Raw genomic sequence first — 54,883 nt, 5'->3', positions numbered from 1 at the left:
CCGCCACTGCGCATAGACCCCGGCCGGCAGGTCGTGCCCGATGCGCAGCGCGCGCGTCGGAAATCGGCCGATCCGGCGGGAAAGCGCACCCAGACCCGGTGCCCAGAAGGCCCGCGCGAAGGCCTGATAGGGCCAGGGATGATCCCGCACATTGACCGCCCCCGACGCGACCGTGACGACACGCGCGATGGACGCAAGCCCGGTCTGATACGGCAGCATCATACCCCCCAACGAATGGCCGATCACCCACAGCGGTGCCTCCGGCAGACGCGCGCGCAACCAGTCGCGCGCGGCCTGTTGATCGTGGACGCCCCAGTCGGTCATGGTCGCGGCGCTGCCCTGCGCGGACCCCGACGCTCCGAAATCGCGGTAGTCGTAGGTCAGACAGGCGATCCCCCGATCCCGCGACAACCATGTCGCAAAGGCCGCGTAGAACCGCGCGGGGACACCGGTCGCCGCGTGCAGAACGACAGCGGCCTTCGGTTTTTCACCGGACACAAACAGGGTCCCGGCAAGCGCGGCGGGACCGGACGGGATCGTCACATTCTGTGTCGTGGACACGTTCATTATTGGACCAATCAGTCTAGACCATACGGTCTGATGACATGCGCTGGACCATTCGGTCAAGTCATGGAAAGTTACGCCATGGCCGACCCCACCCCCTCAACCCGCGACCGGCTGATCCACTCCGGCGTGACACTCTTTCAGGAACGGGGGTTTCACGGCACCTCAGTCGCCGACATCCTGACGGCGGCGCAGGCCCCGAAGGGATCGCTCTATCATCACTTTCCCGCCGGAAAGGCCGACCTCGCCCGGGCGGCGGCGCACCTGGCGTCGGACCTGATGCTGGACATCATCGCCCGCGCCTACGACCCGGCCGAGGATTTTTCTGGCGGGACGGTGCGGATGTGCGAAAAGCTCGCCCGCCTGTTCGAACGGCAGGCCCATTGGCGTGCCTGCCCGGTCCAGACGTTGTTCCTGGATGGGCCGTTGGACAGGGCCGAAGGCGAACGCCTGCTGCAATCCTGGATCGACGCGACCCAGGCGCAGGGCCTCCGACTGCACGGCCCCGCCCCGCTGACGGACGCGCAACGGATCTGGGCGACCCTTATCGGGTGCTGGACATTTGCGCGCATCCGCGGCGATGCGGCCCCCCTGCGGAACATGCCCGACCTTCTGACCCTGGGCGAAACGAGGAGCGCGTGATGTCCGACGACAAGAACAGCCTGGCCAAAGACCGGACCGACTGGGCCGAAGACCGCACGACGCTTGCGAACGAACGGACCTTCGCGGGCTGGATGCGAACCGGCATGGCCGCCATCGCCATCGCCGTCGGACTGCGCGCCGTCTTCGGCGAGGCGGAACCCACTTGGGTGCCCAAGCTGGTGTCGACCCTGTTCGTGATCGCCGCGCTCTTCATCTTCTGGTCGGCGCGCCAAAATGCCTGCAAGACGCAGACCCGGCTGGACGAGCACCAGGCCGAGGTACAATCCCGCGAGAACTACACGCTGCTGTCGATCATCTTTTCGGTCGGGGCGGTGACCATCGGCATCGTGCTCTGGACGCTGTGACCTGGGCTCTGGCAACCGGCCCGCGATCGGCCTAAGTTGACGACCGGACCGGAGGGGCAGGCATGACGACGGAATACCAGGTTCTCGCGCGCAAATACCGCCCCGCGACCTTTGCCGATCTGATCGGCCAGGACCCGATGGTCCGCACGCTGCGCAACGCCTTCGCCGCCGACCGTATCGCGCAGGCGTTCATCCTGACGGGCATACGGGGCACGGGCAAAACGACAACCGCGCGCATCGTGGCCAAGGGGCTCAACTGCGTCGGGCCGGATGGCAACGGCGGGCCGACGACCGAACCTTGCGGCGTCTGCGAGCCCTGCGTCGCCATCGCCGAGGGCCGCCACGTCGACGTTCTGGAAATGGACGCGGCATCGAACACCGGCGTCGGCGACATGCGCGAGATTATCGACTCGGTCCACTACCGCGCCGCCTCCGCGCGCTACAAGATCTACATCATCGACGAGGTTCACATGCTCTCGACCAGTGCGTTCAACGCGCTGCTCAAGACGCTGGAAGAACCGCCCGCCCACGTGAAGTTCATCTTCGCCACCACCGAGATCCGCAAGGTCCCCGTCACCGTCCTGTCCCGGTGCCAGCGGTTCGACCTGCGCCGGATCGAACCGGAAGTGATGATCGCCCACCTGCGGGGCATCGCCGCCAGGGAAGGGGCCGAAATCGCGACCGACGCGCTGGCCCTGATCGCGCGCGCCGCCGAAGGATCGGTGCGCGATGCGATGTCCCTGCTGGATCAGGCGATCAGCCACGGGGCCGGGGAAACCACCGCCGATCAGGTTCGCGCGATGCTGGGCCTGGCGGACCGGGGCCGGGTGATGGATCTGTTCGACATGGTGATGAAGGGCGAGGCTGCGGCCGCGCTGGAGGAATTGGGCGGGCAGTATTCGGACGGGGCCGATCCGATGGCCGTGCTGCGCGATCTGGCCGAACTCACGCACTGGGTCTCCGTCATCAAGATCACGCCCGACGCCGCCGAAGACCCGACGGTAAGCCCGGACGAACGCGCCCGCGGTCAGGCCTTCGCCGCAGGGCTTCAGATGCGCAGCCTGACCCGGATGTGGCAGATGCTCCTCAAGGCGCTGGAGGAGGTGGGCAACGCCCCCAACGCCATGATGGCCGCCGAGATGGCGGTGATCCGTCTAACCCATGTGGCCGACCTGCCCAGTCCCGACGACCTGGTCCGCAAGCTGCGCGATACGCCGATGCCCCAGGCCGCAGCACCTGCCGCCCGCCCGGCCCCCTCGGGCGGCGGGTCCAGCCCGGTCGCGCGCGGGTCCGCCATGCCGGCACTGGCCCACGACAGCGATCCGTCCTTGGCCCGGTTCCAGACGTTCCCGCATGTCATCGACCTGATCCGTGCGAACCGCGACGTGAAACTGCTGGTTGAGGTGGAGACGGGCGTGCGCCTTGTCGCCTATGCCCCCGGCCGGATCGAATTCGAGCCGGCCCCGGGCGCCGCCGCCGATCTGGGCGCGCGGCTGGCCGGGCGGTTGCAGGGCTGGACCGGCGTGCGCTGGATCGTGTCGATCGCGCAGGGCGGTGCGCCGACCGTGGCCGAAGTGAAGAACGAGGTTCAGGACGAGGCCGATCTGGCCGCCCGCTCCCACCCGTTCACGCAGGCCATCCTGAACGCCTTTCCCGGCGCGGAGCTTTTGCCCGTCAGGACCTTTGCGGTCATCGAACAAAAGGCTGCCGAGGACAGCCTGGCCGAGGTCGAGGACGAATGGGATCCCTTCGACGAGGGATGAGGCGACCCGCGCGGCCCGCCGGAAAATCCCCGCCCCGGCATGAAACCGAATCCCCCCTACGGCTGTTGGGACGGTGAAACGCCAAACAACCGGAGGCCACCATGCCCGACAGCTTCGTAACAGGACTAGACCAGCAGACTCAGGAACAGATGTGCGAGGTGCTCAACGCGCGCCTGGCCGTCGGCATCGACCTGCGGCTTGCCGTCAAGCAGGCCCATTGGAATCTGCGGGGCCGTGGCTTCATCGGTGTGCACGAACTGCTGGACGAGGTTTCGGCCCGTCTGGGCGAAGGCACCGACATGATGGCCGAACGGGTCGCCCTGATGGGTGGGTTCGCGCGCGGCACCACACAGGTCGTGGGCGACAAGACCACGCTGAAACCCTATCCGGTCGAGTTGACCGCGATCGAGGAGCATATCTCTGAGCTTGTGTCGCGCTTCAAAGATTACGGCGAAATGATCCGCAAGGGTATGGAAGCCGCCGACGACGCCGGGGACGAGGATACCGCCGACCTGCTGACCGAAGTCAGCCGCATGGTCGAGAAGGACACCTGGTTCATCGGCGCCAACGCCGCCGTCTGACGAACCGCGCCACCAGATCGCTACGAACGGGCCGCCCCGACCGGGGACGGCCCGTTTGCGCATTCGACGCACCGCCCCACGGACGCCCGAACCTGTTGCGACGGCCATGTCCGGCTTGTCGTTTGCCATTCCGGCGCTTACTTCCAGATCAACGCGAAACGGAGAGGAATGCGGATGTTCAAGGGTCTTGGCGGCCTCGGCGATATGGCCGGGATGATGAAGAAGGCGCAGGAGATGCAGTCCAAGATGGGCGAGATGCAGGACAACCTGTCGTCCATAACGGTCATCGGCGAATCCGGAGCCGGCCTGGTCAAGGCGACCTGCACCGCCAAGGGCGAGCTGGTCGGCCTTGATATCGACCCGTCGATTTTCGTGCCCTCCGAGAAGGAAATGGCCGAGGATCTGATCTTGGCCGCCATCAAGGACGCGCAGGCCCGCGCCGGGGAGCGCAGCCAGCAGGAGATGGGCAAGATCGCCGAAAGCATGGGCCTGCCGCCGGGCATGAAGCTGCCGTTCTGATCGGCTGCCCCGCACGATGGACGCCACGCGCGACATAGAGGCCCTGATCGGGCTGATGGCCCGCCTGCCGGGTCTTGGCCCGCGGTCCGCCCGTCGCGCCGTCCTGCACCTGATCAAGAAGCGCGACACGCAACTTCTGCCGTTGGCACAATTGCTGGCGGATGTGGGTCGGACCGTGCGCGCGTGCCTGAACTGCGGAAACCTGTCGACGGGCGATATCTGCGCCATCTGCGACAGCGCCAAGCGACAAACCGGCCTGATTTGCGTGGTCGAGGATGTCGCCGACCTTTGGGCGATGGAACGGGCGAAGGTCTTTCACGGTCGGTATCACGTTCTGGGCGGCACGCTGTCCCCGCTCGACGACGTTGGCCCGGACGATCTACACATTCCCAAGTTGCGCGACCGGATTGCCGCCGAAGGCGTGACCGAGGTGATCCTGGCCTTGAACGCGACGGTAGAGGGGCAGACGACGGCCCATTACGTCGCGCAGGAATTGGCCCCGACCGGTGTGGCGATCAGCGGGCTGGCCCAGGGCGTGCCGATCGGCGGTGAACTCGACTATCTCGATGACGGCACCCTGCGCGCCGCCTTGTCCGCGCGTAAGGCTTTTTAGATTTCGGTGTCGGACGCCAGCGTGTTAGCTCTATCCACGCCTTGAGCGCGGTCCGATTCCGGTCTGTGACTGAATGGCCCGGGGACGCATGGACATAGCTTCGCTTTTGTTTGCCGCCTTGGCACTCCTGCTCGGGGTGGGTCTTGGCCGGTGGCGGCGTCCCAGGCCGACACACCCCGAACTGCGCGCCGTCCCCCTTGCGGAACGCAACAGTCCGGGGGCCGCTCTGGCGCTTTTCGATCTCGACGGCCTGACGGGGGTCAACGATCAGCACGACTTCGACACCGGCGACCGTCTTTTGCATGCGGTGGGTGATGTTTTGCGGCGGGGCCTGCCGCCCGGCGCGGCGCTGGAACGGCTGGAAAGCGGGCGGTTGCTGATCTGGGCACCCGACACCGATCTGGACACCGCCGTCGGCATGGCCGAACGCCTGCGCAGCCTCGCCTCTCTGGTGCAGGTCGCGGGGTTGGACGGGACCGTCGCGCGCACGTTGTCGGTCGGGGTCGTGGCGACCGCCACGGATGAAAGCCGCGCCCGGTCCATCCTGCGGGCGGACATGGCCCTTGCCAACGCCAAGCGGGCGGGCGGCAACCAGACGGGTGCCGTCCGCGCCGCCGCGGCACCATCGATCATGCCGTCGCAAGACGTCATCGCGGACGCCATCCACACCCGCGCGCTTGAATATCATGTTCAGCCCATCGCGCGATTGTCCGACCGCCGCGCCGTCGGCGTGGAAAGCCTGCTGCGCTGGAACCGGCCCGACGGGGTCGTCCTGGGCCCTGGCGGCTTCATCGACACCCTGAACCGCCTGCCCGAAGCCGGCGTCGATCTGCTGCCGGGTGTCGCGATCGATGCGGCGGAGCATTTCGTGCGCCGCCCCAAGCCGATCTACACCACCTTCAACGTGACCGGTGCCATCCTTGACGGCAAGGACAGCCCGGCGGGCCGATGGCTTACGCAGATCCTCGATAAACTTCCGGCGGAACACCTCGTGCTGGAGATCGTGGAAACGGCCGTCATCGTCGCCCCCGACCGCGCCCATGCGCTGATCGAAGAATTGCGCGCCCGCGGCGTGCGGATTGCGCTCGACGATTTCGGAACTGGCCTGTCCAACCTGGAACGTCTGTGCAGCTATCCCGTCGACATCCTGAAGGTGGACCGCTACTTCGTCGCCGGTTTGGGAACCACCGGGCGGGAGGAAGCCACGCTGACGGCCATGGTCGCGCTGGCCAAGGGCATGAACCTCGACCTGATCGCCGAAGGGATCGAAACCGAGGCGCAGACCCAGGCCCTGATCGACTTGGGCGTCCACTACGGACAGGGGTATCATCTGGGCCGCCCGGCGCCCGCCGCCGACTGGTCCGCGCGAATGAATACGCCGGCCTAGCGCATCGGCGACAGAAGCGCGTCGTCAAGGGCACAGTCGCGGATCACGTCGCGCCCGCAGGTCCGCGGCTCCAGATCACGGGTCAGGCACACGCGCACTTCCTGTACCCGGTCGGCCCGACAGGTCACCGTCACACCGTCGGCGGACAGTTCCGGGTTCGCCTCCAGAAAGGCGTCCTCGATCACGCGGGCGGGCAACGTTACCTCCCGCCCCAGGTCGCGGATCGCGGCGGGCCGCGTCACCTGCGCATAGGCCAGGCGCGACAGATCGAAGTAATCCTCCGCATCCAGCCCCGTACAGACGCCGTGCTTGCGCCACTGATGAAACGCCAGACCGGACGACCCCATGATATCGACCATGGCCGCCGTCTGCCCGCGTGTCGCGGACCGTTCCGGCGTGCGGCAATAGCTGGGCCAGCCGGTTTCGTACTGCGGCCACAGGCCGTGCAGCGTGAACCCGTATCCCCGCCCCGCATCGCATTGCGGCGACTCGCGCCGGTCGCCTTCCAACGCGCACCACGTCGGCGTCCACGACAGGGCCAGCACGTAATAGTCGAACTCTCTGGCCGCCTCTCCCTCGGCGTGCAGCGGCGTGGCCAGCATCATCAGGGCGGCGATCAGACGTTTCATCTTGGGTCTTTCGGTTTTCATCGGCCCGTCCTATATAGCGCCCCAAGTTCCCCGAAAGCGAGAACAAGCGGCCAGCGCCGCAGCCCCTGATCCGGGCGACGAAGAAGCCATGTCTGGAAGGATGCAAACGATGAACAAACCTATCATGGCCAAGGCCACCGCCGTCTGGCTGGTCGACAACACCACGCTGACCTTCAAGCAGGTCGGCGATTTCTGCGACCTGCACGAGCTGGAGGTTCAGGGCATCGCCGACGGCGACGTGGCCGTGGGCGTCAAGGGCTTCGACCCGGTCGCCAACAAGCAGTTGACGCAGGCCGAAATCGACGCGTCCGAAAAGGACCCGGCCCGCAAGCTCAAGCTGTTGCACAACCCCGCCTCCGAAGGCGAGGAGAAGCGCCGCGGCCCCCGCTACACCCCCCTGTCCAAGCGTCAGGATCGCCCGGCGTCCATCTTCTGGCTGGTCAAGTTCCACCCCGAATTGTCGGACGCCCAGATCTCCAAGCTGATCGGCACGACCAAGCCGACCATTCAGGCCATCCGCGAGCGGACGCATTGGAACATCCAGAACATTCAGCCGATCGACCCTGTCGCCCTTGGCCTGTGCAAACAGACCGAGCTGGACGCCGCAGTGCAGAAGGCCGCCGCCAAGCAGGCCAAGGACGGGGAAGCCGCGATGACCGACGATGAGCGTCGCAAGCTGGTCTCCACCGAGCAGAGCCTCGGCATGGACCCCGACGAGCCGAAGATGCCGTCGAACATCTCGGGCCTCGAGACGTTCAGCCTGTCGGGCAACGACGAGGAAGAGGAGAAGGTCGACCGGCGCGACGTGCGCGATGCCGACAGCTTCTTCAACATCCCCGATGACGAAGACGATGACGACGCCGACAAGTAACGCGGCACAGACGGCGTGATTGCACGGGCCGCGCCTTCGGGGGCGGCCCTTTTGCCATCCGGTCCACGTGGCCACAGCCCGCGACAATCGCCCGACCGTCGGTTGACCCCAAGGGCGGCGTCGGGGACATCGGGGCACCCGATCCCGGAACCCTGCGATGCGCCCCTTCTACTACTCCGTCACGACCAATTTCGGCGATCATATGAACGCCTGGATGTGGCGCGACCTGTGTCCTGCCCTGGTTCAGGGCAACAGCCCCCGCCTTGTCGGCGTTGGCTCCCTTCTGTCGCACAATCTCGACGACGTGCCGGGCGACAAGGTCGTGTTCGGCACCGGCACCGGCTATTCCGGCCTGCCCACACCTGAACAGGCCGCGCGCTGGAAAATATACTGCGTGCGTGGCCCCCTGACGGCGCGGCACCTGGGCCTCGACCCGGCCGTGGCCATCACCGACGGGGCCTGGCTGGTGGACCGACTGCCCGAATATGCCAATCTGACGCGCGCCCGGCGCGGCACCGTTTTCGTGCCGCACTGGACGTCATCGCAATACGGCAACTGGGCTGCGCAATGCGCGCAGATGGACGTCGACTTCGTCGATCCATTTTGGGATGGCAAGCGGGTGCTGTCGGCCATCGCCAACGCCGATCTGGCGATCGTGGAGTCACTGCACGGCGCGATCATGGCCGACTACTACCGCACGCCCTGGATCGCCGTGTCGTCGCCCGCACGGGTGCTGAAATTCAAATGGCTGGATTGGTGCGGCTCGCTCGACCTGTCCTATCGGCCGTTCGAGCTTCCCGCATCCGACATCTTCGATGCCCGGCTTCAGGGCCGCGCGATGGGCGCGAACGGCGGCGTTCCCGTGCCGATCGACGTCGCCCCCGACACGTTCGACGTGGCGCAATCCGCGCCGACGCGCGCCAAACCCGGCCCCCTGAATGCGGCGCGGGTTCAGGCGAAATCGGTGCTGCGGACGACGCGCGCGGCGGGGTTCCGGGCGATGGCAGCCCTGCGCGGCAGCGGCGTCGCCCGGCGCGCCAACCGCGCCAACGCGGACGAAATCGCCGCCTATTTCGAGGGCCTTCAACGCCAGACCCCGATGCTCAGCAGCGATGCGGTGCGGGCCGACCGCTTGGCGCGACTGTCGGACGCCTTTGAGCGGATGCTGGACGATTATAACCTGCGCTAGGCGTCAGGCGTTCATCTTCTCGATGTACTTGCGCAACTCCCCGGCTTCGTGCCGCGCTTCGCGCAGACCATCCATCGCGGCCGCCAGTTCGGCCTGCGCCTGGGTCAGCTGCGTCTGCAATTCCGTCTCGCGGTACTGAAAATAGGTGATCGCCTCGTCCCGCTGCTCCTCCGCGTCGTGCAGCGATTTGGCCATCTCCTCCAGTTCCGCCACGTCCGAAATCGTGACCCGGCTGAAACGGTACACCAGCCAGGACGCGAACCAGCCCAGCACGAAGGCGACAAACAGGATGACCGCGATTGCGATCACGAATTCGGTGCGGTTCATTCGTCCGTCCCTTCGGTGGCGGTATCTTCTTCGATGGCGGAATCTTCGCCGGTCTCGGGGGCGGGCACCTCGGTCGTCTCGCCCTCGGTAGGGGCATCCGGTACGGGCGTGCCCCCCGCTACCGCGTCGCGGCGACCCAGCAGGGTAAAGGTGATGCGGCGATTGATTTCCCGCCCGGCTTCGGTGTCGTTGTCGGCGATCGGCTCCGCCTCGCCGTACCCTTTGGAGACCAGTTGGCTGGGCGGCACGCCGCGCGAAATCAGGGCGGCGCGCACCGCTTCGGCGCGTCCGACCGACAGGGCCAGGTTCGATTCCTCGCGCCCCTGGCTGTCGGTATGCCCGCCGATCTCGAAAACGGCGCGGCGACATTCCTGCAGCATATCCGTCAGGCGCGACAGCTGCCCGTCACCCGCTTCCTCGATCACCGCTTCGCCCGGCGCGAAGGTCAGCTTCTGCCCGACCAGGATATCGTTGAGCCGCGCCTCACATTCCTCGGGTGTCGGAATATTCAGCAGCGGATCCAGTTCCTCGTCGTAGGTGACGTCGATCCGAAAATCCGCCTCCGCCCCCAGCTTGGCCGACAGCAGCCCCGAGATATTCGCCTCCGCCTGCCGGTCGCCGGTCAAACCGCGCAGGACGACCAGATCGGGCTGCACGATGACCACGCCCTGCTCCAGCCGCGACAACGCCTCCATCCCCGCCAGCACGCGCTTGGGCCAGCCCTGGGGCAGCGTCTGGTCCGCCCGGGTCGCGGCATAGGTGTTGTTCACCCCGAACAGCGAACGTCCGAAACTGAACACCGCGGCCTTCTGCGCCTCATCGTAAAGCCGTCCGCGCAATTGGACCTGCCCTTCGGGCGACAGGGTGGCGACAAATTCCGGCGGCCCGGTCTCCGACTCGCCCGTCCCGTCCACCTGCGTGGGTTCAGGCAGCACGGCCGACAGAACGAACAACTCCGGCAGCGCGGTGTCGAGTTCGGCCACGACCGTGTCGAACAGCGCGGGCGATGTGCCTTCCAGCGCGATCAACGACACATCCGCATCCGACAGTGTCAGCGCCCCGCCATTCAGACGCGCGATCGCCTCGATCCCCTGCGACGCGGCCGTGGACCATCCCGCCGACGGCACGCCCAGCCCGATCACGCAGTTCGCGGTGCCCGTGAACCCGGCCTGGGCCGCGGCGGCCAGAACGCGGGTGCGCGCGGCTTCGGTATCGACGGCGCAGGCCTCGAACCGCGACCGACCGCTCTCGGTCATGACGTAGCGCAGGGTGAAGGGTGTGATCACGGGGCGCGGCGACGCGATATCCAGCACCAGCATCACGTCGCGCGGCTTGGCCCGGTTCAGATCCCGCTCCAGCGCGATACGCTCGTCGTCGCTGTCGGCGACGGCCGTGACGACGATGCGCCCCGCCTCCACCGACACCTTCGACCGCGGCAATTTCTCCAGGATCGACACCGCGAACCGCACCGTATCATCCCACGTGTCACGGACGTCGTGGTCCGCCGTCTCGACCATGTTGGTCACCGTCAGCGGCAGCGTTTCGGCCGCGTCCTCCAACAGACCGTCCAGCAATTCCCGCCCGCCCCGGGTCGGCACCAGCCCGATCACCGATAGATCGGACTCGTTGCGCAATATTTCGAGCGAGAAGCGCGGAACGACCGGCGCGCGGCTGGCCTCCACCTCCATCGCGTCAAGGATACGACGGGGGTCGACGACACCGCCGGCGCGGGTCACCGCGCGGAACCGCGCCGGCTCGTCCGGGGCGACGCCCGTCAGGATCAGTTGCAGCCCGTCGGTCGCGACGCCCGCCCAGTCCAGCCCGGTTTCGTCGAAGGTTTGCTCCACGGCGGTCCGCGACGATTCCTCGACGTAATCGGCCGCGAACCAGGCCCCGCCGACCGCAGCGCCTGCGGCCACAAGAAATGCGGTTGCGGTCGAAAGAATTCGTTTACGTGACATGCGTGTCCTGTCGTGCCCTGCGCTTGATTAGCCGTCCGCGCGGATGGGGGCAATCAGACGAAAGCGGCCATGGCGAAAAACGGCAGGGGGATCAGACCGGTCGTGCGGTTGGCACGAAACAATCGCAGACAGATCTGCGGGTCAGTGATGTCGAGCTGCGTCAGCTGCCACGCCAGATGCCAGCCCATCGCCCAGATCCCCAGCAGCGCGACCGTCGCGGGCACCGCCGGCAACGCCACGAACACCGCCGCCGACAGCGCGATCACGGTCGCCGCCGCAAAGCCGCGCAACCACGGCAACGGGGCGTCACCGAACCGGCGCGCGGTGGACTTCACCCCGATCAGCGCGTCGTCCTCCACATCCTGATAGGCGTAAATCGTATCGTAGAAGAGCGTCCAGGCGATGCCCCCCAGATACAAGAGCACCGCGGGCCAGCCCAGGCTTCCGGTATGCGCTGTCCAGACCAGCAGCGCGCCCCAGTTGAACGCCAGCCCCAGAAACACCTGCGGCCACCATGTGAACCGCTTGGCGAAAGGATAGATCGCGACCGGGACCAGCGCCAGCAGGCCCAGCCCGATCGCCGCCCAATTGAAGGTGAACAGGATCAGCGCCGACACCCCCGTTTGTACGGCCATCCACATCAGGGCCTGCCGGACGCTGACCGCCCCCGACGGGATGGGCCGCGACCGCGTGCGTGCGACCGACCCGTCGATGTCGCGGTCGGTGATGTCGTTCCAGGTGCAGCCCGCGCCCCGCATCAAAAACGCGCCGAGGGCCACCGACACGGCGATCCAGATATCGAAAGGGCGCACCTCCGTCGCCGCCACCGCCAGCGTCAGTCCCCACCAGCATGGCAGCAGCAGCAGCCAGGTCCCGATCGGCCGGTCCGCGCGGCTGAGCCGGAGATAGGGGCGCGCGGCCTCGGGCGCGTGCGTATCGACCCAGTTGCCCTTGACGGCGTCGGCCACCTGTCCTTGATCGGAGGTATCGGTCATCGAAAGGCTCCCCATGGACAGCAAGGTCAGGTTGCACATAGCCGGTCCGCTCGGGGCGGGGCAATGCGTCGCCCTGTCCAAGGACCAGGGTCACTACTTGTCAGGCGTCATGCGTCTGTCGACCGGTGACACGCTGACGGTGTTCGACGGCACCTCCGGGGCATTCCGCGCGACGATCCGGGCGGCGTCCAAGCGCGGCGGAGAGTTGCAGATCGACGCGCAGACCGCGCCGCAGCGCGACCCGCCCGACGTCTGGCTGTGCTTTGCACCGATCAAGAAGGCGCGCACCGATTTCATCGTCGAAAAGGCCACCGAACTCGGGGCCGCCCGTATCCGCCCCGTGGCCACCGCCTACACCAACTCCGAACGCATCCGGCAGGACCGCCTTCAGGCCCACGCGCTGGAGGCGGCGGAGCAATGCGGCGGAACATACGTGCCCCCGGTGGACGACATCGTCACGCTGAAGTCCCTCCTGGCCGATTGGCCGGCCGACCGCGCGCTCATCTTCTGCGACGAGACGCTCTCCGACGATCCCGACTGGTCCGAACCCGGTGCCCCCCGGCCCCTGCCCCCCGCCCCTGCCGCGATCCTGATCGGCCCCGAGGGCGGCTTTTCGCCGGAGGAACGCGCCACGCTGCGCACCCACCCGAACACCCACGCCATCGCGCTCGGCCCTCGCATCCTGCGCGCCGATACCGCTGCCGTCGCCGCGCTGACGCTGTGGCAAACCGCACAAGGGGATTGGACGTGATCCCGCTCGACGCGTCCCACCTTCCGCAGGTCGAGGCGCTGCTGGCGCCCGACCGCGCGAATGCGATGTTCATCCTGTCGAACCTGCGCACCCACGGATTCGGCGGCGATCATCCCCACGGGATGCAGCTTGGGGCCGATGCCCCCACGCCCACCGCTCTGCTGGGTCTGACGAACGGCGGCATGGTCCTGCCCTATCTTCCCGACCCCGACCATGGACCCGCCGCCGCGACCTTGCTGCGCGGGCAGGCGTTGGGCGGGGTCGCCGGACCGGCCGCGATGGTGCGTCCGCTTCTGGACGCGCTGGACCTCGCCGCCGCCCCCACCATCCTCGACGCGGACGAGCCGCAGTTTCTGCTCGATCTGGCGGCGATGAATATCCCCGACGGCCCCGGCACCCTTGCCCCGCTGTCAATCGCCCCGGACACCGCAGCAGACTGGCGCGCGGCCTACGACGGCGAATTGCACCTGGGCGAGCCGTCGCCCGATGCGGCCCGCGCCGACGTCGACGACTGTATCGCCGCCGACAGCCACCGCTTCGTGATGATCGACGGCATCCCCGCCGCGATGACCGGCTTCAATGCGACCCTGCCCGACATCGTGCAGGTCGGTGGCGTCTATACCCCGCCCGGCACGCGGGGTCGCGGCCTTGCCCGCCGCGCCGTCGCCCTCCATCTGGCCGAAGCCCGCGCAACCGGGGTTCGGCAGGCCACGCTCTTCGCCGCCTCCGACGCCGCCGTCGCCTGCTACCGGCCCTTGGGGTTCGAGCGGATCGGCACCTTCGCCCTCGTCCTCTTCGACGGAAAGGTCACGCCATGATCCGCCCCGAGGCCGCCGCCCGCCTGACCCGCTGGCGCGAGGCGCTGATCGGGGCGGCGGCCATGGCCCTTGGCGCGTGGCTCTGGCTTGCCTTCGACGGTCTGCCCGCGCTTTTCGCGCTGGCCGCCCTCCTCATCGGCGTGGTGCTGGTGGTATCGGGCATCCGCGCCGCACGGTTCCGCAGCACCGACCTTTCGCCCGGCATCGTCGGCGTGGACGAGGGGCGGATAACCTACATGGGCCCGCTCACCGGCGGATTGGTCGAACTGGACGAACTCACCCAGATCGCCTTCCACCGACCGACCACCGGCGACGCCTATTGGCGCCTGTCCCACCGCCAGGGGGAGCCGTTGATCATTCCCGAAGGGGCGGCCGGATCGGACAAGCTGCTCGATGCGCTGGCCCCGCTGCCCGGCCTGGACACCGGGGCGATGGTGCGCGCTGTTCAGACGCGCACACCCCGGACGATCACGGTCTGGCGCCGCGACGGCCTGCGCGCCTTGACTTGACGCGGCACCACGCTCACTCGTGACCTTCCAAGACCACGCCCCGCGAAGGAGCCACCATGTCCATTCCTCAGTCCGGCGGCGGCACGATCACCGACCCTGCGCAACTTGCCGAATTCATGGCCTCGGGCTGCAAGCCCAAGGAAGACTGGCGCATCGGCACCGAACACGAGAAATTCGGCTTCTGCGAAGACAGCCTGCTGCCCCTGCCCTATGCCGGCGACCGGTCGATCAATGCCGTCCTGTCGGGCCTGCGCGACCGGTATCACTGGACGCCCGTCACCGAAGGCGGTCACCTGATCGGGCTGGAAAAGGACGGCGCGAACATTTCGCTGGAACCCGGCGGGCAACTCGAACTCTCCGGCGCGCCCCTGGAGACGATCCACCAGACCTGTGACGAGGTGAACACGCACCTGTCGGAGGTCAAATCCGTCGCCGACGGGATCGGGGTCAAGTTCATCGGCCTGGGGGCCGCCCCCGAATGGACGCACGAGCAGATGCCCCTGATGCCCAAGGGCCGTTACAAGCTGATGGACAGCTACATGGGCAAGGTGGGCACCATGGGCAAAGTCATGATGCGCCGCACCTGCACCGTGCAGGTCAACGTCGATTTCGCGTCCGAGGCGGACATGGTCCAGAAACTGCGCGTCGCCATGGCGCTGCAATCGGTGGCCACCGCGCTTTTCGCCAATTCGCCGTTTTTCGAGGGCAAGCCCAACGGCCATAAATCCTGGCGCTCCCGCGTGTGGCGCGATCTGGACGCCGCGCGCACCGGAATCCCCGAATTCGTCTTCGAAGACGGGTTCGGGTTCGAGCGTTGGGCCGAATACGCCCTCGATACGCCGATGTATTTCGTCTACCGCGACGGCGAATACATCGACGCCCTGGGCCAGTCGTTCCGCGATTTCATGCGCGGTGAACTGCCCGCCCTGCCGGGCGAGAAGCCGCAGATGTCCGACTGGGCCGATCACCTGACCACGCTCTTTCCCGAGGCGCGGATCAAGAAGTACATGGAAATGCGCGGGGCCGACGGCGGCCCATGGCGACGCCTATGCGCGCTGCCCGCGTTCTGGGTCGGCCTGCTCTATGATCAATCCTCGCTGGATGCCGCGTGGGACATCGCCAGGGATTGGGATCAGGAAACGCGGCTTGGCCTGCGCGTCGCCGCCAGCGAACAGGGTCTGCAAGCGGAGGTCAACGGCATCAAAATGCACGATCTGGCCCGCGAACTGGTCGAGATCAGCCACGCCGGTCTCAAGGCCCGCGCGCGTCCCGGTGCCGGCGGTCTGGTCCCGGACGAGACACATTTTCTCAACGCGCTGCGCGAATCGGTCGAGTCGGGCAAGACCCCGGCGGACGAGATGCTGGACGACTACCACGGGGCCTGGAACGGCGACCTCAAGCGCATCTACGCCGAACGCAGCTACTGACGGGGTCGCGCCGCGACGCCCGGGCGATGATCCTGTCGCCTGGGACCTGACACCGCCCAAACCGATAGTCCCGTCCCTAGATGTCTTCGATCGGCAATTGACCGGCCATCTGCGCCGCAATCATCTCGTCTTCCACGACGATTCCGTTCGCGTCGGTATCGACGAGGTCGAAGAACGTCAGCAGATCCATCTGACGATAGAGCCGTTCGGAGACATAGGCCTCCACCTCCCGTCGGGACACGGTGCCGTCGGCGTTCAGATCGCTGCCGTCGAAGGCATAGGGCGGCTCGACCAAAGCAAGTTCATCCGCTGTCAGAATATTGTCCGCATCCACGTCATGCCGGTCGAAATAGGCGACCATCCCCATCTGACGCTCCGGTCCCCTTGATACGAATGCTTCCATCTCGGCCCGCGTGACCTGCCCATCGCGATTGGCGTCCGAGGCGCTTAGCGGGCCATAGGGTCCGGGCACGCGCGGCCCGGTGGCCAACGTATCCTGCGGGGTCAGACCGACCATCGCGACACCCGCGCCGAAGACGCCCATCAGGCCAAGCAGGCCGATTTTCAGAAAGGATGTATTCATCGGACATCTCCATCGGATCCAAGCGGCATACCGGTCCGCGACGCCGGACCGTCCCGCCTTGCACGCACCGCGCGTCCCGTTCCGTCGCCCGGATGGAGGATTTTTCCAGCTGGGCCACGTGGCAGGAGGGTCAGCCCACAGGCCCGTCGGATTTCACGCCCCAGACCGACGCCCCGCCGATCACGCTTCGTCTGCCCCCACCACCCTGAGTTCCACTACGAAGCGCGCCACCTTTTCCGCCGACATTTCGCAAGGCTTCAATCGTGGTCCGCTTTCCAGGCGGTAGAGGTTGAGGCTGACATAATCCGACCCGTCCAAGGCGCGGCCCACCAGTTTCTCGGACGCCCCGCCCGCGAACAGACTGCGCGTCACCAGCCAGTCGCGTCCGAACGCACGGCCACGGAACGCCCCCAGCGGCAACGCCAACAAAGTGTCGGCAACCCTTTGCGCCCGTACGCTCAAAGCGGGTCCGCGCCGTAGGCATTTTCGCCCTCGGTACCCGGGCTGACAAGAAAGATCAGCAAGACGATGGTTCCGATCAACGGCACCTAGCTAATCCAGAGCCACCAGCGCGAGCGGCCGATATCATGCAGTCGGCGGACGTGGACCGACAGGAATGGGAGAACGAAGAGGAGGCAGAAAAAAGCATAGGCGACCAGGATCACCGGAGGGAGGGTCCCGGCGTTGAAGTTCACCATGATGACGATCACGAATACAGCACTCACGGTCGTTCCGAACAGGGTGAACCACCAATATTCGCTGCGTGACGCGCGGCCCCGGAACGTGGCGTATTTCCGCGTCAGGCAGGTTGTGACGGCATCACCGAACGTCATGGAAATCCGTCCTCGCGCGACGTCCCGACACCGGGACCACGCGGGCGACCTGCGCCGGAGCCGTGGACCTGACAAGGCGCACGCGTCCGCACGCGTTTGCCAGACGCAATTCGTGCCTCCCGGGCCGCAGACACCGGGTCATGTCTCGCCGATCTTCGGCTCCGTCCCGGCGCGGATGCGCGCGATGTTCGCCTTGTGGCGGTACCCGATCAGCGCCGCCAGCGCGATGCACAGACCCACCCCCGACGGATGCAGCCACAGCGCCCAGACGGGCCCGCTTACCGCCGCCACCAATGCGGACAGCGAAGACATCCGCGTCACCGCCGCCGTCGCGGCCCAAGTCAGGCAGACGACAAGGCCCAGCGGGAACGACAGCGCCAGCAACGTGCCCAGAAACGTCGCCACGCCCTTGCCGCCTTGGAACCGCAGGAACACCGGGAAGCAATGGCCCAGAAACGCCATCAATCCCGCCAGCTGCGCCGCATCTTCCCCGACCAGCGCGCGGGCCAGCAGGACGGCCGCGCCACCCTTGCCCGCATCCCCCAGCAACGTCAGCAATGCCGCCGGTTTGTTGCCGGTGCGCAGGACGTTCGTCGCCCCGATGTTGCCCGACCCGATCTTGCGCAGATCGCCCAGACCGAACAGCCGCGCCATCACGATGCCGAACGGCACCGACCCCAGCAGATAGGCCAATGCCGCGACGATCAGCAGCGTCAGGGGGGAGGTCACCAGATCAGGCACGCGCCGCCTCCCGGTCGTGGACGATCCGGCCGCCGACCCAGGTGGTCAGCACGCGCCCCTCCATCCGGGCGCCGTCGAACGGCGTGTTCTTCGACTTCGACGCAAGGGTCCAACGGTCCAGTACGAAAGGCGCATGCGGGTCGAACAGCACCAGATCGGCGGGGGCCCCGACCTCCAGCGTGCCCCCCTCCAGCCCAAGCCGCCGCGCCGGGTTCAAAGACAGCGCGCGCCACAGGCCAGCCAGGTCGATATGCCCCGCGTTCACCAACCGCATCGCCGCCGGCAACAACGTCTCCAGCCCCACGGCACCGGACGCGGCCTGCTCGAACGGCAGGCGCTTGGATTCCTCGTCCTGCGGCGTGTGCCACGACCCCATGATATCGATGGTGCCATCGGCCAGCGCATCGGCAAGGGCCAGGCGGTCCTCCTCCTCGCGCAGCGGCGGCGTGACCTTGAAGAACGTGCGATAGTCGGCCACGTCCAGCACGTTGAGCGTCAGGTGATGGATCGACGTGCCCGCCGTGACGTCCACCCCCGCCGCCTTGGCCCGCCGCACCGCAGGCAGCGCGGCCGCGCAGGTGACCTGATCCAGGTGATAGGCGGCGCCCGTCGCCTCGGCCAGGGCCAGATCCCGCTCCACCCCCAACCGCTCGGCCAGGGGCGACACGCCGGGCAAACCGCGCAGGGACGCGAACTTGCCGCTGGTGATGCAGGCCCCCGCCGACAGGCCCGGGTCCTGCGGATGTCCGATGACAAGCGCGCCCATCGACCGTGCATAGGTCAGGCAACGCGACAGGACCCTGGTATCGCGCACCACATGGGTTCCGTCGGTAAAGGCGACGGCCCCCGCATCGCGCAGGAACCCGATCTCGACCATTTCCGCGCCGCCGCGCCCGCGTGTCAGGGCCGCCATGTGATGCACGCGCACCGAGGCGCGCGCCGCCCGCGACCGGGCATGTTCCAGCATCTCGGGGCTGTCGATCACCGGAATCGTATCGGGCCGGCAGACCATCGTGGTGATCCCGCCGCGCGCCGCCGCCGCCCCTGCGCTTCGGAACCCTTCCTTGTGACGCTCTCCGGGTTCGCCCACCTTGACGCCGACATCGACGATGCCGGGGGCCAGGCATTTGCCGCGGCAGTCGATCACCGTGCCCGCAGGGCCGGGGTCCGTGATGCGCCCGCCTTCGATTCGCAGATCGCCAAGCGTTTCGGTCCCCGACACGGGGTCGATCAGGCGGGCATTGGTCAGAAGGGTCGCGCTCATGCCTTCGGGGTTATCCAAGGCGCGACAGCCTGTCCATCGCGGATGCACGGCTCACTGGTGCGATCCGTCCGTCACAAAAGGAAGATCAGCACCGCCAGCACCAGTGCGGCCCCGACGATCAGCCCGATCGTAGTCTTCGACAGGCCGGACTGCGGGATGGGATCGTCGGCGACGACACTCGGTTCCTTGGCGGCGGGGGGTAGGTCGCGCGGCGCGTTGTCGGCCTCTGCCGGGGCATAGCTGCCGATATGCGTCAGCTCCGGGCGCGGCGACAGCGACTCCAGCCCTTCGACCGCACGCGGGGCCAGCACCAGAACGTCGCCCGACAGCGCATCCAGCCGCGCCGCATCCGCCGCCAGCGCCTCCTCCGGGATGTCGTGCGCTTGGCCCAGATAGACGCGCAGGCCCATCGGCTGGACATCCTGCACCGCAAAGACCTCGGCGTAGGTCGCATCGATCTGCGCGCCCAGGACCTCGGTCAGCGACGTGCCCTCGGCCTCGGCACTCAGCTGCGAAAGATAGGTCTGATGGGCCAGTTTGATCGGGCCATCGCTGACCGAAAAGACGTGGATTCGCGGGTCGCGGGGCGTAAGGGTCAGGGTCAAGGTCCGGTCCTCTGGTTTGGGTCGTGCACCGGGCCAACGCCGAACCCCCGCAACCGGTTGCGCCCGCCCGGGCCGAGCCCGCATCCGACATACCGGCCCCGGTGCCATTCTGGCGCCAAACCGACGGTTTTCCAACGGCACCGAGCGGATCAAAAGTCGCACGATGCTCCGCTCAGGCCCTCGTGTCGCGCGCCTCGGGTGCCAAGCGAAAAATCCGTGTGGCCGCATCCAAGTCCTCGAACACGACGCCCGACGGGGCAAGGCCGAAAATCCTGTCGCCGTTCCGCGCTCGATCCGGGCCCAAACCGGATCGACCGCCCCCTCCAGCGAAATCTCCAGACCGCCGCCCAAAAACACGCCGCGGACCACGAACCGGGGCCAGGATTGGACTATCAGCGCCTTGCGGTCGGTCAGAAGATAACTTGTCGACTTTCGACGCCAGCCATCCACGAAGAACCGGCCGATCAGCATGTAGGCCCCGATGCCCACAAAGATTACGGGGATCACGAGGAAAGCGATCGCGGGCACGAGGAAGATGAAAAATGCTGGGAACCCGCCCCAGACCAGGAAGAAGGGAATGAGACCTGCGTCCGCTGGCCGCAGCAAAATCAACCTGCGGTTGGGCACGCCCTGCCACAGGATGCGCTCGTCTTCCGCCAAATATGCCGATCAGAAGCTTCGGCCGCCGTCCGTCACGCCGCTCGCAGGTTCTGCGCCAGCAGGTCCATCGCCGCCATCCGCACCGCGACGCCCATCTCCACCTGCTCCTGAATGACACTTCGGTTGATGTCGTCGGCCAGCGTCCCGTCGATCTCGACCCCGCGGTTCATCGGACCCGGATGCATGACGATGGCGTCGGGCTTTGCATGGGCAAGCTTGGCCGCGTCCAACCCGAAGCGGTGGTAATATTCGCGCTCGGACGGGATGAAACCGCCGTCCATCCGTTCCTTCTGAAGGCGCAGCATCATCACCACGTCCGCGCCCTTCAGCCCCGCTTCCATGTCGTCCGTCACCTCGACCCCGAAATGCTCGATCCCCGCGGGCATCAGGGTCGGCGGCCCGACCAAACGCACGCGGTTTTCCATCTTGCCCAGCAGGATCAGGTTCGATCGCGCCACCCGGCTGTGGGCAATGTCGCCGCAGATCGCGATGGTCAGCCGGTGCAGCCGCCCCTTGGCCCGCCGGATCGTCAGCGCATCCAGCAACGCCTGCGTGGGATGCTCGTGCCGCCCGTCGCCCGCGTTCAGAACGGCGCAATTCACCTTTTCCGCCAACAGGTTCACCGCCCCCGAATGCGGATGGCGCACCACCAGAAGGTCGGGGCGCATCGCGTTCAATGTCAGCGCGGTGTCGATCAGCGTCTCGCCCTTCTTCACCGAACTGGCCTGCATCGCCATGTTCATCACATCCGCGCCCAGCCGCTTGCCCGCAATCTCGAAGCTGGCCTGCGTGCGGGTCGAATTCTCGAAGAACATGTTGATCTGCGTCAGTCCGGTCAGGGCGTCGCCGTGCTTGTGACCCGCCCGCGTGGCTTCGGCATAATGGTCGGCACGGTCCAGCAGCGCCGTGATTTCAAGTGGGTGCAGAGGCTCGATGCCCAGAAGGTGGCGCTGTGTGAACATGTCCGCCTTGTGCCGGAGCGGTCGGGTGCGATCAATGGGGGGCGTGAACGGCGACGCGGGCCAGCGGAACCGGCTCGCCCAACTGCCGCGCGTATCCGACCGCCGCCTCGATTTGACCTGCCTGCGCCAGAGCGACTGCAAGCTCTCTCAGAAGGCTCCGCACCTCGCGCACCTCGGCCCGCAACGCGCGAAGCATCCGCATGGTGGCCAATGCGCCCGTCAGGTGCCCCGCCCGGACCTGGGCACGTCCGAATTCGGCGTAGGCGGTGACATGGTCCTGCGGTGCCAACTTTTCGACAAGAAGACGAAGGTCGCCGTATCGCCCTGCGAGCGCCGCATCGTAAGCCGCCGCGAGGATCGGAGCGAGGGCATTTCGATGAACCCAACGCCGTGATCCGTCGGACGGCGTCTTCGGGGCGTGCGTCTCGATCAGGTCAACGACGACCTCCCACGTCCCCGTCGCCCCGGCCAGGCGCGCCATGGCCATCGTCGTGGCCCGCACTTCATTCGCGGCCGGGTCGAGCCGCGCCATCAACGCCAGCGTCTCGTCCCAGTCACCCGCCTGCGCAGGTTCCTTTACCAGCAGCGTGAAAACGCTGCCCGACAGCGGTTCGCCGGCATTGCTTCCCAGGTCGCGCGCCACCTCGATCAGGCGCTTTCGGTGATCGGGGTCGGACATCGCGTCATGCGCCTCTCGCAAACGCCAGTGCATCGAGGTTTCCGTTTCCGACGCGTGGAGGATTTCGAGGATGGCGTCGATGTCCTGTCGCCACAGCGCGCCCCGCCAGATCGCATGGCGGGTCAGGATTTTATCCTCCCAAGCCGCCAAATCGTAGGGCCCATCAGGTCGCGGGCCGCCTCCCGCTCGCCCAGCCACATCAGCCGGTTCGCCGCGCCCCCGGCCAGGCTCGACGCGCGACCGGGATGGGCGGCGATCAGGGCATGAAGCCCGTCGATATCGCCCGCCAATGCCAGACAAACGGCCACGACGTGCAGCCGGTCGAAATCCTTGCCAAGGATCCGCCGATCCTCGGCCGTCACCTCACGTTCCAGCATGGGGATCCGCCGCGCCATCTGCGTCGCCAGAACCGGCCCGATGCCTCGGCCGTGCCCCAGACAGACCTTCGCGTCCAGCAGATCCAACAGGACCGGACCGTACGGATATCGGTCTTCGAGCCGTGCAAAGAACCGGGGCGCGAACGCCGACATGTCGACCCGTCCCGACGCTTCGGCCACCGCTGCGATCGCAAGCATGTCCTGAATGTCGCCGACGCCGCGCTTGCGTTGCCCCGAAAGGATCATCGCCTCTTCCAGCAGGCATGTCTGCGTATGGCCGTCCGGCCCGCATGGCCCCGTCTGCGCGGCGCCGGGCACCGGAAGCGCCGCCAGAGCGAAGAAGGCAACGGCGGCGGAGAGGGTCGGCAATCGGATCATGCGATGGCCCCTGACACGACTTCCCGGCAAAAGTTTGACGCGGCCGATCGATATCCGCCCCTTCCCTCCGCACCGCCTCACGGGCTACCCAGTGCCATGCCCGAAGCGCCCGACATCGACCCGCACACCGCCGCCGCCACGCTCGAATGGCTGGTGGAGATGGGCTGTGACGAGGGCATCGCCGAGCAGCCCCTCAACCGCTACGCCTTGCCCGATCGGATGCCGCCCGCCGCGACGGCCCCCGCGCCGCAGGCCGCGCCCAATGCCGCCCCCACGCTGTTGCGCGTCGACAGCGATCCGGTGACCGAGGCCGAACGGGCCGCCACCGCCGCCACCACCCTCGACGACCTGCGCGCCGCGCTGTCCGGCTACCCCCATTGCGACCTGCGCCTGGGTGCCAAGTCCCTCGTCTTCTGCGACGGAAATCCGGCCGCCCGCGTCATGATCATCGGGGAGGCTCCGGGGCGGGACGAGGATCGGGCCGGCAAGCCCTTCGTCGGGGCCGCCGGGCAACTTCTCGACAAGATGCTCGCCGCCATCGGCATGGCCCGCGATGCGGACGATGCGGCGAAATCCGTCTATATCACCAACGTCCTGCCCTGGCGGCCGCCGTCCAACCGCGACCCCGAACCGCTGGAGGTGGCGATGATGCTGCCGTTCCTGCGCCGCCACGTCGAACTGGCCGACCCGGACATCCTGATCCTGATGGGCAACCATGCCTGCAACGCCGTCCTTGGCAGGAAGGGCATCACCAAGATGCGGGGCCAATGGGCCACCGGGTTCGACCGGCCCGCGTTGCCGATGCTGCACCCCGCCTATCTGCTGCGTCAGCCCTCCGCCAAGCGCGACGCCTGGGCCGACCTGCTGGACCTCGCCGCCCGACTCGACGGCTAGGTGCGCCCGCGCACAGGCGTCCTGCCGGATGGGCGGTTGGACGGCTTGGCCAACCGCCCCATCTTGCGCCCCAACTCAAACGCCCAAGGACACCGCATGACCTACACGCCCCCCAAAGTCTGGCAGAACACGCAATCGGGGGGCAAGTTCGCCTCCATCAACCGCCCCGTCGCCGGCCCGACCCACGACAAGGATCTGCCGGTGGGCGACCACCCCTACCAACTCTATTCGCTCGCCACGCCCAACGGCGTGAAGGTCACGGTGCTCTTCGAGGAGCTGATCGAGGCGGGGCACGATTTCGACTACGACGCTTGGCTCATCGACATTTCCGAAGGCGACCAATTCGGGTCCGGCTTCGTCGACGTGAACCCCAACTCCAAGATCCCCGCCCTGATGGACCGCTCGGGCGACACGCCCGTCCGCATCTTCGAAAGTGCCGCGATGATGCTGCACATGGCCGAAAAATACGACGCCTTCCTGGGCGACGCGCGGCCCGAAATGCTGTCCTGGCTGTTCTGGCAGATGGGCAGCGCACCGTTCCTGGGCGGCGGCTTCGGACACTTCTACGCCTATGCCCCCGAAAAATACGAATACCCGATCAACCGCTACGCGATGGAGGCCAAGCGCCAGCTCGACGTGCTCGACCGGCATCTGGCCGACAACGACTGGATGGCCGGCAGCTATTCCATCGCCGATATGGCGATTTGGTCGTGGTACGGGCAACTGGTGTTGGGCCGTCTTTACGATGCCGCCGAATTTCTCGACGTGAGCTCCTACAAGAACGTGATGGAATGGGCCGAACGGATCGACGCCCGTCCGGCCGTCCGCCGGGGCCGCATGGTCAACCGCGCCTTCGGCGACGACGAGAGCCTGAAACTGCCCGAACGCCACGCCCGCGCCGATTTCGATCGGTGACCGACGGCGGCACGGCCCGGAATATCACCTGGGTCCTTCAGGACGGAGCCATTCGCCCGGAGGAGGAGGAGATCCTGACGCGCGCCATCGCGGCGACGGGGGCCGCGGTTCACCGGACAAGGGTCATCCCCTTCACCGAACGCTTCGACGGACCGCCGCCCGCCCTCTCCGGCCCTGTCCTGTGCTATGGATACGGGGCGCTCGTCGCGGCGGGCCGCCACCTCGGCTGGCGTCCTTGCGGCTGGGACGGGGCGGGGCTTGGCCTGCGGGCAGTCGTCTCCTCGCTCGGCCCGCTTGCCTGGAATGCGGCCGCAACCTTCCACCCCCTGTCCGACCTGCGCCGACTGGCGGAGGGGCTGACGACCCAGGTCTTCGTGAGGCCCGAGGCGGAGACCAAGGTCTTCGCCGGTCGCCTCCATGACGGCACGTCGATGCTGCGCTGGCTCGACGGGCTGGACCGGGCGGATTGGGCCGGTGCGGATGATCCGCTGTTCGCTGTCGCCCCGGTCCGACCCTGCCGGACGGAATGGCGCGTCTGGATCGTGGACGGTGTGCCGATCGCCGGCTGCCGCTACGGCGTGGACGGGCACGCCGATCCCGCGCCGGACCTGCCGGGCCGCATCGCGGCCTTTGCCCGCCGGGCCGTGGCGCTGCACGATCCCCTGCCGGCCTACGTGCTGGACGTGGGCGAAGATGCAGCAGGGCTTGGCGTGATCGAACTCAACGCGGTCAACAGCGCGGGGTTCTACGCCGCCGACATCGGCGCCATAGTCGCCGCGCTCACCCATCACATCCGGAGATCGCAGTGACCGACCGCACATTCCTGCCCTGCCGCATCGCGGTGCTCACGGTGTCCGACACCCGGACGGCGGACGACGATCGTTCGGGCGATACGTTGGTCGACCGTCTGACCGCGGCAGGGCACGTGCTGGCGGACCGCGCGATGACCCCGGATGATCGCGTCGGCATCGCCGAGCATCTGACCCGCTGGATCGGCGAGGATGCTGTCGACGTCGTGCTGACCACCGGTGGCACGGGGCTGACGGGCCGCGACGTCACGGTCGAGGCGCACCGCGACGTCTACGACAAGGAAATCGACGCCTTTGCCACGATGTTCACCATCGTCAGCATGAAGAAGATCGGCACGTCGGCCGTGCAGTCGCGGGCCTGCGCGGGGGTGGCGGGCGGCACCTATCTGTTCGCGTTGCCCGGCTCGCCCTCGGCCTGCCGCGACGCCTGGGACGAAATCCTGGTCCATCAGCTCGACTACCGCCACAAGCCCTGCAACTTCGTGGAAATCATGCCGCGCCTGGACGAACATCTGCGCCGCAAGTCGTGCCCGAGTTAATTATTCGTTAATTTTCCGGGTCTTATCGTTTCGCAGCGAAACCGGCACTATCCGGGTTTTTCACGCCGCCCGACGACGGAATGTCGCTGTGCGCACGTGTGTGTTGGCAAGCGCGTGCTATGTCTTATCTATCGCAACACGCCCCACAGCGGAGTTTCCATGCGCTTTTTCGGTCGCAGCCTCGTCGGTCTGTTCCTCCTCGCCCTGACGGCGGGCCTTCTGGCTTGGGCCGGGCAGATCACGTATCTGGCCTTGCAGGAGCTTGAGAACCGCGAAGACGACGGCCCTCCGTCGCGCGAAAGGGTGCTGGCGGCGAACGTCCTGACCGCAGCGCCCGAGACGATCACACCCATCCTGACCACCTTCGGCGAGGTTCGCGCGCGCCGCGTCCTGGAACTGCGCGCCCCCTCCGCCGGGCGCCTGGTGGAGCTTGCGCCGGGGTTCGAGGATGGCGGCACCGTGACCGCCGGCCAGACCCTGCTGCGCATCGACCCTTCCGAAGCCGAGGCGGATCTGGCCGTCGCCCGCGCCGAACTGGCCGGGGCCGAGGCGGAGCTGCGCGACGCCGAGCGTGCACTGACCCTGGCCCAGTCGGAGCTGGCGGGGGCCGAAGCGCAGCGCGATCTGCAATCGGCCGCCCTGCGCCGCCAGCAGGACCTGTCGCAACGCGGCGTCGGGTCGACCGCCGCGGTGGAGGCCGCCGAACTCGCCCTGTCGGCGGCCGAACAGACCATCCTGACCCGACGCGGTGCCATCGCGCAGGCGCAGACCCGCATCGACAGCGCGGGCCTGGCCATCGAACGCGCCGCGATCACCCGCGACAACGCCGACCGCGACCTGTCGGACCGCACCGTCGTGGCGGGCTTCGACGGACAATTGTCCGACGTGTCCGTCTTGTTGGGCGGGCTGGTGTCGGCAAACGAACAGGTCGCCACGCTGGTCGATCCAACGGATCTGGAGGTGGTGTTCAACCTGTCCACGGCGCAGCACGCCCGCCTTCTGGACGACCGGGGGCGGCTGATCGGCGCGCCGATCCGCGCCGTGCTGGACGTGCAGGGCCTGACGCTGGCCACAGACGGCACCGTCATCCGCGAAAGCGCCACGGTCGGCGATACCCAGACCGGGCGGCGCGTCTTTGCCACATTGGAAAGCGCCGAAGGCTTCCGACCCGGCGATTTCCTGCGCGTCGAAGTGGAGGAGCCCGCGATCGCGCGTGCGATCCGCCTGCCCGCCACTGCCCTGTCGCCACAATCAACCGTGCTGGCCCTGGGCGACGAAGACCGGCTGGAGGAGATCGAGGTCGATCTGCTGCGCCGCCAGGGCGACGACGTGCTGGTGGCAGGGCGCATCGGCGGGCGCGACATCGTGGCCGAGCGGACCCCGGCGCTGGGCATCGGCATCAAGGTCCGCCCCCTGCGCCCCGGCGCGGCCCCCGAAGCGCCCGCGCTCGTCACGCTGGACCCCGAACGCCGCGCGCGGCTCAAGGCCTTCGTGCAGGCAAACACCCGCATCCCGGACGCCCGCAAGGCCCGCCTTTTGGCGCAGTTGGAGGATGAGGAAGTGCCGGCTGAAATGGTCGAACAACTCGAATCCCGGATGGGCGGCTGATGGGCATCCTGGGGTATTTCGTCCGCCACCGCACGGCCGCCAACCTTCTGCTGGTGCTGATGCTGGCCGCCGGTGCGATGGCCATCCCCAACATGCGCGCGCAGTTCTTTCCCGACGTCATCGTCGAGGACATCACCGTATCCGTCGCCTGGGACGGGGCCGGCGCAGAGGATGTGGACCGAGGCGTCGTACAGCTTCTGGAGCCCGCGCTTCTGGCGGTCGACGGGGTTGCCGACAGTTCGGCCACATCGCGCGAAGGCAACGCGTCGATCACCCTGGAGTTCGAGCCGGGCATCGACGTGGCCGCCGCGGCCGACGACGTGCAGGCGGCCATCGACGGGGTGTCGGGCCTGCCCGAGGGGATCGAGGACCCGGAGGTCCGTCAGGGCCGTTGGCGCGACCGCGTTACCGACGTGATCGTCACCGGCCCTGTCGGCGTCGATCAACTGGCCCGCATTGCCGATGAATTCGTCCTGAAGCTGTTCGGCGAAGGCGTTACCCGCACCTCTATCCGCGGGGTGGCCGCCCCCGAGGTGGTGGTGGAGGTGCCGACCGCCAACCTGATCCAATACGACCTGTCGATGGCCGACATCGCCGAGGCCATCGCCGCCGAAGCGCAGGCCGACCCGGCGGGCGACGTGACCGGCGCGAACGCCCGCGTGCGCACCGGCACCGCCCGGCGCGACGCCGCCGACATCGCCAGCATCGTGATGCGCCGCCAGACCGACGGCACCGCCCTGACCATCGGCGAGGTGGGGCGCGTGACGGCCGGAGGTATCGACCGCGACCGCGCCTATTTCGTGGGCGACGATCCGGCGATTTCGGTGCGGGTCGACCGCTCGGCCATCGGCGACGCCATCGCCTTGCAGCGCGTGGTGGAGGAGGTTGCCGCAGACATCATGCGCGACGCCCCGGAGGGCACGAAGATCGAGCTGATCCGCACGCGGACCGAAGCCATCACCGGCCGCATCAGCCTGTTGATCGACAACGCGCTGATGGGCCTGGCCCTGGTGGTGGCGCTCTTGTTCCTGTTTTTGAACGCGCGCACGGCGTTCTGGGTCGCGGCGGGGATTCCGGTCGCGATGCTGTCGGCCATCGCGTTGATGTGGGCGGCGGGGATCACGATCAACATGATCTCGCTTTTCGCGCTGATCATCACGCTGGGCATCGTGGTGGACGATGCCATCGTGGTGGGTGAACACGCCGACTTCCGACATACCCGCTTGGGCGAAGACCCCAAGACGGCCGCCGAAAACGCCGCGCGCCGCATGTTCACGCCGGTCTTTTCCGCCACGCTGACCACGGTGATCGCGTTCTTCGGTCTGGTCGCCATCGGGGGGCGGTTCGGCGATCTCATCATCGACATTCCCTTTACCGTCATCGTCGTGCTGATCGCGTCGCTGATCGAATGCTTCCTGATCCTGCCCCATCACATGGCCGGGGCCTTGGCATCGCGGGCACCCAAGGGGTTCAGTGCGGCGCGCGCGGTCACGGGTGCGGCGGCGGCGCTGATCCTGTTTCCCGTTCTGACGCTGGTGATCGCCTTCGCGCTGACGCTGGCGGCGGAGTTGCTGGGTGTTGTGGACGACGCGCTGGCCATCGCATTTTCGGTGCCCTTCGTCGCGGTCGGGGTCGCGGCGACCTGGGGCCTGCTGGCGTATCACAGCGTCCTTGCCGGGCCGGACGCCTGGCCGCGGATGCTGGCCCGCCTGTCGCGGCACGGCATCGACATCGTGTCGCACACGGTCACGCGCGGCTTCGATTGGACGCGCGAGACGGTGTTCCGCCCGTTGGTGCGGCTGGCGCTTTGGGCGCGGTATCCGGTTGCGGCGTCGGCGGTTCTGCTGCTGGCGACGCAGGTGGCGCTTTTGATCGGGGGGGACGTGCAGTGGCGGTTCTTCAACTCGCCCGAGCGCGGGTCGGTCACCGGCAACTTTGCCATGGTCGACGGGGCCACGCGCGAAGACACGCTGGCGCAGATGCGCGAAATGCAGCGCGCGACCGAAGCCTTGGGCGAGGATTACGCCGAACGCTACGGCACCAATCCGCTGGCGTACGTTCTGGCCGAGATCGGTGGCAATTCCGGTCGGCCCCTGCCCTCGGCGGATGACAAGGATGCGGATCAGCTGGGTGCGATTTCCATCGAGTTGATCGACGCGGATTTGCGCCCCTACTCCAGTTTCCAGTTCGTGGGTGAATTGCAGGAGACGGCACAACAACTGCCCCTGACCGAAGAGATCAGCTTTCGCGGCTGGCGGTCCGGTCCGGGCGGCGACTCGCTGTCGGTGGATTTCTTCGGGGCCGGATCGGCGACCCTGAAGGACGCGGCCGAAGCGTTGAAGACCGCCGTGGCGCAATTCCCCGAAGTGTCGGCGGTGGAGGACAGCCTGCCGTTCGACAAGGACGAATTGATCCTGAACCTGACGCCGCAGGGCGAGGCGCTGGGATTCGACATCGACACGCTGGGAACGACGTTGCGCAACCGTCTCAACGGGATCGAGGCGACGACCTTCCCCGCCGGCCCGCGCACCGGCGAGATCCGGGTGGAACTGGCCGAGGGAGAGGTGCGCGCCGATTTCCTCGATACGCTGCGGCTGGCCGCGCCGTCGGGGGGGGACGTGGCCCTGTCCGACATCGTGACGGTGCGGGTCGAATCGGGGTTCGCCACGGTCCAGCGCGACAACGGGGTGCAGGTGGTGACCGTCGCGGGCGAGATTTCCGAGGACGACCCGGCCCGCGCCAACGCCATCATCGAGGCGCTGTCGTCGGACATCCTGCCCGAAATCGCGACGCGGTTTCAGGTGGCCTATTCGCTGGGTGGCCTGGCCGAGCAGGAGCAGGAGTTCCTGACCGACGCGGCGCTGGGCCTGGTGGCGTGCCTGCTGGGCATCTACCTCGTGCTGGCGTGGATCTTTTCCAGCTGGACGCGGCCGGGTGCCATCATGGTCGTGATCCCCTTCGGCCTGATCGGGGCGATCTGGGGCCATTGGTGGTGGGAGGTGCCGCTGTCGATGTTCTCGGTCGTGGGCCTGATCGGGATGACCGGCATCATCATCAACGATTCCATCGTGTTGGTCACGACGGTGGACGAATATGCCAAGGACCGCGCGCTGCGCCCGGCGATCGTGGATGCGGTGTGCGACCGTCTGCGCCCGATCCTGTTGACGACGCTGACGACGGTTCTGGGGCTGGCCCCCCTGCTCTACGAATCCTCCAGCCAGGCGCAGTTTCTGCGGCCCACGGTCATCACGCTGGCGTACGGTTTGGGGTTTGGCATGATCCTCGTGCTGCTGCTGGTGCCGGCGATCTTGTTGATGGGCAACGATTTCGCGCGACTGGTCACGGCGCTGCGTCGCCTGCTGCGCCTGCCGCTGCGCTCCAGGGGGCGCGGTGCGGGGCTGATCGGGTTGTTGCTGGGCACGGCGATCGCGGTCTGGGGGTTTGCCACGCTGGGCCTGCATCTGATCACCGGCGCGGTCTGGTCGCCGCTGGCCCCGCTGATGCCGGGCGACGGCACCGGCGCGGTGCTGCTGGCGTTCCTGGCGGGGACGCTGGCGGTGCTGGTGACGGTCTGGCTTATCGTGGGGCTGGCGATGCCGCGGCGGCGGCGGCTGGCCTAGAAGGCGTCGGGCTTCGCCTCGCGCGCCATGTGGTCGAGGACGGCGTTCACAAAGCCGGCTTCCTTGCCTGCGGGAAAGAACGCGCGCGCCACTTCGACGAATTCGTTGATCACGACCTTGGGCGGCGTGTCGTGGTCCAGCATTTCGCCCCCGGCGGCGCGGAACAACGCCCGCAGGGTCGGGTCGATGCGGCCCAGCGGCCATTTCGCCACCAGCGCGCGGTCGGTCATCTGGTCGATCTTGGCCTGATGCGTGACGGCGGATTCCAGCAGGGCGCGGAACACGGTCGGATTGCCCTCCTCGAAGGCCCCCTCCTCGGTCACCATGCCGAAGCGGTGGGTCTCGAATTCGACCTGCACCTTGTCGACCGTCTGACCTGCGGATTCCATCTGGAACAGGGCCTGCACGGCATAGAGCCGGGATGCGGATTTCATCCGGCGCTTGAGCGCGCGCTTCTCGTCTGGGGTCATCTGATCCATGGGCGCGGATTAGGCGCGCGGGCCGGGGGCGTCAAGCGATGGTCGGACCACCGGGCGCTGTTGCCACAGGCCGCGCCGGTCGGGTAGCGTCCCAAGACTTACCTAGCGTCAGGAGTGCTCCATGCTGATCCGTCTGCGCGATCTCACCTCCCTCACCGTTGCGGGCGACGACGGGGCCGATCACGGCGTGGTCGATATCCTGCTGGCGCGGGCCGATCAGACCGCGACCCATGTGGTCACCCGCCTGGGCGGATGGTTCGCAAAACAGGGCTGCGCGGTGCGCATCGACGCCTTCGGGACGCCCGACCTGTCGACGGGACGCTGGCCGACGGCCCTGTCGAAGGCCGATGCGGAGGCGCCGGGGTCGGACGGTCCTGTGGCGGTGCTGTGTGCGCCCGACACCCTGCCGGATGCGGCGGATGTCGCCGCCGCGGAAGGAACCGGCCCGTTGGTCCGCGCGTCCGACATGGACCGCATGGCGGTCGTCGGGTCGGACGGACAGAAGGCCGGCAGCGTGATCGACCCGGTGATCGACATCGGCGCGCACCGCGTCGAGATGCTGGTTCTGCGCGACCCCGCCGGGGCGCATCAGCGGGTCGTGCCGTCGAAGGCGGTCGCGCGCATCGACTGGGACGCGAAGACGATCCATCTGACCTGCGAGGCAGCCACGGCGGCCGATGCGCCGGACCTGCACGAGGTCGGCAACCGGATCGAGGGGCATTGGTACAATCGCGTAATGGCCTACTACGGCTTTGGCTGAGGTCAGGCGACCGTCGGGTCGGTCTTGGTCGGGCCGTCATGCTGAAAGCTTCCGGGTTTGAAGCCGATGCCGGTGTCGGCCTTCTTCATCGACCGTTGCAACGCGATCAGGTGCAGGGCCGCCTGTGCCGCAGCCCCCGCCGTATCCAGTCGGTCGGCGTCGGCGCGTTCCTCGGCCTGTTCCATATTCTCGACCGTGATGATGCCATTGCCGATGCAGGCCCCCGCCAGGCCCAGCGTGGCGATGGCGCGCGCGCTTTCGTTCACGACCACATCGTAATGCGACGTCCGCCCCCGGATCACGCAACCCAGCGCCACGTATCCGTCGAAATCGGCCTGGCGGTGGGCGATGCCGATGGCGGTCGGGATTTCCAGCGAACCGGGCATTTCCACCGTGTCGTGGGTGGCCCCCGCCCGTTCGATCACGGCGCGCGCCGATGCCAGCTGCGCGGTCGAAATGGCACCGTAGTAAGGCGCGATGACGATCAGAACCTTGCAGGGTTTGTCGAACGTCGGCAGGGCCAGTTCGTTGTCGGAATGTCCGGCCATGTCAGTCGTCCTTCGGGATGGGCCGCGTGCCGGTGATGGTCAGGCCATAAGCCTCAAGGCCCACGATGCGCGGCGCGCCGGAATTGGTCACCAGCTCCATCTCGTGGACGTTGAGGGCGGCCAGGATCTGCGCGCCCAACCCATATTGGCGCAGCTTGCGCGGGGAAACGCCGCCTTCGTCCAACTTCATCTCAGTGTCGCGCAGCAGCACGACGATGCCCCGGCCTTCATCGGCGATGACCTGCATCGCCCCGGCCAGATCGCTGTCGCCGACGCCCAGCGCATCCTCCAGCGGGTTCATCGCATGCATCCGCACCAGCAGCGGCGCGTCGCTAGAAACATCGCCCTTGGTCAGGACGATGTGCTCGGCCCCCATCGTCTCGTCGGTGAAGATCCGCATCAGCCATTCGCCGCCCACCTTGGCCGTGACGGGCCGCGCCTCGCCGGCGTTCACCAAGTTGTCGTGGCGGCGGCGGTAGGAAATGAGATCGCTGATCGTCCCGATCTTCAGCCCGTGCAGCTGCGCGAAGGCCACGAGGTCGGGCAGGCGCGCCATGCCGCCGTCGTCCTTCATGATCTCGCAAATGACGCCCGAGGGGTTCAGCCCGGCCAGCCGCGCGATGTCCGTCGCCGCCTCGGTGTGGCCCGCGCGGACCAGAACGCCGCCGTCGCGCGCGCGCAGCGGGAAAACATGGCCCGGCGTGGCGATGTCGGCCGCGCCCTTGGACGCGTCGATCGCCACGGAAACGGTGCGGGCGCGGTCGCCCGCGCTAATGCCGGTGGACACGCCTTCGCGTGCCTCGATCGAGACGGTGAAGGCCGTCTCGTGGCGGCTGGAATTCTGCGACGCCATCAGCGGCAGGCCCAGCGCGTCGATCCGGTCGCCCGTCAGCGTCAGACAGATCAGGCCGCGCCCGTGGGTCGCCATGAAGTTGATCGCGTCGGGTGTGGCCATTTGTGCGGGAATGACCAGATCGCCCTCGTTCTCACGATCTTCGTGATCGACCAGAATGAACATGCGCCCGTTGCGCGCGTCCTCGATGATCTCCTCGACCGAGGAGATGACATCGCGGGATTCGGATTCCACCGGTCCGGGGGCTTCGAATGGGATGGGTTCGGCCATGGGCACCTCCTGCTGCGGTCCCAGACCTAGCCGTCGTTGCGCGTCAGGGCCAGAGGCGACGGGGCGGCAGATCCGCTCACTTGGTCTGCATGTCGCGCACCATCTTGAGCACGCGGCGGCGCGGCAGGAACGGGATCACCCAATTGGTCAGGAATGACAGTTTCGCATCGTTCACCACATGCAGCCTGCCGTCCATCATCGCGTCGTAGCCGAAGCTGGCGACATCCTGCGGGGTCGCCCCCGATTTGGTCAGCGGCGTGTCCGACAGGTCGGCGCGCGACGCGAAGCCCGTCTCCACATATCCGGGGGCCAGGACGGTGACGGTCACGCCCTTGGGCCGCATTTCGTCGTCGAGCGCCTGGGAGAAGCTGTTCACGAAGGCTTTGGTCGCGAAATACGTCGCCTGCAGCGGCCCGGGCATCATTCCGGCGGTGGAGCCGACGTTCAGGATGCGACCCGATCCGCGTTCGACCATGCGCTGCCCCACGGCATGGCACAATTGCACCAATGCGCCGATGTTGAGGTCGATCATGGCAAGGTCGTCGGAGATGACCCGCGTCACGAAATCACCGCGCCCGCCGAAGCCCGCGTTGTTGATCAGGATGCCGATCTCGCGCCCTTCGCAGGCGGCCAGAACGGTCGCCAACCCTTCGGGCGTGCCCAGATCGGCGGCGACGGGGGTGACGGAGACGCCATGCGCCGATTCCAGCGCGGATTTGAGCGTGTCGAGCTCGGCCTGCCTGCGGGCGGTGACGATCAGGTCGCCGCCGCGTGCCGCGTGGATTTCGGCGAAGGCGCGGCCGATTCCCCCCGATGCGCCGGTGATCAGGGCCAGGGGGGTGTCGCGTGTCATGGGGCCGCTCCGAAATATCTGTCTGAAGTCAGGTAGCCGCCGGCGCGCAGGGCCGCGCACCAGCTTGCCTCGAACGCCGTGTCGCCAACCAGCAGAACGGCATCCGCCGGCACGTTCCGGTCGCGCAGGACGGTGCGCAGCCGGGCGCGCATATCGCTCCAACTTTCCGTAAAAAGCGGGGCTTCGGCGGCAAAGTCGAGGGGCGGGATCGCCGCCGCGACCCAGGGGCGGTGGACCAACACGCCGCGATCGGCCGCGACGCGCGCAAGTTTGGCGGATTTCGTTGCGTCCATTTCCGCCTGCCGGATCATGCCCAGCGCGTTGGACGAAAACAAAAGGGCGGCAATGTCGCGCCCCGTGCCCGCGCGGATCGAGGCGTAGGTGCCGTAATCCAGCCCGATCGCCGCCGCCCGGCGCAGGCGCGTCCGCACCACCTCCACCGGGATGGTGTTCGGGATCAGCGCGCGGCGCGCCTTGCGCCATTGGTGCAGGCGACCGGTGTAGCCATCGAAGTCCTGGCCGGAGTTATGGCCGATGCCGGGGAATGTACGGGTCATGGCGCATTGGCGCATGCCGTCCCGCCCCTTGCAACCCCGACCGGGCGACGCGGTCAGTCGACAGGCGGGGCGCTGTCGGCTTCACTGGCCGGAGCCGCAGATCCGCAAGGGACGACACCATGGACATCGACCTGACCCTGATCCTGCTGGCGGCCCTGGTTGCGGGGGCCAGCCCCGGACCGGCGACGCTGGCCATCGCGGGCACAGCCATGTCGCCCGGTGGGGGGCGGCGCGCGGGGCTGGCGCTGGCGGCGGGGATCACCTGCGGATCCCTGACGTGGTCGGTCGCGGCGGCGTTCGGACTGGGGGCGGTTATGCTGGCGAATGCCTGGATGTTCGAGGTCGTGCGCTATGTCGGCGCGGGGTACCTGATGTGGCTGGCGTTCAAATCGGCGCGGTCCGCGTTATCGCGTCGGGCCCTTGCGACGACGGCGCTGTCGGGGACCGCGCGCGGCCTGTTCTTCAAGGGGCTGGCCCTGCATCTGACGAACCCCAAGGCGGTTTTGTTCTTCGGATCGCTTTACGCAATCGGCATTCCGCCCGGGGCGGCCCCCGCCGATCTGGCGATCGTGATCGCCGCCGTCGGGGTGCAGAGCGCGCTGACGTTCCACGGCTATGCGCTGCTGTTTTCTGTGCCTGCGATGACGCGGACCTATGTCCGCCTGCGCCGCCCGTTCGAGGCGGTCTTCGCCGCCGCTTTCGGGGCGGCGGGCGTGAAGATCCTGACCGCGCGCCTGACCTGACGCGTCAGCCCCCGGCTTCGGCCAAGCGTGCGACGTAACGGGCCAAAGTGTCGATCTCCAGGTTGACGGCATCGCCCGCCGCCATGGTGCCCCATGTCGTCACCTCCTGCGTGTGCGGGATCAGGTTGACGCCGAAGGTCGCGCCATCGACCTCGTTGACCGTCAGCGATGTGCCCTGCAGTGCGACGGATCCTTTGGGCGCTATGAAGCGGGCCAGGGCCTTGGGTGCCTCGAACAGATAGCGCTTGGAATCGCCTTCCGGCGTGATCGACAGGATGCGGGCCGTGCCATCGACGTGGCCCGACACGATGTGCCCCCCCAATTCGTCCCCGACCTTGAGGCTGCGCTCCAGATTGATGCGGGTGCCGACGTCCCAGGCACCCAGCGCGGTCTTTAACAGACTTTCGCCGCTGACGTCGACGTCGAACCAGCCGCCCCTGTCGTCGGCCCCCCGGTCCACCACCGTCAGACAGCAGCCGTCGCAGGCGATGGACGCGCCCAGATCGATGCCGCTCGGGTCATAGGCGGTGCCGATGCGGGCCCGCAGGTCGCCGCGACGTTCCAGCGCGCGGATCGTTCCGATATCTGTTACAATGCCTGTGAACATGGGCGATCCTCCTGTCATCCTCAGCTAGAACCGTGTCGCCCGGGCCGCAAGTGCCCCAATCGTGACACAAACGCGCCTTTCCCCTGCCAACGCGGCGTCGGATAAAAGGGCGAACAATTCCGAGGGGCGAAATGCGTCCAACGCGCCGATTCCTGTTTCTGCAGGGGCCCCACGGGCCCTTTTTCCACCGATTGGCAGCCCTGCTGCGGTCGGCGGGCTGCGAGACGTGGCGCGTGGGGTTCAACCGGGGGGATGAGGTATTCTGGTCCGATCGGCGGACGTTGATCCCGTTTCAGGGCGACGCTACCGACTGGGCCGCGACCTGCGACACGCTGATGGGGGCGAAAGGCATCACCGATCTGGTGCTCTACGGCGACGTCCGCGCGATCCACGCCGATGCGATCGAGGTCGCCAGGCGGCGCGACATCACCGTCCACGTCTTTGAAGAAGGCTATCTGCGGCCCTGGTGGGTCAGTTATGAACGCGGTGGGTCAAACGCCCATTCGCGCCTGATGGACAAGACCGTGCCGCAGATGCGGGCCGCGCTGGCCGAACTGGACCTCGACCTGCCCGACGCGCCTGCCCATTGGGGCGACATGCGCCATCACGTGTTCTACGGGATGCTTTACCACTGGTTCGTGGTGTCGCGGCCTGGCCGCTATGCTCGTTACCGCTCCCACCGGGATATCACGGTGTTCAAGGAATTCCGATTGTATCTGCGCCGCCTGGTCACGATGCCGTTCACCGCGCTGGAACGGAAGATTTCGACCCGGCGGATCACCCATGGCGGGTTTCCCTATCACCTGTGCCTGATGCAGCTGGAGCATGACGCCAGTTTTCGCGCCCATTCGCCCTATGCCTCCATGACGGACTTCCTGGAGGAAGTGGTCGACGGCTTTGCCAAGGGCGCGCCGACGCATCACCATCTGGTCCTCAAGGCCCATCCGCTGGAGGATGGCCGCGCGCCGGTGCGCGCCACGATCACACGCCTGGTACAGCACTACGGTCTGGACGGGCGGGTGCATTACCTGCGGGGCGGCAAACTGGCCAGCCTGATGAACGAGGCGCGGTCTGCGGTGACGGTCAATTCGACCGCTGCCCAACAGGCGCTGTGGCGCGGTCTGCCGGTCAAGGCGCTGGGCCGGTCGGTCTATGACAAGCCCGAGTTCGTGTCCGATCAGCCGCTGGACGAATTCTTCGCCGATCCGCAGCGGCCCGACAGCCGCGCATACCGCGATTACCGCCACTATCTGCTGGAAACCAGTCAGGTGGCCGGCGGCTTCTATTCCTCGCGCGGGCGGCGACAGCTGCTGCGTCAGGTGGTGGACATGATGTTGTCCGACCTCGACCCCTACGATCGCCTGGCGACGGGAAAACCCGCGCCCCGGCAGAACTTGAAAGTCGTGTCAGGATAGGCGCGGAAACCCGAAGCCCCGCGCCCGGACGAAGGACAACCTTCGCAGGACGGCAAGGGGCGGAACGAAAGGCAGAGCACGTGAGCAAGCAGGCAACCCGGACGGCGAGATCCATCGCCCTGTTCCTGGCATTGACCCTGGTGGCATCCTGCGGGACGCTGCCCCGGTCGGGCCCCAATAAACGAGAGATTTTTCAAGGCAGCGTCCTGAATGGCGGCGACGCCTTCATCGTCGCGGTCAACCCCCGCGTCACCGCGGCCACGGCCGTCACCCCGGCCCTGGGGTTCAGCAGCGAATTCGCCCATGCGGGCCTGCTTGGTGCCGACACGATCCGGCCGGGCGATACCCTTGGCCTGATCATCTATGAAAACGTCGAGGACGGGCTTTTGACCAATGCCGGCGCATCGGCATCCCTGATCGACGAGGTGCAGGTGGATGCGTCGGGGATGATCTTCATCCCCTACGCCGGGCGTCTGCGCGCGGCCGGAAACACGCCCGAGGCACTGCGCCGCCTGATCACCCGCCGTCTGGACGAACAGACCCCCGATCCGCAGGTCGTCGTGCGCCGTCTGGCGGGGGACGGGGCGACGGTGAACGTCGTTGGCGGCACGGCCACGCAAGGTGTGTTTCCGATCGAACGGCCCACCCGCACCCTGACGGGCATGATCGCCGCCGCAGGTGGCGTCGCGATCGAACCCGATATCGCGCTGGTCAACGTCAAGCGCGGCAATCGGACGGAAACCGCGTATCTGTCGGACCTGTTCAAGAACCCCGGCATGGATATCGCCCTGCGCAACGGCGACACCATCTTTGTCGAAGAAGACACCCGCGCGTTTTCCGTGCTAGGGGCCACGGGCACGCAAAACCGGCTGGAATTCGAGACCGAGGTCATCACCGCGATCGAGGCGCTGGCGCAGGTCGGCGGTCTGAACGCGAACCTGGCCAACCCCACGGGCGTCTTCGTCTTCCGCAACGAGCCGCAGGAAATCGCCGCCGCCGTCATGGGCCGCGACGATCTGATCGGGACGCAGCGGGTCGTCTATGTCCTGGACCTGACGGAGCCGAACGGCATGTTCGACGCGCGCGACTTTGTCATCCGCGACGGCGATACCATCTATGTGACCGAAGCGCCGATCGTGGCATGGAACCGCTCCGTCTCTGCGCTGTTCGGGTCGCTGGGCACGGTCACGAGTGCTGCGAACACCGTTACCGGCCTCTGACATGGCCCCGTCCGGGACGCCGCTTACGGCGCGCTTCGTCTCGGGCGGGTTCTTCGGACATCGCATCCGCCGCATCGCCTGGCTGGCGGGCGTCGATTTGAAACCCGGCCTGCCCCGCAAGGGCGAGGTCGTGGCCGCCTGGGGTCACGCCGGCACGGCAGCGCGGGCGGAGGCGGTGGCGGCACGGCTCAACGCGCCGATCCTGCGGGTGGAGGACGGGTTTCTGCGATCCCTGCATCCCGGCCGCGCCGGAGAGCCGACGCTGTCGCTGACCCTGGACCGGCACGGCGCATATTTCGACAGTCGCACCCCGTCGGAATTGGAAACGCTGCTTGCGACCCACGATTTCGACGACGGCGACCTGATCGCGAGAACGCGGGCGCTGATGGAGGAATGGGCCGCCTCGGGTGTCACGAAATACGCCGCCACCCGGACCGACCTGGCCCCGCCCGACCCCGGTTATGTGCTGGTCGTGGATCAGACGCGCGGCGACGCGTCGATCCGGTTGGGCAACGCATCGGAGGCGACATTCCGCGAAATGCTCCTGATCGCGCGGGAGGAGAACCCCGGCGCGCGCATCGTCATCAAGACCCACCCCGAAACTGCCGCTGGCCACCGCGAAGGGCATTATTCCGACGCCGACGCCGTCTTCGGCGCGATGCTGGAAACCCGACCGATCCCGCCCGCGACGCTGCTGCAAGGGGCGACGCGCGTCTATACCGTCAGCAGCCAGATGGGGTTCGAGGCGATCCTGCACGGCCATCGACCCGTCACCTTCGGGCAGCCGTTCTATGCCGGTTGGGGTCTGGACGACGACCGCAATCCGCTGGATCGTCGTCACCGCAAATTGTCGCGCACGCAGCTGATCGCGGGGGCGATGGTGCTTTATCCGAAGTTCTATGACCCGCACCGCGACCGGCTTTGCGCGCCCATCGACGTCGTGCGCATCCTGCAGGCGCGTGCCCGCGCCTGGCGGGAGGATCGGGACGGCTGGTCCGCCCCCGATATGCGCCTGTGGAAACGCGCGCCGTTGCGGCGGTTTCTATCGAAAGCGGTGACGTACCGCGAAGATCCTTCGTGTCGTGCTTTGGCCTGGGGTGCGGCGACGGAGGCCCCGATGACCGATCTGAACCAGTTGTCCCCTGCGGCGGATGTCACCCGCCTGGAAGACGGGTTTCTGCGGTCGCGGGGCCTTGGCGCGGATCTGATTCCGCCGATGTCGCTGGTGCTGGACCGCAGGGGCATGTATTTTGACCCGTCCCGTCCGTCGGATCTGGAGGATGCCATCGTCCGCGCCAGCCGCATGCCGCCCGGGGCCCTGCGCCGTGCCGACGACCTGCGCCGCGCGATCGTTGCCGCGCGACTGACGAAATATAATCTGGCGCGGTCCCTGCCCGATCTGCCGGACGGCCCGATCCTTCTGGTGCCGGGTCAGGTGGCCGACGATGCGTCGATCCGGCTGGGCACGTCGGAGGTGGCCGACAACGCAACTCTTCTGTCGGCGGCGCGCCGGGCGAACCCCGATGCCCTTATCGTCTACAAGCCCCACCCGGACGTGGAGGCGGGGCTGCGTGACGGGGCGATCGATGCCGCAGATGCCGATTTGGTCGCGGCACAGGCGGACCCGGTCGCGTTGATCGAACGGGCCGCTGCCGTCTGGACGATGACATCGCTGCTGGGGTTCGAGGCGCTGCTGCGCGAGGTGCCGGTCACCACGCTGGGCGCGCCGTTCTATGCGGGCTGGGGACTGACGGCGGATCTTGGACGTACACCGGCACGACGCAAGGCGGCCCGCCCGTCGCTGACCGCGTTGATCCACGCGGTCCTGATCGATTACCCGCGATACTACGACCCGGTGACGGGAACCGCCGCCCCGGTGGAGGCAATCGTGCACCGGCTGACGCATGGTCCCGTTCCGTCCCCCGGCCCGGCGAACCGGATCTTGGCCAAGGCGCAGGGGGCCCTCGCCTCCTATGCCCATCTGTGGCGCTAAGGGTCCAGGCGCGCCAGAATCTCGTCGGTCAGTTTCGCCACTTCGTCCGCAGCGGCCTTGGCCCCCGGAAATTCGCAGACCCCCTGCCCATGACCCAAGGCTTCCGCGTAGGCGACGCGTTGATTGAGGACCGTCTTTGCGGGGTCGGCGTTCAATTTGGCGATCGCGTCCAGCACCTGATGCGACAGGCGGGTTCCCGACCGGGCCCGGTTGAGCACGACAAGCGCGCGCTTCCCCTCCCGTTCGGCCAGGTCCAGCACGCCTTCGGTCGCCCAGAGGTCCACATGAGAGGCGGAGACGGGCACCAGCACCAGATCGGCGATTCGCAGCGCGGGCTTCAGGTCATTGTCGATCTTGGGGGGCGTGTCGATCAGGACAAAATCGTAGTCGTCGCGATATTTGGAACATTCGAACGTCACGCCCCAGGCCGACGAGGTTGAGAAGGTGATATCCCCCTTCAATCCCCCGGTGCGTTCGTACCGGGTCATGAACCAGCGGCCCAGCGACCCCTGCGGATCGACGTCCAGAAGGGCGACGCGGTGCCCCCGCGCGGCCAGTTCGCACGCGACGTGCGCGGTGAAGGTCGTCTTGCCCGACCCGCCCTTCTGCTGTGCGATGGTGATGATGGTCGCCATGGAATCCCCCGACGATGCTGCGGTGCGGCGTGACGATGCGTCAGACGCGACCAAACGTCAACGGCGCGCGGTGGAGCCGCGCACGACCAAGTGGGACGCGATGATCGTGCGTTGCGTCGGAAGGGGGACGCCGTTTTGAAGGGCGGCGACCAGAAGTTCCGCCGCCTGCCGCCCGAACGCGGCGCGCGGCTGATGCACGGTCGTCAGCGGCGGGATGAACCGATCCGAGAATTCGATGTCGTCGAAGCCCACCACGCTGACATCGTCGGGGCAGCGCAGGCCCAGCCGGTCGCATTCGCTGATGAAGCCAAGCGCGGATTCGTCGGAGGCGCAGACGACGCCGGTTGCCGATTCCGGCGTGGCAGCCCAGACATGGGCGGCGCGGGCCCCGCTTTCCATCGTGAAATCCCCGTCCAGACGATCCTGCGGGCGGATCGTCAGGCCCGACCGGGCCATCGCATCGACGTACCCCTGCCCGCGTGCGTCCGACAACACATTGCCCGCCGGTCCCCCCAGAAAGGCGATATCGCGGTGGCCCAACGCCGCCAAATGCCCGACGGCCAGGCCGATGCCCGCGACGTTGTCGGTGCCCACGCCCGGCATGCCCGGTGCGTCCAGCCATTCGCAGACCATCACCACCGGCACGCCCCAGCCCGCGACCGTCTGCGCGTCGAGCGTTCCGTCGAGCAGAAGGATCCCGTCGGATCGGCCGTCGCGCCCGAAGGTGTGCAGACGCGGGCCTTCGACCATGCTGTCCGAAATCTGAACCGTAAGGCCCGCGGCGTCGGCCACTTCCTGCACGGATGCGATGATGCGGCTGAAGAACGTGTTGGCGAGGTTCGGGACCAGCACCGTAATCGCCCGCGCCCGGCGTGAACGCAGGTCGCGGGCGGCCGAATTCACGCGGTATCCGGTCTGCGCCACGGCGCGCAGCACCTTGTCGCGTGTTTCGGCCCCCACCCGGTCGGGCAGCGACAATGCGCGGCTGACCGTGGCGGTCGACACACCCGCGACACGGGCCACGTCGGCGATGCGGGCTTTGGTTTCCATCGTGGGCGTGTCCCCCGGATAGAAAAGGATTGCCAGAGGTCTTCGGCCATGTAAACGATTACATGATGACCCGGGTCGGGGAGGACGCCGGGTCACCACGGGAGGATGACCATGAAAACCATCAAGGGCCCTGGCCTGTTCCTGGCACAATTCGCCAGCGACGAGGCACCATTCAATTCCTGGGATGCCATCACGAAATGGGCGGCCGATTGCGGCTATGCCGGCGTGCAGGTGCCCAGTTGGGACGCACGACTGTTCGACCTGAATCAAGCCGCGGAGAGCGTGGATTACTGCGACACCTTCAAGGGTCAGGCAGCCGAGAATGGGGTGGAGGTGACGGACCTGTCGACGCACCTTCAGGGCCAGCTGGTCGCGGTGCATCCCGCCTATGACACGGCGTTCGACGGTTTCGCGGACCCTTCGGTGCACGGCGACCCCAAGGCGCGGCAGGAATGGGCGGTCGATCAGGTGAAGATGGCGATCACCGCGTCACGCAACCTGGGCGTTGATCAGCATGTAACGTTTTCGGGCGCGCTGGCCTGGCCCTATGTCTATCCGTGGCCGCAGCGGCCCGCCGGGCTGGTGGAGGCCGCGTTTGACGAGCTGGCGAAACGCTGGCGGCCCATTCTGGACCACGCGGAGGATCAGGGCGTCGACGTCTGCTATGAAATCCACCCCGGCGAGGATCTGCACGACGGCGTGACGTTCGAGATGTTTCTTGATCGCGTGAACCAGCATCCGCGCGCGAACATGCTCTACGATCCGTCGCATTACGTGCTGCAGTGTCTGGATTATCTCGCCAACATCGACATCTACAAAGACCGGATCAAGATGTTCCACGTCAAGGACGCGGAGTTCAATCCGACGGGGCGCCAGGGGGTTTACGGTGGCTATCAGCCGTGGGTCGACCGGGCCGGACGGTTCCGCAGTCTGGGCGACGGCCAAGTCGACTTCGGGGCCGTGTTCTCTAAGATGGCGGCCAATGATTTCGACGGCTGGGCCGTGGTCGAATGGGAATGCGCGATCAAGCACCCCGAGGACGGGGCCCGCGAAGGTGCGGCCTTCGTGCGCGACCATATCATCAATGTTACCGACAAGGCCTTCGACGATTTTGCGTCGGGGGGGGCCGACGATGCGGCGAACCGGGCGATGCTGGGACTGGACCGATGACTCGTATCCGCCTGGGCATGGTCGGCGGCGGGGCGGGGGCGTTCATCGGCGGCGTTCACCGCATCGCGTCGCGGATCGACGACCGGTATGAGCTGGTCGCCGGTGCGTTCAGCTCAACGCCTGAAAAGTCGAAGGCATCGGGTGCCGAACTGGGTGTGGCCGAAGCGCGCTGCTACGGCGATTACGCGCAAATGGCCAAGCGCGAGGCGCGGTTGAAGGACGGGATCGAGGCCGTGGCGATCGTCACCCCGAACCACGTCCATTTCCCAGCGGCGCGGGAGTTTCTGAAACGTGGTATCCACGTGATCTGCGACAAGCCGCTGACATCGACGCTTTCGGACGCCAAGAAGATGGTTACGGCGGTCGAAAAGTCGAACGCGCTGTTCGTGCTGACGCATAATTACACCGGCTATCCGATGGTGCGGCAGGCGCGCGAGATGGTCGCCTCGGGCCGTTTGGGCAAAATCCGTGTCGTGCAGGTGGAATATCCGCAGGATTGGCTGACCGAAGCGGCAGAGAACGAGGGCCTGAAACAGGCGGAATGGCGCACCGACCCAGAGCGGTCGGGCGCGGGCGGCTGCGTCGGCGACATCGGCACCCACGCCTATAACCTGGCGAGTTTCGTGGCGGGGCTGGAGGTCGAGAGTCTGGCCGCCGACCTCCATACATTTGTCGAAGGACGGCGTCTGGATGACAATGTCCATGTGATGATGCGGTACGCCGGCGGCGCGCGCGGAATGCTGTGGTCGAGCCAGGTGGCGCCCGGGAACGAGAACGGGCTGCGCCTACGGGTGTACGGCGAAAAAGGGGGGCTGGACTGGGCGCAGGAAGACCCGAACTATCTGTGGTTCACATCCTTCGGGCATCCGACGCAGAAGCTGACGCGCGGCGGCGCGGGGGTCACGGAAACGACCGGCACGCGCATCCCGCCCGGCCACCCCGAAGGATATCTGGAGGGGTTCGCGAACCTTTATTCCCAAGCCGCCGACCTGATCGTCGCCCATCGCGACGGCCACACACCCGATCACCTGCTGCCCACGGTCCACGACGGGCTGAAGGGTGTGCGGTTCATAGATGCCTGCGTTCGGTCCTCCCGGAAGAACGCGGCCTGGGTCGACCTGTGAAGCTTACGCTCAAACAGGTCGATCGCAGTTTCGGCGCGGTGCAGGTGCTTTACGGCATCGATATCGTGCTGGCCCCCGGCGAGGTTCACGCCCTGATCGGCGAAAACGGGGCCGGCAAATCCACGACGATGAAGATCATGTCGGGCTACCTGGCACCGACCGCCGGTCAGGTCTTGTTGAATGACCGCGCCGTTACCTTTGCCGACAGTCAGGCAGCGGAAGCCGCGGGCGTCGTGTTGATCCATCAGGAGTTCAATCTGGCCGAACAGCTGACGGTGGAGCAGAATATCTTTCTGGGCCACGAGATGAAACGGGGTCTGTTTCTGGACAAGCGGGCGATGCGCGACAAGGCATCGGCGCTGCTCAAGCGTCTGGATTGCAATGTGTCGCCCACGGCGACGGTGCGCGACATCTCCAACCCCGACAAGCAGATGGTGGAAATCGCCAAAGCCCTGTCGCGCGATGCCCGTGTCCTCATCATGGACGAGCCGACGGCCGTCCTGACCGCGCGCGAGGCGGAAAGCCTGTTCACGCAGGTGGATCGCCTGCGCGAGAGCGGCGTCGCGATCCTGTTCACGTCCCACAAGCTGGACGAGGTAAAACGCATTTCCGACCGCATGACGATCCTGCGGGACGGGTGGGTCGTCGGGCAGCATCCGGCGGAGGACATGACGGAAGACGCGATGGCGACGGCGATGGTGGGGCGCGATGTGTCGTCGCTTTACCCTGTGCGAACGCGAGCGGTTGGCCACGACAAGGTCCTGACCGTTCGAAACTTGACTGTTCCGGGATATGCCGATGGCATCGACCTGGATCTACACGATGGCGAAATCCTGGGCCTGGCGGGCCTGATAGGTGCGGGGCGGACCGAGACGATGGAGGGGTTGGTCGGCTTGCGCGCCGCAACCGGGTCGGTGAACGGCAAGGCACCCTTCCCCAATCCGCGTGCCGCACTGGATGCCGGCATCGCGTATCTGACCGAAGATCGAAAGGAGCGCGGGCTGCTGCTCTCCAAGGGAATGCGGGAGAATCTGACGCTGCAATCGCTGTCGGATTTCACCGGTCTGCTGATCGACGAGACGGCCGAGGATGCGGCCCTGACCCGCGCCATTGCGGATTTCGACATCCGCGCGCCGCACCGCGCCGTGACCGTCGGCAACCTGTCGGGTGGCAACCAGCAAAAGCTGCTGCTGGCCAAGACCATGCTGGCCCAGCCGAAGATCGTCATCATCGACGAGCCGACGCGCGGCATCGACATCGGCACCAAGCAGCAGATTTACGAATTCATCCACGCGCTGGCGGCAGAGGGAAAGTCGATCATCGTCATCTCCTCGGAGATGCAGGAGGTGATTGGCCTGTCCGACCGTGTGCTGGTGATGCGCGAAGGCCGCATCGCCGGAGAGCTTTCGGGCGACACCATCACCGAAGATCGCATCATCCGCCTGGCGACCGGCCTGGACGGCCGAAAGGACGCAGCATGAGCGCGAAACTCGACCTTCGCGTGCTGGGCCCGATCCTGGCGCTTGTCGCCCTGATCGTCGTCGGCGCGCTGCTCAATTCCAATTTCCTGAGCGCGGGCAACATCACCAATGTCCTGTCGCGCTCGGCCTTCATCGGAATCATTGCCGTGGGCATGACCTTCGTGATCACGTCTGGAGGGCTGGATCTGTCGGTCGGGTCGATGGCGGCGTTCATTGCCGGATTGATGATCCTGGTGATGAACGGCCTGTTGCCGACGTTGGGGCCGGGCGTCGCCCTGGTCCTGGTGGGGATGCTGGCCGCCCTGCTGGCCGGCACGATCGCGGGGTTCGTCAACGGCTTCCTGATCACCACCATGCGGATCGAGGCCTTCATCGTCACGCTGGGCACGATGGGCATCTACCGTTCCCTGGTGACCTGGCTTGCCGACGGTGGCACGCTCAGCCTCGACTTCGGGATGCGCACGGTGATCCGCCCGATCTACTACGACGGCATCCTTGGCATCAGTTGGCCCATCATCGTCTTCGCGCTCGTCGCCACCCTTGGCGAAGTCATCATGCGCCGCGCGGCCTTCGGGCGGCACGCGGCAGCGGTGGGCAGCAACGATCAGGTGGCGCGCTATTCCTCGGTGAACGTCAACCGGGTGCGGATGCTGACCTACGTTTTCCTCGGTATCCTCGTTGGTGTGGCGACCATCATGTATGTGCCGCGCCTTGGCTCGGCTTCCTCGTCCACCGGCGTCCTGTGGGAATTGGAGGCGATCGCCGCCGTCATCATCGGCGGCACCATGCTCAAGGGCGGATTCGGGCGTGTCTGGGGCACCGTCATCGGTGTTCTGATCCTGAGCCTCATCGACAATATCCTGAACCTGACCGACGGGGTCAGCCCCTATCTGAACGGGGCGATCCAGGGGGTCATCATCATTCTCGCCGTGATCCTGCAGCGGGAACGCAAGGCCGACGGCTGAGGAGGTCGCCGGAGAACACCAACTGGGAGGACTATTCATGAAACATCTCGCACTCGCGGCCCTCGTCGCCGCAACCGCCCTGCCCGCGATGGCGCAGGACGTGAAGGTCATCGGCGTGTCGATCCCCGCGGCGACCCACGGCTGGGCCGGCGGCATGAACTTCCACGCGCAACAGGCGGTGGAGCGGTTGGAGGAGGTCTATCCGCAGCTCGACTTCGTGCTGGCCACCGCGTCGGACCCGTCCAAGCAGGTCAATGACATCGAGGATATGCTGGCGACGCGCAACATCAGCGCGCTTGTCGTGCTGCCGTTCGAGAGCGAGCCGCTGACCGGCCCGGTCAAGGCCGTCGCGGACTCTGGGGCCTGGGTCACCGTCGTCGACCGCGGGCTGGCGCAGGATGGGATCGAGGATCTGTACGTGGCCGGCGACAACCCCGGCTTCGGGCGCGTGTCGGGCGAATACATGGTCTCCAAAATGCCGGACGGCGGCAAGATCGTCGCGCTGCGCGGCATTCCGACGACCATCGACAACGAACGAGTCGATGGCTTCCAATCGGCCATCGAGGGATCGGGCATCGAAATCGTGGATATGGAGCACGGCAACTGGAACCGCGACGACAGCTTCACCGTCATGCAGGACTTCCTGTCCAAACATCCGCAGTTGGATGCCGTCTGGGCCTCGGACGATGACATGGCGATCGGCGTTCTGGCCGCCATCGAGGCGGCGGGCCGCGACGACATCCAGTTCGTCTTGGGTGGGGCCGGCATGAAGGAGATGATCAAGCGCACGGCCGACGGGGACCAGATGATCCCGGCGAACGTGACCTATCCGCCCTCGATGATCGCCACGGCGATCGAGATGACGGCCGTGGGCCTTACCTCGACGGCACCGGTGGCGGGCACCTTCACCATCGGATCGGTGCTGGTGACACAGGACAACGCGCTGGACTTCTATTATCCCGACAGCCCGTTTTGATTGAGACGTAAAAGAGGGGGCCGTCCTTCGGGGCGGCCCTTTTGGTTTATGGGATTGGGATGGCGGAGGGTGACTTGATCCGGGTGTCGCTGCGCGCCCGATTGCATCGGACTTTTTCGCGCACTGTCATTCATCGGCCGCGCCGAGAATGGCTGGTGGAGCCGAGGGGAATCGAACCCCTGACCTCGTCGTTGCGAACGACGCGCTCTACCAACTGAGCTACGACCCCAACGGCGCTCATATGCGCCGCCCGGTTTGGGACGTCAAGCGCGCGGCGGTGCGATATCGACACCGTCCCGCCATCGCCAAAGCACGCGTTTCGTGCAAGGACACGGAACCCCGGCCACAGCGCCGGACGTTATCCCCTGTTGTCAGGAGCGCCGTCGCCAATGTCTTTGTTTAAGTCAATTTTCAACTTCAGCCGCCTTTGGGACGAAATCTGGTCGCGGATCGCACTGATGTGCGGTCTCGCTGTCGTTGTGGCGGTGGTCACGCCATTCTTCAGCCCCTTGATCCCGCAGGCTTTCGCGGACCGCATCGACGAGGATGCAGTCACGCAGCTCGTGTCGATCCTGACCAATTCCATGCTCGTGGTGTCGACATTCTCTCTTACCGCGATGGTCAGCGCGCATCACAACGCGGCGAATGTCGTCACGCCCAGAGCGCACCGGTTGCTGCGCAGCGACGGTCTGATCCATTCGATCCTCGCGACGTACCTGAGCGCCTTTGTCTTTGCACTGACGTCGATTTTCATCATCAAGGCCGATTTCTATAACACGGAGGATTTCGCGGCGCTCTATGTCGTCGTGGGCTTCGTGATCGCGCGGGTCGTCTGGTCAACGATACGCTGGGTGTCGCAGCTGTCGTCGCTCGGCACGCTTGAATCCACGGCCGACCGGATCGAAGCCAAGACGGTGGAGGCGTTGCACGACCGGCTGGGGTCGCCGTTCATGGGCGGGCGGGCCGCGGTCGACGTGCCGTCTGACGCGATCGACGTGCGCGCCAACCGATGCGTTTTCGTTCAGGCCATCGACACGAAGCAATTGGCCGAACTGGCCGAGCAGGCGGATGCGATCGTGCACGTGCGGGCCGTTCCGGGCGACTGGCTGCTGCCGGGCGATACGCTTATGTCGATCGAGACGGAGCGTCTGACGACCAAGATGCAGTCCCAGATGAGCGCAACGATGATCCTGGGCAGTCAGGCGACCTTCACCTCCAACCCGGTCTTCGGCATGACGGTGCTGACCGAAGGCGCCGAACGCGCCCTGTCCCCGGCGGTCAACGATCCAGGCACGGCCGTGCACATCCTGCGCCGACAGATGACGATCCTGTCCGAATGGGAGCCCGAACAGGAGGCCGAGGAAGTCGATTATCCACGTCTTCGGGTTCCGGCCATGTCACCGCGCGACTTGCTGGATGCCGCGTTCGAGGCCATCGCGCGCGACGGCGCGGCCTTTCTGGAAGTGCAGATCGCCATACAGGACAACCTTGCGCAATTGTCCAAGCACGCGGATCAGGACATGGCGCGCGCCGCGCGGGCGATCGCCTCCCGCGCCGTGGCTTATGCCAGCCAGAGCTTGCCCCTGGAGCAGGACAAGGTGAGGCTTCGAGCGATGGGCAGACAGAGCGAGCAGCCGACCGAGGTGGTCACATCAAGGTGATTTCCCTCCGACATGGAGGTCAAATATCTCGCATCGGCACCGCAGGGGCATGGACCAAGATCGGCCAACGCGCGGTCCACGGCGAAGATCCCATCTCAAAACCTTGAGCGATTGTCCGGGCCGAAGCCCTAGTTTTCGGCTCCGGGCCCGAGGATCGGTTCGCCGTCCTGTGGATCGAGGATCAGTTCGATCTCCAGGTCCTCGATTGTGAGGACCACACCCTTAAGACGGATCTTCATACCGGCAGAGGCGCCCGGAAGCACATGCTCCGTCTCGATGGTGCTGCCGGCTTCCGGCGCGGAAATGTCCTGCGAAATTGCGGGCGTGGCGACGAACAGAAGGGGGATAAGCATGCGCATATCCCCCAATCAGCCGTTCATCCCAAGGGTTCCGCTTTTATTCGGCCGCTTCCAGGTAATCCTCCACCGGCGGGCAGGTGCAGATCAGGTTGCGGTCGCCCGCCACGTTGTCGACGCGGTTCACCGGCGGCCAGTATTTGTCGACCCGGAACGCGCCTGGCGGGAAGCAGCCCGCCTCCCGCGAATAGGGCCGGTCCCAGTCGCGGACCAAATCCTCCATCGTGTGCGGCGCGTTCTTGAGCGGGTTGTTCTGCGCGTCCATCTCGCCCGACGCGATGGCGTCGACCTCCGCCCGGATGGCCAGCATCGCGTCGATGAAGCGGTCCAGCTCGGGCTTGGGCTCGCTCTCCGTCGGCTCCACCATCAGGGTGCCGGCCACGGGCCAGGACATCGTGGGCGCGTGGAAGCCGTTGTCCATCAGGCGCTTGGCGATGTCATCGACGGTGACATGCGCGCTTTCGGCGAAAGGCCGGGTGTCGAGGATGCATTCATGCGCGATGCGCCCGCGCCGACCGCCGTAGAGCACGTCGTAGGATCCCTTGAGCCGGGCGGCGATGTAGTTTGCCGACAGGATCGCCACCTTCGTCGCCTGCGTCAGCCCAGCACCGCCCATCATCATCACGTAGGCATAGGAAATCGGCAGGATCGACGCGCTGCCATAGGGGGCCGCCGATACCGGCCCGGTCGATCCGCCGGTTTCGGGATGGCCCGGCAGATACGGCTCCAGATGCGCCTTCACGCCGATCGGCCCCATACCCGGACCGCCGCCGCCATGGGGGATGCAGAAGGTCTTGTGCAGGTTCAGGTGGCTGACATCCGCACCGATTTCGCCCGGCTTGGACAGGCCGACCATCGCGTTGAGGTTCGCCCCGTCCAGATAGACCTGCCCGCCGTGGGCGTGCGTGATCTCGCAAACCTCCTTCACCGTGTCTTCGAACACGCCATGGGTGCTGGGATAGGTGATCATGCAGGCGGCCAGATCGTCGCCCGCCGCGTCGGCCTTGGCGCGAAAATCCTCCAGATCGACGTCGCCGTTTTCGGCCGCCTTCACGATGACGACCTTCATGCCGGCCATCTGCGCCGACGCCGGGTTGGTGCCGTGGGCCGACGTGGGGATCAGGCAAATCCGCCGGTTCGTATCGCCCTTCGCGGCGTGATAGGCCGCGATGGTGAGCAGGCCCGCATATTCCCCCTGCGCCCCCGAATTGGGCTGCATCGACATCGCGTCATAGCCGGTGATGACACAAAGGCGGTCGGACAATTCGTCGATCATTTCCTTGTATCCTTCGGCGTCCTGGACCGGCGCGAAGGGGTGGATGCGGCCGAATTCGGGGAAGGTCACCGGCATCATCTCCACCGCGGCATTCAGCTTCATCGTGCAGCTGCCCAGCGGGATCATCGACCGGTCCAGCGCCAGATCGCGGTCGGCAAGCCGGCGCATATAGCGCATCATCTCGGCCTCCGCCCGGTTCATGTGGAAGATCGGATGGGTCAGGTAGTCGGTCTGCCGTTGCAGGTCGGCAGGGATGTCCACGCGCGGCTCGAACGTCTCCTCCACCCCGAAGGCCGCCAGAAGACGGCTCAGGATTTCAGTATCTGTAATCTCGTCGCAGGCGATGGTCAGCCGGTTCTTACCGACACGTCGCAGGGTGATGCCCGCGGCGCGCGCATTCTGCCAGATGACGCCCTGCATCGCGCCCACGGCCACCGTCACGGTGTCGAAGATCGCGCCTTCGGCGACGTCGAACCCGGCCCCGATCAGCGCGTCCTTCACCGCCACGGCATGCGCGTGAACATGCGTCGCGATGTGGTGCAGACCCTTTGGACCGTGGAACACTGCATAGAAGCTTGCCATCACGGCCAGCAGCGCCTGCGCGGTGCAGACATTGCTCATCGCCTTTTCGCGGCGGATATGCTGCTCCCGCGTCTGAAGCGACAAGCGGTAGGCCTTGTGTCCGTGGCTGTCGACCGACACGCCCACCAGACGCCCCGGCATCGACCGCTTGTAGGCGTCGGCGCAGGCGAAGAACGCGGCGTGCGGGCCGCCATAGCCCAACGGCACGCCGAAACGCTGCGCCGATCCGACGGCAATGTCCGCGCCCATCGCGCCCGGCTCCTTCAAAAGGCACAGGGCAAGCAGATCCGTCGCCACGATACCCAGCGCCTTGGCCCCGTGCAGCGCCTCGATCTGCGGGGTGAAATCCTGCAGACCGCCGGTCGTGTCGGGATACTGGAAGATGGCACCAAAAACGTGTTCGGGCACCAGATCGTCCACCTTGCCCACGATCAACTCGATCCCCAGCGGTTCGGCCCGCGTGCGCATCACTTCGATGTTCTGGGGGTGGCAGCGACCATCGACGAAGAATCCCATCGCCTTCGATTTCGACACACGTTGCGCCATGACCATCGCTTCGGCGCAGGCCGTCGCCTCGTCCAGCAGGGATGCGTTCGCGACCGGGAGGCCCGTCAGATCCGACACCATCGTCTGGAAATTGAGCAGCGCCTCAAGCCGGCCCTGCGCGATTTCGGGCTGATACGGGGTATAGGCGGTGTACCACGCCGGGTTTTCAAGGATGTTGCGCTGGATCGCGGGCGGCGTGACCGTGTCCGAATACCCCTGCCCGATCATGCTGACGGTCACGCGGTTCTTCGATGCCAAATCGCGCATCCGCGCCAGGATCGCGTGTTCCGTCATCTGCGGCCAGGGCAGCGGATCGGCCTGACGGATCGACGGGGGCACCGTCTCGTCGATCAACTGGTCCAACGTTTCGACCCCGCACGCCGCAAGCATATCGTCCATTTCGGACGGGGACGGGCCGATGTGGCGGCGGTTGGCGAAATCATATGTGTCGTAGTCGGTCAGCTTGGTCATCGGTCGCTCCGGTGTCAGGCGGTATGGGTCAGAACATTGATCAGGTGACCGTCGGGATCGGTCACGTAAAAGCGGCGCACACCCCATGGTTCGACCACGGGGCCATATGGGATCGGAGCCTTCGCCGCGCGCGCACGCGCCAGCGTTTCATCCAGGTCGTTCACCTCGATCGACACGGCGGGCACCTGCGTGCCCGACCCGCCCTCGCGGGCGAGCGACAGATGAACGGCCTGCGTCCCCTCGCCCGCGACGGTCACGATGAACCCATGGTCCATCACGACCTCCACGCCGAATACCGCCGCATAGAACGCGGCCGAAGCGGCGGAATCGCGGGCCGTCAGATTGGGGACGATGCGACCCATCAATCGCCGACGAAGTCCTTGTAGGCATCCTCGTCCATCAACCCATCCAATTCCTCGGGGGTGGTGGTCGTCATGCGGAAGAACCAGGCGGCCTCGGCATCCTCGTTCACCAGGCCCGGCGCATCGGCCAGCGCGTCGTTCACCTCGACGATCTCGCCGTCCAGCGGGGCCATGATGTCGGAGGCGGCCTTGACGCTCTCGATCACCACGATCTCCTCGCCCTTGGACACGGTCTGGCCGACGTCGGGCAGATCGACGAACACCACGTCGCCCAGTTGCGTCGCCGCATGGCCGGTAATGCCGACGGTCACGATGCCGTCTTTGTCGTCCAGCCATTCATGTTCTTCGGTGTATTTCATCGCGTGTCTCCGGGGTTCAGCGTTTGTAGCGCGGGGTGTGAAAGGGAAGGTCTGTGACGGTAACCGGCAGGCGCTTGCCGCGCACGTCGCCCCAAAGCATAGCGCCAGTCGCCGTTTCGGCGACAACGTAGCCCATGGCGATCGGTGCGCCGATGCTGGGCCCAAATCCGCC

57 protein-coding genes and 1 tRNA gene (1 of these 58 only partly in view) are annotated in these 54,883 nt (G+C 66.7%); 30 read left to right on the top strand and 28 right to left on the bottom strand.

Going from position 1 to position 54,883, the window contains the following annotated elements; translation table 11 throughout:
* Window positions 1-567: the 5' portion of an alpha/beta hydrolase family protein gene (locus JDO7802_RS09035; RefSeq protein ID WP_055084663.1), read on the bottom strand. 303 nt of this gene lie to the left of the window's left edge; only the first 567 of its 870 coding nucleotides appear in the window; its start codon is at window positions 565-567; its stop codon lies off the left edge, out of view.
* Between the two features lie 78 nt (window positions 568-645).
* Between JDO7802_RS09035 and JDO7802_RS09030 the strand changes: the two genes are divergently transcribed.
* The 7 genes from JDO7802_RS09030 to JDO7802_RS09000 all read left to right on the top strand — a co-directional run bounded on the left by JDO7802_RS09030 (window position 646) and on the right by JDO7802_RS09000 (window position 6,434).
* A complete protein-coding gene (locus tag JDO7802_RS09030; RefSeq protein WP_187298116.1) occupies window positions 646-1,206 on the top strand; it encodes a TetR/AcrR family transcriptional regulator in 561 nt (186 codons plus the stop codon).
* Window positions 1,206-1,571: a YidH family protein gene (locus JDO7802_RS09025; protein WP_055084659.1), complete on the top strand. Its 366-nt coding sequence runs from the start codon at window positions 1,206-1,208 to the stop codon at window positions 1,569-1,571. The genes JDO7802_RS09030 and JDO7802_RS09025 overlap by 1 nt, the downstream gene beginning before the upstream one ends.
* Before the next feature lie 62 nt (window positions 1,572-1,633).
* Window positions 1,634-3,334 carry a DNA polymerase III subunit gamma/tau gene (locus JDO7802_RS09020; RefSeq protein WP_055084657.1) on the top strand — a complete coding sequence of 567 codons (1,701 nt, stop codon included), beginning with the start codon at window positions 1,634-1,636 and terminating at the stop codon, window positions 3,332-3,334.
* Window positions 3,335-3,435: 101 nt separating this feature from the next.
* Window positions 3,436-3,915, top strand: a complete 480-nt coding sequence (gene dps, locus JDO7802_RS09015; RefSeq protein WP_055084656.1) for a DNA starvation/stationary phase protection protein Dps — start codon at window positions 3,436-3,438, stop codon at window positions 3,913-3,915.
* 174 nt (window positions 3,916-4,089) lie between these two features.
* Entirely contained in the window at window positions 4,090-4,434 is a 345-nt protein-coding gene (locus JDO7802_RS09010) for a YbaB/EbfC family nucleoid-associated protein (RefSeq protein ID WP_055084654.1), read from the top strand.
* Between the two features lie 16 nt (window positions 4,435-4,450).
* Complete coding sequence (recR, locus tag JDO7802_RS09005) at window positions 4,451-5,047, top strand: recombination mediator RecR (protein WP_055084652.1); 597 nt, start codon at window positions 4,451-4,453, stop codon at window positions 5,045-5,047.
* Window positions 5,048-5,135: 88 nt separating this feature from the next.
* Complete coding sequence (locus JDO7802_RS09000) at window positions 5,136-6,434, top strand: GGDEF and EAL domain-containing protein (RefSeq protein WP_055084650.1); 1,299 nt, start codon at window positions 5,136-5,138, stop codon at window positions 6,432-6,434.
* Here JDO7802_RS09000 and JDO7802_RS08995 read toward each other — a convergent pair.
* The gene (locus tag JDO7802_RS08995) at window positions 6,431-7,063 is read right to left on the bottom strand and encodes a ribonuclease T2 family protein (RefSeq protein ID WP_055084874.1); all 633 of its coding nucleotides are present in this window, start codon (window positions 7,061-7,063) and stop codon (window positions 6,431-6,433) included. The two genes, JDO7802_RS09000 and JDO7802_RS08995, sit on opposite strands and share 4 nt — an antisense overlap.
* Before the next feature lie 130 nt (window positions 7,064-7,193).
* Between JDO7802_RS08995 and JDO7802_RS08990 the strand changes: the two genes are divergently transcribed.
* Both JDO7802_RS08990 and JDO7802_RS08985 read left to right on the top strand, forming a co-directional pair.
* Window positions 7,194-7,955: a DUF1013 domain-containing protein gene (locus JDO7802_RS08990; RefSeq protein WP_055084648.1), complete on the top strand. Its 762-nt coding sequence runs from the start codon at window positions 7,194-7,196 to the stop codon at window positions 7,953-7,955.
* Between the two features lie 157 nt (window positions 7,956-8,112).
* Window positions 8,113-9,144, top strand: coding sequence for a polysaccharide pyruvyl transferase family protein (locus JDO7802_RS08985; protein ID WP_055084646.1), 1,032 nt, complete (start codon window positions 8,113-8,115; stop codon window positions 9,142-9,144).
* A gap of 3 nt (window positions 9,145-9,147) precedes the next feature.
* On the opposite strand, the gene JDO7802_RS08980 is transcribed toward JDO7802_RS08985, so the two are convergent.
* Genes JDO7802_RS08980 through ubiA form a run of 3 tightly spaced genes read right to left on the bottom strand, consistent with a single transcriptional unit; the run spans window position 9,148 to window position 12,427 of the window.
* A complete protein-coding gene (locus JDO7802_RS08980) occupies window positions 9,148-9,471 on the bottom strand; it encodes a hypothetical protein (protein ID WP_055084644.1) in 324 nt (107 codons plus the stop codon).
* Entirely contained in the window at window positions 9,468-11,432 is a 1,965-nt protein-coding gene (locus tag JDO7802_RS08975; protein ID WP_055084642.1) for an OmpA family protein, read from the bottom strand. Before JDO7802_RS08975 ends, JDO7802_RS08980 begins: the two co-directional genes overlap by 4 nt.
* Window positions 11,433-11,485: 53 nt before the next feature.
* Complete coding sequence (gene ubiA / locus JDO7802_RS08970; protein WP_055084872.1) at window positions 11,486-12,427, bottom strand: 4-hydroxybenzoate octaprenyltransferase; 942 nt, start codon at window positions 12,425-12,427, stop codon at window positions 11,486-11,488.
* Between the two features lie 13 nt (window positions 12,428-12,440).
* Here ubiA and JDO7802_RS08965 point away from each other — a divergent pair, with 13 nt between their 5' ends.
* Genes JDO7802_RS08965 through JDO7802_RS08950 form a run of 4 tightly spaced genes read left to right on the top strand, consistent with a single transcriptional unit; the run spans window position 12,441 to window position 15,932 of the window.
* Window positions 12,441-13,178 (top strand): 16S rRNA (uracil(1498)-N(3))-methyltransferase, encoded by a 738-nt coding sequence (locus JDO7802_RS08965; protein ID WP_055084640.1) that lies wholly within the window; start codon window positions 12,441-12,443, stop codon window positions 13,176-13,178.
* Entirely contained in the window at window positions 13,175-13,996 is an 822-nt protein-coding gene (locus JDO7802_RS08960) for a GNAT family N-acetyltransferase (RefSeq protein ID WP_055084638.1), read from the top strand. Before JDO7802_RS08965 ends, JDO7802_RS08960 begins: the two co-directional genes overlap by 4 nt.
* Window positions 13,993-14,505 (top strand): hypothetical protein, encoded by a 513-nt coding sequence (locus JDO7802_RS08955; protein ID WP_055084636.1) that lies wholly within the window; start codon window positions 13,993-13,995, stop codon window positions 14,503-14,505. Before JDO7802_RS08960 ends, JDO7802_RS08955 begins: the two co-directional genes overlap by 4 nt.
* Window positions 14,506-14,561: 56 nt before the next feature.
* Window positions 14,562-15,932, top strand: a complete 1,371-nt coding sequence (locus JDO7802_RS08950; RefSeq protein ID WP_055084634.1) for a glutamate--cysteine ligase — start codon at window positions 14,562-14,564, stop codon at window positions 15,930-15,932.
* Between the two features lie 76 nt (window positions 15,933-16,008).
* Here JDO7802_RS08950 and JDO7802_RS08945 read toward each other — a convergent pair whose 3' ends face one another.
* The 9 genes from JDO7802_RS08945 to JDO7802_RS08905 all read right to left on the bottom strand — a co-directional run bounded on the left by JDO7802_RS08945 (window position 16,009) and on the right by JDO7802_RS08905 (window position 23,014).
* On the bottom strand, window positions 16,009-16,515 hold the full coding sequence (locus tag JDO7802_RS08945) for an EF-hand domain-containing protein (protein ID WP_055084632.1): 507 nt from the start codon (window positions 16,513-16,515) through the stop codon (window positions 16,009-16,011).
* Window positions 16,516-16,695: 180 nt separating this feature from the next.
* The gene (locus JDO7802_RS08940) at window positions 16,696-16,941 is read right to left on the bottom strand and encodes a hypothetical protein (RefSeq protein WP_245624150.1); all 246 of its coding nucleotides are present in this window, start codon (window positions 16,939-16,941) and stop codon (window positions 16,696-16,698) included.
* A gap of 122 nt (window positions 16,942-17,063) precedes the next feature.
* Window positions 17,064-17,348: a DUF805 domain-containing protein gene (locus tag JDO7802_RS08935; protein ID WP_222836400.1), complete on the bottom strand. Its 285-nt coding sequence runs from the start codon at window positions 17,346-17,348 to the stop codon at window positions 17,064-17,066.
* Window positions 17,349-17,486: 138 nt separating this feature from the next.
* A complete protein-coding gene (plsY, locus tag JDO7802_RS08930) occupies window positions 17,487-18,089 on the bottom strand; it encodes a glycerol-3-phosphate 1-O-acyltransferase PlsY (protein WP_055084628.1) in 603 nt (200 codons plus the stop codon).
* Window positions 18,082-19,353: a dihydroorotase gene (gene pyrC / locus JDO7802_RS08925; protein WP_055084627.1), complete on the bottom strand. Its 1,272-nt coding sequence runs from the start codon at window positions 19,351-19,353 to the stop codon at window positions 18,082-18,084. The genes plsY and pyrC overlap by 8 nt, the downstream gene beginning before the upstream one ends.
* A gap of 71 nt (window positions 19,354-19,424) precedes the next feature.
* Window positions 19,425-19,958: a hypothetical protein gene (locus JDO7802_RS17955; protein WP_144430565.1), complete on the bottom strand. Its 534-nt coding sequence runs from the start codon at window positions 19,956-19,958 to the stop codon at window positions 19,425-19,427.
* Window positions 19,959-20,650: 692 nt separating this feature from the next.
* Window positions 20,651-21,580: an aspartate carbamoyltransferase catalytic subunit gene (locus JDO7802_RS08915; RefSeq protein ID WP_055084622.1), complete on the bottom strand. Its 930-nt coding sequence runs from the start codon at window positions 21,578-21,580 to the stop codon at window positions 20,651-20,653.
* A 31-nt stretch (window positions 21,581-21,611) separates the two neighbouring features.
* On the bottom strand, window positions 21,612-22,409 hold the full coding sequence (locus tag JDO7802_RS08910; RefSeq protein ID WP_055084620.1) for a hypothetical protein: 798 nt from the start codon (window positions 22,407-22,409) through the stop codon (window positions 21,612-21,614).
* Window positions 22,382-23,014: a hypothetical protein gene (locus tag JDO7802_RS08905; protein WP_055084618.1), complete on the bottom strand. Its 633-nt coding sequence runs from the start codon at window positions 23,012-23,014 to the stop codon at window positions 22,382-22,384. The genes JDO7802_RS08910 and JDO7802_RS08905 overlap by 28 nt, the downstream gene beginning before the upstream one ends.
* Window positions 23,015-23,110: 96 nt before the next feature.
* Here JDO7802_RS08905 and JDO7802_RS08900 point away from each other — a divergent pair, with 96 nt between their 5' ends.
* From JDO7802_RS08900 to JDO7802_RS08880, 6 genes are all read left to right on the top strand, one after another.
* A complete protein-coding gene (locus JDO7802_RS08900; RefSeq protein ID WP_055084616.1) occupies window positions 23,111-23,908 on the top strand; it encodes a uracil-DNA glycosylase in 798 nt (265 codons plus the stop codon).
* Between the two features lie 96 nt (window positions 23,909-24,004).
* Window positions 24,005-24,823 (top strand): glutathione-dependent disulfide-bond oxidoreductase, encoded by an 819-nt coding sequence (gene yghU / locus JDO7802_RS08895; protein WP_055084614.1) that lies wholly within the window; start codon window positions 24,005-24,007, stop codon window positions 24,821-24,823.
* Window positions 24,820-25,632: an ATP-grasp domain-containing protein gene (locus tag JDO7802_RS17650; protein ID WP_083481091.1), complete on the top strand. Its 813-nt coding sequence runs from the start codon at window positions 24,820-24,822 to the stop codon at window positions 25,630-25,632. Before yghU ends, JDO7802_RS17650 begins: the two co-directional genes overlap by 4 nt.
* Window positions 25,629-26,171 (top strand): molybdenum cofactor biosynthesis protein B, encoded by a 543-nt coding sequence (gene moaB / locus JDO7802_RS08890; RefSeq protein ID WP_144430563.1) that lies wholly within the window; start codon window positions 25,629-25,631, stop codon window positions 26,169-26,171. Before JDO7802_RS17650 ends, moaB begins: the two co-directional genes overlap by 4 nt.
* 159 nt (window positions 26,172-26,330) lie before the next feature.
* Complete coding sequence (locus tag JDO7802_RS08885) at window positions 26,331-27,779, top strand: efflux RND transporter periplasmic adaptor subunit (protein ID WP_055084612.1); 1,449 nt, start codon at window positions 26,331-26,333, stop codon at window positions 27,777-27,779.
* The gene (locus tag JDO7802_RS08880; protein WP_055084610.1) at window positions 27,779-31,399 is read left to right on the top strand and encodes an efflux RND transporter permease subunit; all 3,621 of its coding nucleotides are present in this window, start codon (window positions 27,779-27,781) and stop codon (window positions 31,397-31,399) included. The genes JDO7802_RS08885 and JDO7802_RS08880 overlap by 1 nt, the downstream gene beginning before the upstream one ends.
* On the opposite strand, the gene nusB is transcribed toward JDO7802_RS08880, so the two are convergent.
* The gene (nusB, locus tag JDO7802_RS08875; RefSeq protein ID WP_055084608.1) at window positions 31,396-31,878 is read right to left on the bottom strand and encodes a transcription antitermination factor NusB; all 483 of its coding nucleotides are present in this window, start codon (window positions 31,876-31,878) and stop codon (window positions 31,396-31,398) included. The genes JDO7802_RS08880 and nusB overlap by 4 nt on opposite strands.
* 121 nt (window positions 31,879-31,999) lie before the next feature.
* On the opposite strand from nusB, the gene JDO7802_RS08870 reads away from it, so the two are divergent.
* Window positions 32,000-32,638 carry a PRC-barrel domain-containing protein gene (locus tag JDO7802_RS08870; RefSeq protein WP_055084606.1) on the top strand — a complete coding sequence of 213 codons (639 nt, stop codon included), beginning with the start codon at window positions 32,000-32,002 and terminating at the stop codon, window positions 32,636-32,638.
* 2 nt (window positions 32,639-32,640) lie between these two features.
* Here JDO7802_RS08870 and JDO7802_RS08865 read toward each other — a convergent pair whose 3' ends face one another.
* The 4 genes from JDO7802_RS08865 to JDO7802_RS08850 all read right to left on the bottom strand — a co-directional run bounded on the left by JDO7802_RS08865 (window position 32,641) and on the right by JDO7802_RS08850 (window position 35,719).
* Entirely contained in the window at window positions 32,641-33,186 is a 546-nt protein-coding gene (locus JDO7802_RS08865; protein WP_055084604.1) for a 6,7-dimethyl-8-ribityllumazine synthase, read from the bottom strand.
* Window position 33,187: 1 nt separating this feature from the next.
* Entirely contained in the window at window positions 33,188-34,309 is a 1,122-nt protein-coding gene (gene ribB / locus JDO7802_RS08860) for a 3,4-dihydroxy-2-butanone-4-phosphate synthase (RefSeq protein WP_055084603.1), read from the bottom strand.
* A 76-nt stretch (window positions 34,310-34,385) separates the two neighbouring features.
* On the bottom strand, window positions 34,386-35,162 hold the full coding sequence (locus JDO7802_RS08855) for an SDR family NAD(P)-dependent oxidoreductase (protein ID WP_055084600.1): 777 nt from the start codon (window positions 35,160-35,162) through the stop codon (window positions 34,386-34,388).
* Window positions 35,159-35,719 (bottom strand): hypothetical protein, encoded by a 561-nt coding sequence (locus tag JDO7802_RS08850; protein ID WP_083481113.1) that lies wholly within the window; start codon window positions 35,717-35,719, stop codon window positions 35,159-35,161. The genes JDO7802_RS08855 and JDO7802_RS08850 overlap by 4 nt, the downstream gene beginning before the upstream one ends.
* A gap of 119 nt (window positions 35,720-35,838) precedes the next feature.
* Here JDO7802_RS08850 and JDO7802_RS08845 point away from each other — a divergent pair, with 119 nt between their 5' ends.
* A complete protein-coding gene (locus JDO7802_RS08845; RefSeq protein WP_055084596.1) occupies window positions 35,839-36,462 on the top strand; it encodes a LysE family translocator in 624 nt (207 codons plus the stop codon).
* A gap of 4 nt (window positions 36,463-36,466) precedes the next feature.
* On the opposite strand, the gene JDO7802_RS08840 is transcribed toward JDO7802_RS08845, so the two are convergent.
* Window positions 36,467-37,069 (bottom strand): riboflavin synthase, encoded by a 603-nt coding sequence (locus JDO7802_RS08840; protein WP_055084594.1) that lies wholly within the window; start codon window positions 37,067-37,069, stop codon window positions 36,467-36,469.
* Between the two features lie 131 nt (window positions 37,070-37,200).
* Between JDO7802_RS08840 and JDO7802_RS08835 the strand changes: the two genes are divergently transcribed.
* From JDO7802_RS08835 to JDO7802_RS08825, 3 genes are all read left to right on the top strand, one after another.
* On the top strand, window positions 37,201-38,484 hold the full coding sequence (locus JDO7802_RS08835; protein ID WP_055084593.1) for a capsule polysaccharide biogenesis protein: 1,284 nt from the start codon (window positions 37,201-37,203) through the stop codon (window positions 38,482-38,484).
* Window positions 38,485-38,564: 80 nt separating this feature from the next.
* Window positions 38,565-39,704, top strand: a complete 1,140-nt coding sequence (locus JDO7802_RS08830; protein ID WP_055084591.1) for a polysaccharide biosynthesis/export family protein — start codon at window positions 38,565-38,567, stop codon at window positions 39,702-39,704.
* 1 nt (window position 39,705) lies between these two features.
* Window positions 39,706-41,697 carry a capsule polysaccharide biogenesis protein gene (locus JDO7802_RS08825; RefSeq protein WP_055084589.1) on the top strand — a complete coding sequence of 664 codons (1,992 nt, stop codon included), beginning with the start codon at window positions 39,706-39,708 and terminating at the stop codon, window positions 41,695-41,697.
* On the opposite strand, the gene parA is transcribed toward JDO7802_RS08825, so the two are convergent.
* Both parA and JDO7802_RS08815 read right to left on the bottom strand, forming a co-directional pair.
* Window positions 41,694-42,332 carry a ParA family partition ATPase gene (gene parA / locus JDO7802_RS08820; RefSeq protein ID WP_055084587.1) on the bottom strand — a complete coding sequence of 213 codons (639 nt, stop codon included), beginning with the start codon at window positions 42,330-42,332 and terminating at the stop codon, window positions 41,694-41,696. The two genes, JDO7802_RS08825 and parA, sit on opposite strands and share 4 nt — an antisense overlap.
* Before the next feature lie 57 nt (window positions 42,333-42,389).
* Entirely contained in the window at window positions 42,390-43,382 is a 993-nt protein-coding gene (locus tag JDO7802_RS08815) for a LacI family DNA-binding transcriptional regulator (RefSeq protein WP_055084585.1), read from the bottom strand.
* Window positions 43,383-43,493: 111 nt separating this feature from the next.
* On the opposite strand from JDO7802_RS08815, the gene JDO7802_RS08810 reads away from it, so the two are divergent.
* Genes JDO7802_RS08810 through JDO7802_RS08790 form a run of 5 tightly spaced genes read left to right on the top strand, consistent with a single transcriptional unit; the run spans window position 43,494 to window position 49,098 of the window.
* Window positions 43,494-44,552 carry a sugar phosphate isomerase/epimerase family protein gene (locus tag JDO7802_RS08810; protein WP_055084868.1) on the top strand — a complete coding sequence of 353 codons (1,059 nt, stop codon included), beginning with the start codon at window positions 43,494-43,496 and terminating at the stop codon, window positions 44,550-44,552.
* On the top strand, window positions 44,549-45,676 hold the full coding sequence (locus JDO7802_RS08805; RefSeq protein ID WP_055084583.1) for a Gfo/Idh/MocA family protein: 1,128 nt from the start codon (window positions 44,549-44,551) through the stop codon (window positions 45,674-45,676). The genes JDO7802_RS08810 and JDO7802_RS08805 overlap by 4 nt, the downstream gene beginning before the upstream one ends.
* On the top strand, window positions 45,661-47,157 hold the full coding sequence (locus JDO7802_RS08800) for a sugar ABC transporter ATP-binding protein (protein WP_055084866.1): 1,497 nt from the start codon (window positions 45,661-45,663) through the stop codon (window positions 47,155-47,157). The genes JDO7802_RS08805 and JDO7802_RS08800 overlap by 16 nt, the downstream gene beginning before the upstream one ends.
* Window positions 47,154-48,122 (top strand): ABC transporter permease, encoded by a 969-nt coding sequence (locus JDO7802_RS08795; RefSeq protein ID WP_055084582.1) that lies wholly within the window; start codon window positions 47,154-47,156, stop codon window positions 48,120-48,122. The genes JDO7802_RS08800 and JDO7802_RS08795 overlap by 4 nt, the downstream gene beginning before the upstream one ends.
* Before the next feature lie 37 nt (window positions 48,123-48,159).
* The gene (locus JDO7802_RS08790) at window positions 48,160-49,098 is read left to right on the top strand and encodes an ABC transporter substrate-binding protein (RefSeq protein WP_055084580.1); all 939 of its coding nucleotides are present in this window, start codon (window positions 48,160-48,162) and stop codon (window positions 49,096-49,098) included.
* 153 nt (window positions 49,099-49,251) lie between these two features.
* On the opposite strand, the gene JDO7802_RS08785 is transcribed toward JDO7802_RS08790, so the two are convergent.
* Window positions 49,252-49,327, bottom strand: a tRNA-Ala gene (locus tag JDO7802_RS08785).
* Between the two features lie 160 nt (window positions 49,328-49,487).
* On the opposite strand from JDO7802_RS08785, the gene JDO7802_RS08780 reads away from it, so the two are divergent.
* The gene (locus JDO7802_RS08780) at window positions 49,488-50,759 is read left to right on the top strand and encodes a DUF2254 domain-containing protein (protein WP_055084578.1); all 1,272 of its coding nucleotides are present in this window, start codon (window positions 49,488-49,490) and stop codon (window positions 50,757-50,759) included.
* 128 nt (window positions 50,760-50,887) lie between these two features.
* Here JDO7802_RS08780 and JDO7802_RS08775 read toward each other — a convergent pair whose 3' ends face one another.
* The 5 genes from JDO7802_RS08775 to JDO7802_RS17950 form a co-directional block, all read right to left on the bottom strand.
* A complete protein-coding gene (locus tag JDO7802_RS08775) occupies window positions 50,888-51,112 on the bottom strand; it encodes a hypothetical protein (RefSeq protein WP_144430561.1) in 225 nt (74 codons plus the stop codon).
* A 43-nt stretch (window positions 51,113-51,155) separates the two neighbouring features.
* On the bottom strand, window positions 51,156-53,990 hold the full coding sequence (gene gcvP, locus JDO7802_RS08770; RefSeq protein ID WP_055084574.1) for an aminomethyl-transferring glycine dehydrogenase: 2,835 nt from the start codon (window positions 53,988-53,990) through the stop codon (window positions 51,156-51,158).
* A 14-nt stretch (window positions 53,991-54,004) separates the two neighbouring features.
* Window positions 54,005-54,352, bottom strand: a complete 348-nt coding sequence (locus JDO7802_RS08765; protein WP_055084571.1) for a VOC family protein — start codon at window positions 54,350-54,352, stop codon at window positions 54,005-54,007.
* The gene (gene gcvH / locus JDO7802_RS08760) at window positions 54,352-54,711 is read right to left on the bottom strand and encodes a glycine cleavage system protein GcvH (protein ID WP_055084570.1); all 360 of its coding nucleotides are present in this window, start codon (window positions 54,709-54,711) and stop codon (window positions 54,352-54,354) included. The genes JDO7802_RS08765 and gcvH overlap by 1 nt, the downstream gene beginning before the upstream one ends.
* A gap of 16 nt (window positions 54,712-54,727) precedes the next feature.
* Window positions 54,728-54,883, bottom strand: a 156-nt coding sequence (locus JDO7802_RS17950; RefSeq protein WP_275934853.1) for a glycine cleavage T C-terminal barrel domain-containing protein, incomplete at its 5' end; no start/stop codon positions are given.

Origin of the sequence: Jannaschia donghaensis (assembly GCF_001403795.1) — a bacterium.
In the GTDB taxonomy this organism is placed as follows: Bacteria; Pseudomonadota; Alphaproteobacteria; order Rhodobacterales; family Rhodobacteraceae; genus Jannaschia; species Jannaschia donghaensis.
Note: the sequence above shows the minus strand (reverse complement) of the source record. Positions and strands in the feature narration are given on the sequence as shown.

What these genes read in the sequence shown, in the direction of transcription:
- pyrC (WP_055084627.1), bottom strand. Translation starts at nt 19,353, where the DNA reads ATGAGCGCGACCCTTCTGACCAATGCCCGCCTGATCGACCCCGTGTCG.
- JDO7802_RS08835 (WP_055084593.1), top strand. Translation starts at nt 37,201, where the DNA reads ATGCGTCCAACGCGCCGATTCCTGTTTCTGCAGGGGCCCCACGGGCCC.
- JDO7802_RS08845 (WP_055084596.1), top strand. Translation starts at nt 35,839, where the DNA reads ATGGACATCGACCTGACCCTGATCCTGCTGGCGGCCCTGGTTGCGGGG.
- JDO7802_RS08915 (WP_055084622.1), bottom strand. Translation starts at nt 21,580, where the DNA reads ATGTTCACACAGCGCCACCTTCTGGGCATCGAGCCTCTGCACCCACTT.
- JDO7802_RS08990 (WP_055084648.1), top strand. Translation starts at nt 7,194, where the DNA reads ATGAACAAACCTATCATGGCCAAGGCCACCGCCGTCTGGCTGGTCGAC.
- JDO7802_RS08935 (WP_222836400.1), bottom strand. Translation starts at nt 17,348, where the DNA reads ATGACGTTCGGTGATGCCGTCACAACCTGCCTGACGCGGAAATACGCC.
- JDO7802_RS08765 (WP_055084571.1), bottom strand. Translation starts at nt 54,352, where the DNA reads ATGGGTCGCATCGTCCCCAATCTGACGGCCCGCGATTCCGCCGCTTCG.
- ubiA (WP_055084872.1), bottom strand. Translation starts at nt 12,427, where the DNA reads ATGACCGATACCTCCGATCAAGGACAGGTGGCCGACGCCGTCAAGGGC.
- JDO7802_RS08870 (WP_055084606.1), top strand. Translation starts at nt 32,000, where the DNA reads ATGCTGATCCGTCTGCGCGATCTCACCTCCCTCACCGTTGCGGGCGAC.
- dps (WP_055084656.1), top strand. Translation starts at nt 3,436, where the DNA reads ATGCCCGACAGCTTCGTAACAGGACTAGACCAGCAGACTCAGGAACAG.
- JDO7802_RS09000 (WP_055084650.1), top strand. Translation starts at nt 5,136, where the DNA reads ATGGACATAGCTTCGCTTTTGTTTGCCGCCTTGGCACTCCTGCTCGGG.
- JDO7802_RS08985 (WP_055084646.1), top strand. Translation starts at nt 8,113, where the DNA reads ATGCGCCCCTTCTACTACTCCGTCACGACCAATTTCGGCGATCATATG.
- JDO7802_RS08855 (WP_055084600.1), bottom strand. Translation starts at nt 35,162, where the DNA reads ATGACACGCGACACCCCCCTGGCCCTGATCACCGGCGCATCGGGGGGA.
- JDO7802_RS08955 (WP_055084636.1), top strand. Translation starts at nt 13,993, where the DNA reads ATGATCCGCCCCGAGGCCGCCGCCCGCCTGACCCGCTGGCGCGAGGCG.
- JDO7802_RS08815 (WP_055084585.1), bottom strand. Translation starts at nt 43,382, where the DNA reads ATGGAAACCAAAGCCCGCATCGCCGACGTGGCCCGTGTCGCGGGTGTG.
- JDO7802_RS08950 (WP_055084634.1), top strand. Translation starts at nt 14,562, where the DNA reads ATGTCCATTCCTCAGTCCGGCGGCGGCACGATCACCGACCCTGCGCAA.
- JDO7802_RS08790 (WP_055084580.1), top strand. Translation starts at nt 48,160, where the DNA reads ATGAAACATCTCGCACTCGCGGCCCTCGTCGCCGCAACCGCCCTGCCC.
- recR (WP_055084652.1), top strand. Translation starts at nt 4,451, where the DNA reads ATGGACGCCACGCGCGACATAGAGGCCCTGATCGGGCTGATGGCCCGC.
- JDO7802_RS08885 (WP_055084612.1), top strand. Translation starts at nt 26,331, where the DNA reads ATGCGCTTTTTCGGTCGCAGCCTCGTCGGTCTGTTCCTCCTCGCCCTG.
- JDO7802_RS09010 (WP_055084654.1), top strand. Translation starts at nt 4,090, where the DNA reads ATGTTCAAGGGTCTTGGCGGCCTCGGCGATATGGCCGGGATGATGAAG.
- JDO7802_RS08840 (WP_055084594.1), bottom strand. Translation starts at nt 37,069, where the DNA reads ATGTTCACAGGCATTGTAACAGATATCGGAACGATCCGCGCGCTGGAA.
- JDO7802_RS08900 (WP_055084616.1), top strand. Translation starts at nt 23,111, where the DNA reads ATGCCCGAAGCGCCCGACATCGACCCGCACACCGCCGCCGCCACGCTC.
- JDO7802_RS08980 (WP_055084644.1), bottom strand. Translation starts at nt 9,471, where the DNA reads ATGAACCGCACCGAATTCGTGATCGCAATCGCGGTCATCCTGTTTGTC.
- JDO7802_RS08795 (WP_055084582.1), top strand. Translation starts at nt 47,154, where the DNA reads ATGAGCGCGAAACTCGACCTTCGCGTGCTGGGCCCGATCCTGGCGCTT.
- JDO7802_RS08880 (WP_055084610.1), top strand. Translation starts at nt 27,779, where the DNA reads ATGGGCATCCTGGGGTATTTCGTCCGCCACCGCACGGCCGCCAACCTT.
- JDO7802_RS08965 (WP_055084640.1), top strand. Translation starts at nt 12,441, where the DNA reads ATGGACAGCAAGGTCAGGTTGCACATAGCCGGTCCGCTCGGGGCGGGG.
- JDO7802_RS08825 (WP_055084589.1), top strand. Translation starts at nt 39,706, where the DNA reads ATGGCCCCGTCCGGGACGCCGCTTACGGCGCGCTTCGTCTCGGGCGGG.
- JDO7802_RS08945 (WP_055084632.1), bottom strand. Translation starts at nt 16,515, where the DNA reads ATGAATACATCCTTTCTGAAAATCGGCCTGCTTGGCCTGATGGGCGTC.
- gcvH (WP_055084570.1), bottom strand. Translation starts at nt 54,711, where the DNA reads ATGAAATACACCGAAGAACATGAATGGCTGGACGACAAAGACGGCATC.
- gcvP (WP_055084574.1), bottom strand. Translation starts at nt 53,990, where the DNA reads ATGACCAAGCTGACCGACTACGACACATATGATTTCGCCAACCGCCGC.
- parA (WP_055084587.1), bottom strand. Translation starts at nt 42,332, where the DNA reads ATGGCGACCATCATCACCATCGCACAGCAGAAGGGCGGGTCGGGCAAG.
- JDO7802_RS09025 (WP_055084659.1), top strand. Translation starts at nt 1,206, where the DNA reads ATGTCCGACGACAAGAACAGCCTGGCCAAAGACCGGACCGACTGGGCC.
- yghU (WP_055084614.1), top strand. Translation starts at nt 24,005, where the DNA reads ATGACCTACACGCCCCCCAAAGTCTGGCAGAACACGCAATCGGGGGGC.
- ribB (WP_055084603.1), bottom strand. Translation starts at nt 34,309, where the DNA reads ATGGCCGAACCCATCCCATTCGAAGCCCCCGGACCGGTGGAATCCGAA.
- JDO7802_RS08810 (WP_055084868.1), top strand. Translation starts at nt 43,494, where the DNA reads ATGAAAACCATCAAGGGCCCTGGCCTGTTCCTGGCACAATTCGCCAGC.
- JDO7802_RS08975 (WP_055084642.1), bottom strand. Translation starts at nt 11,432, where the DNA reads ATGTCACGTAAACGAATTCTTTCGACCGCAACCGCATTTCTTGTGGCC.
- JDO7802_RS08995 (WP_055084874.1), bottom strand. Translation starts at nt 7,063, where the DNA reads ATGAAACGTCTGATCGCCGCCCTGATGATGCTGGCCACGCCGCTGCAC.
- JDO7802_RS08905 (WP_055084618.1), bottom strand. Translation starts at nt 23,014, where the DNA reads ATGATCCGATTGCCGACCCTCTCCGCCGCCGTTGCCTTCTTCGCTCTG.
- JDO7802_RS08850 (WP_083481113.1), bottom strand. Translation starts at nt 35,719, where the DNA reads ATGACCCGTACATTCCCCGGCATCGGCCATAACTCCGGCCAGGACTTC.
- JDO7802_RS08775 (WP_144430561.1), bottom strand. Translation starts at nt 51,112, where the DNA reads ATGCTTATCCCCCTTCTGTTCGTCGCCACGCCCGCAATTTCGCAGGAC.
- JDO7802_RS08865 (WP_055084604.1), bottom strand. Translation starts at nt 33,186, where the DNA reads ATGGCCGGACATTCCGACAACGAACTGGCCCTGCCGACGTTCGACAAA.
- JDO7802_RS08780 (WP_055084578.1), top strand. Translation starts at nt 49,488, where the DNA reads ATGTCTTTGTTTAAGTCAATTTTCAACTTCAGCCGCCTTTGGGACGAA.
- JDO7802_RS08805 (WP_055084583.1), top strand. Translation starts at nt 44,549, where the DNA reads ATGACTCGTATCCGCCTGGGCATGGTCGGCGGCGGGGCGGGGGCGTTC.
- JDO7802_RS09030 (WP_187298116.1), top strand. Translation starts at nt 646, where the DNA reads ATGGCCGACCCCACCCCCTCAACCCGCGACCGGCTGATCCACTCCGGC.
- JDO7802_RS09020 (WP_055084657.1), top strand. Translation starts at nt 1,634, where the DNA reads ATGACGACGGAATACCAGGTTCTCGCGCGCAAATACCGCCCCGCGACC.
- nusB (WP_055084608.1), bottom strand. Translation starts at nt 31,878, where the DNA reads ATGGATCAGATGACCCCAGACGAGAAGCGCGCGCTCAAGCGCCGGATG.